Raw genomic sequence first — 57671 nt, forward strand, 5'->3', positions numbered from 1 at the left:
GGCCGCGGGGTTGTGGAAGAGCACCTTTCCCTCCCGGTCGACGAGGCTGACCAGCACCGACGAGTGGCGGACCGCCTCCACGCCGCGCACCATCGAGGCGCCGACGCTGGCGGCCTGGGGGAGCGCCTGGAACAGGATCGCGAGCCGCCCGTCATCGAGGTCGATCGGCTGCCCGTGGAGCGTCACGGTCGCGGGCGTCCCGCGCGGGTAGAGCGTCCAGTCCTCCAGCACCGTCTCCCCTTCCGCGAGGACGCGGAGGTAGCCGTCGAGCCGCGCGCGGACGGCCGGCGACAGGTCCGAGAGGTCGCGGGAGAGCAGCTCGGCGCGATCCGTCGCGTGCCAGAACTGGAGGGCCTTCGCGTTCACCCAGGGGAACCGGTGCCGGCCGTGATCGTAAACCCAGGTCGGCAGGACGGATAGGTCGAGCGCCGACAGGCGCTGGTCGAGGGACGTCATGTCGTGGCGGCACGTCATACGACGCCCCCGTCCGTCCTGCACGCCTCTTAACGTCTCTTCACCGGCGCGGCCGGCGCGCGCGGACGCTCAGCGGGTGATCTGCCATAAGAGATCGAGCAGCTCCTGCACGGCGGCCCGCCGGTTGTTCCAGCGGGATTCCCAGGACGAGGCCGCCACGACGGCGCTCGCCCGACGCGCCGCCTCCCTGGCGATCTCGGCCTCCCGGCGCGACCGCGCCTCTTCCTCGATCTGCTGCTGGCGCGCCCTCGCGGTGCCGCCCGACGCGGCGAAGGCGAGCAGCTGCGGGAGCTCGCCCCGGTCGAACCAGGTGCCATGTTCCCTGCAGATGTCGACGATGATGCCGCTCTTGCCGGCGAAGTTCTTGCGGTTCATCCGCTGGCCGCACGCCGGGCACCGGACGTAGCGCACGCGGACGTCGACGTGCTCCGGCCGCCGCGGCGGCCTCGGCGCGCTCGTCCCATAGCTCTCCCGGCGCTCCAGGAGGTCCAGCAAGAGCGCGTGGTCGACGAGCTGGCCGCCGCACCGGCCGCAGTCGCGCAGGAGGCCGGCCGCGGCGCGGAACGCCGAGAAGGGCACGCCGCACTCTGCGCAGAGGAGCGCGTCGGGCTCGGGGATGGGCTCCAGGCCGAGCTCGTGCCCGCACCCGTCGCAGCGCTCCGCGTCGGGGAGGTTCAGCTGGTAGCAGCCGCCGCAGCGCACGGTGGCGAGCGACCCCTGGCACCCGGGGTAACAGCGCCCCTCCGCGTTGGTCAGGAGGCCGCATCGCGGGCACGGGCTGCGATCGGCGCGCACCCTGGGAGTCTAGACGCCCAGCGCGCTCACGAGAAGCGCCGCGACAGCCGCCCTCGCTCCTGACGCCGGCGCCGCCTTCAAAGCGCCGGATCGATGATCGGGCTCAGCGCTGCCTGGCGGGGCGCATCCAGGGATGGGGATGGGAGCTCCGGGGGCGGCTGTGCGGCGGCGCGCTGGACCGGCGCACCTGCTTTCCGAGCTCCTCGAGGAGATATCCCACGGCGGTGTCATCGTCCTGAAGCACGACGACATGGTCGTTGTTCTCCTCACGCAGGAGCCGGTTCACCTGGAGGGCGCCGACCGCCGTCCGCACGACGATGGCGACGCACGCGAACTCGCTGACGAGCATGCTGCGCGTGCGCATCGTCGCGGCCTCGAACGACGGATCGTTGTTCATGGGCGCCCGGCGGAGGTCGAGCAGGTGGCCGAGGCACCAGCGATCCAGCGACTCGTAAACCTTGAGCGCCTCGGAGTGGACCCGGATGAAATCGTCGGGAGATGGATAGGGGAGCTCGGAGCGGGTGCTGCGGACGATCGACATCTCCTGATCGAGCATGACCGTCAGGTGGTCGTTCTGCAGCAGGACATCCATCCCACCACAGGATAGCGAGCCGGCGGCGCGCCGGCACTGAAAAGCAATGGCGAGCTCAACGCTGCGCCGGCAAATGCTGGGTGATCGGCCAGAACGGACCGCCGCGCAACGGCGTGGGTTCGGGTGTGCGTGGAGCGATGAGCGGCCCAGAACCAGCGGCGTCTGCATTCCCTCGCGATGGGCGCGGGCGGCGGGAACGAATCTCCTTCAGGCCAGCGAGTTCGGCTCTCGGGACGACGACCGGCGGTCATGTGTGCTGGTCAGTTTGGTTGTTCGTCCCGCACGCCCGAGACGCGCGCCTTCGACCCGTGCCGCCCCCATCGCCGCTCACTCGAACCGCAGCGCCTCCACCGGATCGAGCCTCGACGCGCGCCTCGCCGGGCCCACGCCGAACGTGATCCCGATGAGGATCGACACCCCGAGCGCGAGCCCGACCGCGTACGTCGGCACGATGGTGGCCCACTCCCCGAACCGCGACAGCAGCACCGCCGCCCCGTACCCGAGGCCCACCCCGGCCACGCCGCCCGCGAGCGACACGACGACCGCCTCGACAAGGAACTGCCTCAGGATGTCCCCGCGCCGCGCCCCCACCGCCATCCGCACGCCGATCTCGCGCGTCCGCTCCCGCACCGAGACCAGCATGATGTTCATGATCCCGATTCCACCCACGATCAGCGACACGGCCGCCACGCTGCCGAGCAGCATCGTGAAGGTGCCCGTGATCTGCCCCATCGTCGCCAGCATCTCGGCCTGCGACCGCACCTCGAAGTCGCTCGGCTGATCCGCGCGCAGCCGGTGGCGCAGGCGCAGCAGCTGCTCGAGCTGCGCGATCACCATGTCGGACCGATCCTCGCTCGCCAGCTGCAGCGAGATCGTCGACAGGTGATCCTGCCCGAACAGCACCGACCGGTGCGTCGACAGCGGCACGAACACCCCGTCGTCCGGCGAGCCCATGCCCGACCCCTTCTCCGCCAGCACCCCGACCACCCGGAACGCGTTCCCGTTGATCTGGAGCCGCGTCCCGAGCGGCGAGGCGCTCACGTTGGCCGCGTAGAGCTGCCGCGCGACGTTTGCCCCGAGCACGACCACGCGCGCCCGCTGCTGCTCGTCCAGGTCGGAGAACGAGACGCCGCTCGCCACCGAAAGAGAGCGGACCTCGAGGTACGCCGGCGTGATCCCCGTCACGGACGCGTTCAGGTTGCTCGCCATGTACCGCAGCTGCGCGCTGCCGCTCCGCTCCGGCGCGACCGCCGCCACGCCGTCGAGCCCCTTGAGCGCCTCGGCGTCGTCCTCGGTCAGCGTCTTCACCGTGCCCGACCGGACCCCGCTCGCCGACGCGGAACCCGGGCGCACCATCAGCAGGTTCGCGCCGAGCGACCGGATCCGCCCCTCGACGCTGCTGCGCGCGCCCTCCCCGATCCCGAGCACCGCCACGACGGCCGCGGTCCCGATGATCATGCCGAGCATCGTCAGCAGCGTCCGCAGGCGGTTCGAGGCGAGCGAGCGCCACGCGCTCTTCGCCGTCTCCTTGATCAGCATGCCGCCTCCATCTCGCCCGCGTGGAACGCCGACACCACGTCGGCCGAAGGCCCGTCGGCCACGATGTGCCCGTCCCTCATGTGGATGGCGCGCGAGAGCGACCGCGCCACGCCGAGGTCGTGGGTCACCATGATCAGCGTCGTCCCGTCCGCGTTCAGCGACAGGAGCAGCTCCAGCACGTCGCGCCCCGTCTTGCTGTCGAGCGCGCCCGTCGGCTCGTCGCACAGCAGGATCGACGGCCGCGTCACGATCGCCCGCGCGATCGCCACGCGCTGCCGCTGCCCGCCGGAGAGCTCCGACGGCAGGTGCCGCGCGCGCGCCGCGAGCCCCACGCGCTCGAGCGCGCCCTCCGCGAGCGCGCGGCTGTTCTTCACCGCCCCGTAGAGCAGCGGCAGCTCGACGTTCTCCGCCGCCGTCATCCGCGGCAGCAGGTTGAAGCTCTGGAACACGAACCCGATGTGGCGGTTCCTGAGCGCCGCGAGCTCGTCGTCGTCGAGCTCCGCCACGTTGCGCCCCCCGAGCCGGTACACGCCCTCCGTCGGCCGATCCAGGCACCCGAGGATGTTCAGCAGGCTCGACTTCCCGCAGCCGGAGGGCCCGATGATCGCGACCGACTCGCCCCGGCGCACCTCGAAGCCGATCCGGTCGACCGCCCGCACCGCGAGGTCCTCGCGATCGGCGTGGTACACCTTCGAGAGCCCGCTCACGAGGACCGGGACGTCCATCTCAGCGCCCTCCTCGGCCTGCGCCCATCCCCATGCCCATCCCCCGCATCGGGTTCTGGCCGCCGCCCTGCCGCTGCCCCTGCCCCTGCGGCCCCGCCGCGGTCGCGGCGGGCGCGCTCGCGAGCACGTCGTCGCCCTCGCTCAGGCCCTCGGTCACGACCATCCGCGAGCCGTCCGTCGCCCCGGTCTGGATCGGCCGCTCCTCGCCGTTCGCGAGCCGCACGAACCGCCGCTTGCCATGCGACTGCACGGCCAGGAGCGGCACGAGCAGCACGTCCTTCTGCTCCGCGGTCACGATCTCCACGTCCGCGCTCATCCCCGACCGGAGCAGCGACGCGTCCTTGTCGTTGACGACGATCTCGACGTCGAACGTCACGACGCTCGACACCTCCTTGCCGAGCGGGCTCACCCGGTCGACGACGCCCTGGAACACCCGGTCCCCGTAGGCGTCGACGCGGATGTCGACCCGCTGCCCCGGCGCGACGCGCCCGATCTGCGCCTCGTCGATCGCGCCGACGATGCGCAGGTTCGACAGATCGGCGAGCGTCATCACGGCGCTGCCGCCGCTCACGTTGGTGAGCGCCGACGAGACGAGCGTCCCCTTCTCCACGGCCACGTCGAGCACCGTCCCGGCGATCGGCGCGTAGATCTGCGTCTCCTTGAGCCGCAGCTCGGCGTCCTGCACCGCCAGCTCGGCCGTCTTGAGCTGCGCCTGCGTCGCGTTCAGCTGCGCCCGCCGCAGCGTGATGTTCGCGCCCGCGACCTTCGTCGAGTGCGCCGCCGTGCGGGCCGCGTCGGTTGACCCGAGGCCCATCTCCGCGCTCTTCTCGGCGACCTCCTGGCTCGCCTGGCTGTTCTTGCGCTCGAGCTCGGCGACCGCGACCGACGCGTTCGCCGCGGCGAGATCGGCCTTCACGCGGTCGCGCGCCACGCGCGCCGCGGCGAGGTCGCGCTCCGCGTCCGTCGGGTCCAGGCGCACGAGGAGCTGCCCTGCCTCGACCGTATCGCCCTCCTTCACGAGGACCTCGATGACCTGGCCCGGGGCGCGCGACTTCACCTCGACCTGCACGTCGGGCTCGATCTTCCCGGACGCGGCCGCGGTCTCGGTCAGGTTCCCGCGGCGGATCTCGACGGTCGGGCCGGCGGGGGTCTTCTCGGGCTGCTTGTACCAGGCGTACCCGCCGATCGCGAAGCTCGCCACGGCCAACGCGGCCACGCCGGACATCAGGTAGCGCTTCTTGTTCCTGTTCATGACGACCTCCTGGGGAGCACCGACGCGAAGCGGACGAGCAGCGCGCCCGTCTCGTGATCGAGCTGGAGGCGCGACGTCAGCTCCGTCACCGCCGCCCGCAGCCTGCGCAGCTCCGCCTCCCTCCGCGTCTGCTCCGCCTGCACCACGTCCGCCGACGTCGCGGTCCCGAGCGAGAGCCGCTGGCGCTCGGCCTCGGCCAGCTCGCCCGCCATGCGCGCCGTCTCGGTGGCCAGCGCGACCTGCTCGGCCGCGGCCTCGAGGCTCGCGCGCAGCGAGCTCACGTCGGCCGCGATCGCCTCGGCGCGCGCCTGGTACCGCGCCTCCGCGGCCGCGAGCTGCGTCCGCGCGCGGGCCGCGTCCGCGGACGCCCGCCCGCCGCCGAGCGGCAGCTCGATCTCGATCCCGCCCAGCACCCCGAACGCCGGCCGGCCGCCCGGCAGCGAGAGCCCCGGCAGGCCGTCGCGCACCCACTGCCCGTCCATCGAGGCCATCGCGAACAGGTCGAGGCGGATCTGGTCCGCGTCCTCCGCCGCGCTCACCCGCGCGCGCTGCGCGTCGAGGTCGGCGCGCAGGGCCGCGAGCTCCAGGGACCGCTCGCTCGCCGCGCGCACGAGCGCGTCGGCCGACGGCAGGGCCCCGAGCGACGGCGGCGCGCCGGTCGGGGCGAGCGACGCCGCGCTCGCCGGGGCCATGCCGAGCGCGCGCCCGAGCGCGATGGCCCGCGCCGCCCGCGTCGCCCGCGCCTGCGACAGCGAATCCGCGATCGACGCGGCCGAGGTCGAGAAGCGCAGGACGTCCACCTTCGTTCCGGTGCCGAGGGTCTCGGCGCGCGCCTTCGCGTCGGCGAGCAGCCGCTGTGCGGCCGCGAGCGCCTGCTCCTGCACGACGATCGCCTGCTCCGCGTACCAGAGCTCCCAGTACGCCCCGAGCACGTCGAGCGCTGTCTGGCTCGCGGCGAGCTCGCGCTCCTGCTCCGCGGCGACGGCCGACGCCTGCGCCTGCGCGTACGGCGCGAGGACCGCGTCGGTCCCGGCCCCCCGCAGGAGCGGCTGCCGCGCGGAGACGTAGGCCTGCGCGCCGTAGTTCGGGCCCGGGGTCCCCGAGCGCGCCGACGCGCCCACCTCGAGGCTCGTCCCGACGTCGGTCGTGTACCGGAGCGCCACGTCCGACGTGACGGACGTGGTGCTCGAGCGCTTGAGCATGGGAATGGTGAGTGGTTTGTCGTTTGCATCGGTGTCGGGAACTCCGTCGCCATCAGCGTCGACGGGGTCGGCTCCGTTGTGGAACGGCTCCTTGTAATCTCCGGTCACCGAGGCCGAGAGCGTGGGCTTGCGGGCGCCTTCCTCGGCGGCGACGGCCTGCCGCGCCGCGGTGGCCTCGAGCAGCGCCGCTCGGAGGGACGGGTTCTGGGAGGCGGCGCGGCGGACCGCCTCCTCGGCGGTGAGCGTCTCGGCGCGCGCCGCGACGCTCAGCGAGCACGTGGCGGCGAGGGCGAGAGACGCCAGCCACGGCAAGGGAACGGAGCGAGAGAACGTCATGCACCGCAAGCTAGAGGGCAGTGTCTCAAGAGGTGTCCTGGTCGTGTAAAGATTCGTCAAGACGCCTCTTGACCAGGCCTTACACGGCGGTGCGACAGCCGCGCTACAGTCGCGACATGGCGGATCCGCCCCAGATCCTGGTCATCGACGACGACGCCGAGCTCTGCGAGCTCCTGGCCGAGCTGCTCGGTCAGGAGGGTTACGCGGTGGAGAGCGCGCGCGACGCGATCTCCGGCCTCGCGCGCGCGCAGGAGGAGAGGGAGAGGCCCTTCACGCTCGTGGTGCTCGACGTGATGCTGCCTGGGCTCAACGGGTTCGAGGTCCTCACGCGGCTGCGGCAGAGCTCGCGCGTCCCCGTCCTGATGCTCACCGCGCGGGGCGAGGACGTCGACCGCATCGTCGGCCTCGAGATGGGCGCGGACGACTACCTGCCGAAGCCGTTCAACCCGCGCGAGCTGGTCGCCCGCGTGCGCGCGCTCCACCGGCGCGCCTCTCACGCCGGCGCGGCGGCTGGGCCGGGCGCGGCGGCCGGTCCTTCCGCCGCCGAGGCGCAGGGCGCGCTGACGGTCGACGATCTCGAGGTGCTCCCCGCCGCGCGGCGCGTCCGTGTCCGCGGCGAGGAGGTCCGGCTCACCACGGCCGAGTTCGACCTGCTCGAGGTCCTGGCGCGGCAGGCGGGGACGGTTGTCTCGCGCGAGGATCTCGCGCGGCGCGTCCTCGGACGCCGGCTCGCGGCGTACGACCGCGGCATCGACATGCACGTCTCGAACCTGCGCCGCAAGCTCGGGCCTGGGCCGGGCGGCGGCGAGCGCATCAAGACGGTCCGCAACGCGGGCTACATCCTCGCGCGGGAGCGCGCGTGAAGCGCTTCTTCCCCGGAGGGCGGCCGTGAAGAGCCTCTTTTTGCGCCTCCTCGTCTCGCTGTGGCTCGCCATGGCGCTGCTCGTCGGCCTGCTCGCGGTGATCCACGGCTGGGCGTTCTCCGCCGAGCCGAGCGGGCTGCGCCGCCGCCTGAACACGCGCAGCGTCGAGCTCCGGGCGGAGGGCGCGCTCGCGTGCGCGCGGGACGGGCTCCCCGGCTGCGAGCAGCGCCTCGCGCCGCTCGATCCGCGGGATCAGCGCGTCGCGGTCTACCGGGCCGGCGCGCTCGTGATGGGCGAGCCCATTGAGGGCGCGCCGCTCGTCGAGGACAGGGCGAGGCGCTCGGCCGACGGCATTTCCATCGAGGTCGGCCAGGAGCGGGAGCTCGTCGCGGTCGTCCTGCGCCGCGACCCTGCCCTCGCCGCGGTCGCGGCCGGTCCGGTCCGGTCGCCGTGGATGTTCTTCATCGTGCCGGAGACATTGCCCCAGCGGCTCCTCGCGATCGTCGCCGTCACCGGGCTCGTCGCGGTGCTCCTCGCGCGGTACCTGTCCCGTCCGATCCGCATCCTGCGCGGCGCCACGCAGCGGATGGCCGCGGGTGATCTCTCGGTGCGCGTCGCGCAGAAGCTCGCGGGCGCGGACGGCGAGACGCTGGCGCTCGGGCGCGACATGGACCGGATGGCCGAGCGCATCGACGAGCTCCTGGAGACGCAGCGCCGGCTCCTTCGCGACGTCTCGCACGAGCTCAGGTCGCCGCTCGCGCGGCTCAACATCGCGCTCGAGCTCGTCCGCCGGCGCTCGCCGCCGGACGTGGAGCCCGCGTTCGACCGGATCGAGCGGGAGACGGAGCGGCTCAACGGGATGATCGGCGAGCTGCTCACGCTGAGCCGGCTGGAGTCGGGCCGCGGCATGGAGCGCACCGAGCGGGTCGATCTCACGGCCCTCCTCGAGCAACTGGTCGACGACGCCGCGTTCGAGGCCGAGCAGCGGGGTTGCTCGGTCGAGCTCGGGGCGCGCGACGCGTGCTCGCTGGACGGGAACGAGGAGCTCCTCCGGCGCGCCATCGAGAACGTCGTGCGCAACGCGGTGCGCTTCACCGAGCCGGGCACCGCGGTCCGCGTCGATCTCGAGTGCTCCGGCGGGACGGCCGAGGTGCGCGTCCGCGATCGCGGCCCGGGCGTCCCGGAGGGCGCTCTCGGGGACCTCTGGAAGCCGTTCTACCGGGTCGACGACCACAGGGCCCGCGGCGCGGGCGGCACGGGGATCGGGCTGGCCATCACGCAGCGGGCGGTGCGGATCCACGGCGGCGAGGTCGAGGCGAGGAACGCGGACGGCGGCGGGCTCGAGGTCGCGCTGCGGCTGCCGATCGGCGCGGGGGGCTGAGCGGGGGCAGAAAGGGGCGGTGAACAGAGCCCGCTCGGTCGTCTCTTCTGCCGGCGTTTGGGTATATACCCAAGTCGGTGCCCAAAGAACCTCGGCGACGCGGCGCGGCACGTTGCAGGCGGCGACAACCATGATCCAGCAGGTCTCGTTCACCAACTTCAAATCCCTGCGCAGGGTTGATGCTCACCTCGGGCGCTTCATGGTCATCGTCGGGCCGAACGGTTCCGGCAAGACGAGTATCCTCGACGGGCTGCACTACCTGGCGCAGGCAACGCGAAGTCCGCTTGCGCGGATCATGCACGGGGCATTTGCCCCTCCGAACCTGAAGAGCCGCGGCAGTATCGGGCCCATGAGGCTCGCGGCTGCCGGTAGCTTCCATGATGTGAACGCGGCGGTTGGGATCGTCGTCGAGTCCGAGGACGACCTGAACGGCGACGCCAGCTGGCACGGGACCGTCGCTCGGCGCTGGGGTGATGCCGCCGAGGAGACATCCGAGACAAAAGAGGGAGCGCAACCCGCAAGGCCGACCGACCCGCAGCAGAAGCATCAACGATCCCTAGGCAGGAAAAACGTGCTGCGAGCACACGTTCTCCCCGAGATGGCGGAGCTTGCCAGCGAACTCGGCTCCGCGCGCAAGCTCCGGCTGGATGTCCGGGCGCTTGCCGCGCCGTCCTACAGCGAGGAAGAAACGCCTCGCCTCACGACGGATGGTAGCGACCTGGCTTCGGTGCTGGCGGACGCGGCAGCGCGCACCCCCGAGGCGTTCCAGTCGATCCAGGAGGCAGCGCGCCGTGTGATTCCGGCGCTCGAACGGATCCGCACGCGTCGCGCCAAGGTGCAGCGACAGGAGTACCAAAAAATCCGCATCGATCGTACCGAAGCGGTCGAGCGCTCCATCGATCGCTCCTACTGGGGCCAGCAGCTCGTGCTCGATTTCAAGGGTGCTCCGGACGTCCCGGCGCCGCTCGCGAGCGAGGGCACCCTGCTGGTGATCGGCCTGCTGACCGCGCTGTGGATGGATCCCAAACCCAGGCTGCTGCTCCTCGACGACATCGACAAGGCGCTCCATCCGCGCGCGCAAGAGGAGCTGGTCGCACAGATTCGAAGGATCCTGGAGCTCTCGCCTGAGCTTCAGGTCATCGCCACGAGCCACTCGCCGTACCTGCTGGATCACTTCGACGCGGAAGACGTGCTCCTCACGGCGCTCCTGCCCGATGGCTCCACCGCCTGCGCCCCGCTCGCCGATCACCCCGATTTCGACCGGTGGAAGAGCACGACGCGCTCCGGCGAGCTCTGGAGCTTCGTGGGCGAGGACTGGGTCGCGCAGCGGGCAAGCGCGGTTCGGGCAAACGAATGAGCGTGGCCGCTCGTCTCCTCGGGATGGTGGTCGAAGGGCCGGATGACGCGAGGACGGTGCCCGGCCTCGTCGATCGGGTCCTCGTGAACGAGGTCCCCGCCCTCGCAGGCAAGCTCGCGCGTGCTCGAACCTTCTGCGGGCTTGATGCCAGCGCGGCGTTCGTCACCTGGAGCACGGTGCACCAACAGCGGGTGCCGCGAAGGCACGGGCATTTCGGCGGAGAGCCGGCCCTCAAGGACGCTCGGACGGCCGTGCTCGCGCTTCGTTGTTTCGTTGCGTGTGATCCGCAGCCCCGGGCCGTCGTTCTGGTGCGTGACAGCGACGGCAAGGACGCCGAGCGCCGGCGAGGCCTGGAGCAGGCTCGAGATGACGCCGCCTGGCCCTTCGAGGTGCTCCTCGGCGTCGCCCATCCGATGCGGGAGTGCTGGGTGCTCGCCGGCTTCGTCCCGGAGGGCAAGCAAGAGGAGGCATCGCTCGCTGCCCTACGGAAGGAGCTCGGGTTCGACCCCGCCGCCAGATCGCACGAGCTCGACGCATCGAGCAAGACGGCGAAGAAGAGCCCAAAGCGCGTCCTCGATCGCCTCACCGGAGGCGAGCACGAGCGCGAGGCGCGGTGCTGGACCGAGCCGGACCTCGGCCACCTGCGCCAGCGAGGCAACGACAACGGCCTCGCCGCGTTCCTGCGCGAGGTCGAGGCTCGCCTCGTGCCTGTCTTCTCGGACGCTGCCTTCAAGGACGACAGCGGCGCCGAATAGGGTGCTCCGGGGCCGTCCGCGCAAGCGGGGGACGACACCAGCGCAAGGATCCGTGGCCGCCCCTGCTCCCGGTCCCTCACCCCATCCAAGGCGATCCCGGATCGACTCGGCCCCCCTCCCGAGGCCATCCGTTTCGATCCTGGATCGACCCGCCACCCCCCCGAGCCGGCTCCGCCACGTCGTGACCTCTCCGCGCCGCCTTCCGAGGCCACCCGCCTCGGTCCCACACCGACCCGCTCCCCTTTCCGAAGCGACGCCGGCACGTCGCGACCTCTCCGCGCTGCCGTCCGAGGCCGCCCCTCTCGGTCCCGCACCCGCCCGCCACGCTCCCGAAGCGACACCGCCACGTCGCGACCTCTGCGCGCCGCTTTCCGAGACCGTCTTTCTCGATCCCGCATCGACCCGCCCGCCTCCCAAGGCGATCTCCAGCCCGAGACACCCCCCTCGAGCCCCACCGCCCTTACCCTCCCCCCATTCCGGACGCTTCAAACCGCGTGCAAGAGCCCAGCTTCCGCACGAACACCGCACGAAACCGGCGCAGCGCCGCCCTTGACGGACGACACGACAGGACTTCCTTTGCCTGTTCCTCAGCAATGCGCCCTCAGGCATTGCCCTTCTCACCCCATCAGGAGGTGTCTCTCTCATGCTGAAGCATCTGAATATCGACGAGATGGTCGCGCTCCTCTCCCCGTGGGTCGAGGACCCGGAGCAGCGCCGGCTGTTCCTGGCGATCCCCGAGATCGCGGCGCTCTACCCGCGGGTCGTCGAGGCCCACGAGGCAGTGCTCGCGGTCCAGCCGAGCAGCCGCGGAGGCCGCATGTCGCCGAAGCTGCGCGCCATCTTCGACGAGACCAGCGAGGTCGACCGGCGCCACGACCACCTCGCGCGGGCCGTCTCCTACGGTATCGACGCGCACCGCGAGCTCTGCCTCGCCGAAGCGCCCTCGGACGCCGCCCGCGCCGCGCAGTGTGATGCCGTCCAGAAGCAGCTCTTCCCGGGCGGCCTGTCCATCGTCAACGCCTCGATGCTCGCCGAGGCGGGCAACACCACGCGCATCGCCCGCCTCCTCGAGGACGAGCCAGCCGTCGGCAACTTCCTCAGGTCGATCCCCGCCCACGGAAAAGCGTCGCAGCTCGATGTCGTGAAGCGCTGGCTCGCCAAGGGCCGGGAGCTGCAGACGCTCGAGCGCGCCCGCGCGGAGCTCGAGGCCGCCGAGACAACCGCCCCCGCCAGCAAGACCACGATCCAGGCCGCGCGCAGCCAGTGGTTCAAGATCGTGGCGCTCGTGCTCTCCAACCTCGAGCTCTCCCGCGCTCCGGCGCGCGATATCGAGATCATCCGCGGGCCCGTGCTCCGGGCCTCGAGCCGCGCCGGCAAGCGCTACGCGAACAGCAAGCCGCAGGCTCCGCAGGAGGACGACGCGGGCATCCCCGCCACCGAGCCGAGCGGAGCCCCGCAAGGGGAGCCTGGTGAAGGCGCGCACGGCGACGCGAGCGCGCTGGTCTCTCGCGGCGGGACGCGGTAGGAGGGCGCCATGCTCAAGCACAACAGCTACTTCAACGGCAACGTCCAGAGCGTCGGCTTCGAGCGCCACGGGCGCCGGCAGACGGTGGGTGTCATCGACACCGGCGAGTTCCACTTCTCGACCGACGCGCCGGAGCGGATGACGGTTGTCGCCGGCGAGCTCGCGATCCGCGTCGACGGCTCCACGGAGTGGCGCGCCTATCCGGCAGGGACGTCGTTCGAGGTGGCAGGCAAGAGCGGCTTCGACGTCAGGGCCACCCAGCCCGCCGGCTACCTCTGCGAGTTCCTCTGAGCGCGGCCTAGGCCCTAGGCCTCCAGCCACGTCCGCTCCAGCTCGAGCGTGGCCACGTTGTCCGGCACGTTGCCGAGGAACTTCCCGCGCCACACCGGATCGCCGATCTTCCGCGCCCGCTCGAGCAGGCGCTCCCGCGCCGAGGCGATCGCCATCATCGCCTCCCGCCGGTGGCCGCAGGCCGAGAGCGCCTCGGCGTGCGAGAGGCGCACAAGCGACTCGCCCACCTCGGCCCCCATCGACTCCAGCAGGCAGAGCGCCTCGGTCGTCGCCGCGAGCGCGTCCACCGCCTGCCCCGCGTCGAGCAGCGCCCGCCCGAGCACCGCGTACGCGAAGGCCCGCAGGGGCGGCGCGCCGTACAGGATCGCGACCGCGGCGCGCGCCTCGCGCTCGGCCCCCTCGAGATCGCCCGCCTGGAGCACGATCCTCGCGAGGCACGCCCGCCCGGCGCCCTCCCCGCGCGCGTCGCCGAGGCGCTGGGACGTCGCGATCGCCTCCTCCGCCGTCCGCTGCGCCTCCTCGACGAGGCCCCGCTGCGCGAGCACCGGACCGAGGTTGAGGAGCGCGCCGAGCCGGACGTCCGACAGGCCCATCCGCTCCGCGTCCGCGAGCGACGCGCGCAGCGCCGCGTCGGCGCCCTCGAAATCGCCGAGCTCCGCGTAGCAGGAGCCCAGGTTGTTCCTCGCCCAGCAGGCGTTGCGCCGATCCCCAGCGTGCTCGAACGCCGCGAGCGCCGCCTCGAAGCCCGCGAGGCACGCGCCGGGATCGCCGACCGCCATCGCCCGGTACGCGCGCGCCTCGTGGAGCCGCGCCAGCACCTCGACCTCCTGCTCGGTCTCCTCGGCGTCCTGCTCGATCCCGTCGAGCAGCTCGTCCGCGAGCTGGTACCGCCCTCCGAACACGAGCCGCCCGGCGCCCGCGCACAGGCACACGCTGCGCGCGGGGCGCGCCGACCGCCGCGCCTCGGTGCCCTGCGCCAGGCGCAGCAGGCCCTCGACCTGGTCGTGGTTGCCGCGCTTCGAGGCCGCGAGGATCACCTGCGTGAGCGCCGAGAACCACGGCGCCGAGCCGGGCGCGAGCCGCTCCAGGGCCTCGGTGCCCCGCCGCTCCGCCAGCGCGAACTCGCCGCGCCAGAGGTGCGCCTCCGCCTGGCAGAGCCGCAGCGCCCCGGCCGTCGCCTTCGAGGCGCCGCGCGCGATCCCGCGCTCGACGCGCTCGATCGCCGCGCCCAGGTCGCTCCCGAGCAGCGCCTGCTCGGCCGCGCGCAGGGTCGCCGCCGCGGCCCGCGCCGGCTCGCCGCCGCGCTCGAAATGCTCGGCCAGGGCCATCGGATCCGCCACGCCCGTCCGCTCGAGCCACTCGCCGGCGAGCCGGTGGCCGAGGCGGCGATCGTGATCGGTCAGCATCCCGTACGCCGCCTCGCGCACGAGCGCGTGCCTGAACCGGTACTCGGCCGCCTCCGGCGCGCCCTCCACGGAACGCCGGACGATGAGCTCCCGCACCTCGAGCTCGGCGAGCAGCGGCTCGACCTCCGCCCGGCCGACCAGCGCGGCGACCCCGCTCCGCGAGAAGGTCTCGCCGAAGATCGCCCCGGCCCGCAGCGCCCGCCGCGCGCCCACGTCGAGCGCGTCGAGCTCCGCCTGCACCATCGCCAGCACCGTCTCCGGCAGGTCAACGCCCTTGCCCGCCGCCGCCGCGCGGATCTGCTCCTCGAGGTAGAAGGCGTTGCCGTCCGCGCGCTCGACCAGCGTCGCCACGAGCGCCGGGCTCTCGCGCTCGCCGAGCACCTGGCGCACGAGCCGCTCGCTCGATCGGCGCGAGATCCCCGCGAGGCGGAGCTTGTGCCCGCGCCGCTCGTCCCACAGCTTCGGGAAGAGCTCGTGCACCTCGGGCCGGCCGAGCGCCATGACCATGAACGGCCGGTCCTTCAGGTTCCGGAGCGCGGCGTCGACCATCGTGACCGTGGGCAGGTCGCCCCAGTGCAGGTCCTCGAGCACGAGGAGGACCGGCTGCACCGCGCACTCGGCGCGCAGGAAGTCCTCCCAGGCGAGGCGCAGCTGATCGCCCATGAGCATCGGGTTGCGCCGCGCCGCCCGGAGCTGCACGTCGTCGTCCGGGAACGGCGCGCCGACGAGCTCGCCGAGGAACGGCGCGACCCGCGCGGCGTCGAGCGCCGCGTGCCGCTCGACGCGCGCCCGCACCTTGCGCCGCCGCTCCTCGACGGGCTCGGCGTCCGTGAGGCCGATCGCGCGGCGGAGCGCGTGCGCGAGCAGGCCGAAGGCCGACCCGGCGCTCATCGGATCCACCTGGCCGAGCCACACCTCGACCGGCTCGCCGTCCTCCCGGATCGCGCGGACGAGCTCGTGGCGGAGCCGCGACTTGCCGATGCCCGCCGGCCCCGTGACGAGCACGACGCTCGGGGTCGACTCCTCGATGCAGCGGGCGAGCTCATCCCGGATCAGCGCGAGCTCCCGCTCGCGCCCGACGCACGACGTCGCCTTGCCGAGCACGTGGGGCGGCGCCTCCGGCTCCTCGCGCGCGCCGTGGAGCCAGGGGCCGCCCCCGTCGGACGTGATCTCGAACCGCGCGCCGAGCAGGCCCGCCGTCACCTCGTCGATGCGGATCGCAGGCCCGCGGGACGTCGCGCGGCCCTCGGGGAGCAGCTGGACCACGCGATCGATGAGGTCGCCGATCGGCATGCGCGAGGCGATCTCCGCCCTGCCCGTGACGACCGCGACCGGCGCGCCGCCGAGGAGCGCCTGGACGGCGAGCGCGCAGCGGGCGGCCCGGGCCGCGAGGTCGGTCGTCGCGCCCGCGCCGGACAGCACGACGAGCGGCAGCCGCGCGTCGACGAGCTCGAGCTGGCCCTTGTAGCGCGCCGCCGTGGTCGAGAGCGCCTGCGCGCGCGCCTGCTCGTCGACCTCAGGGGGGGACGGATCGGCGGCGGAGAGGCCGTCGCGCGCGAGGACGAGGCACATCACCTTGCGCTCGCCGGTCGTGAGCTCCGGCGGGCGGACGGACATCGCGGGCGGGCGGACGGAGATCGCCGCGGGATCCATGAGCCCGGCGAGCTCGATCGCGACCGCGTTGCCGTCGCTCGGCCGCCCCTCGGGCGACTTCGACAGCATCCGCTGGACCAGCGCGTCGAGCGCCTCGGGCACGTCGTCGCGGAGCCACCGGAGCGACGGCGGCTCCTCGATCAGCACCTTGACGAGCACGGCGAGCCCGCGCGCGCCGCGGAACGGGGCGCGCCCCGAGATGCACTTGTAGAGCAGGCAGCCGAGCGCGAAGACGTCGGCGCGCGCGTCGACATGCGCCTCGCCGCGGGCCTGCTCCGGCGCCATGTAGCCGGGGGTGCCGAGGATGGCGCCGGGCATGGTGAGCTGCTGGTCGATGCCGGACAGCCGGACGACGCCGAAATCGATGAGCGTGATGCGGTCGATGGTGCCGCCGACGAGGAGCAGGTTGCTCGGCTTGAGATCGCGGTGGACGACGCCGAGCCGGTGCACGGAGCCGAGGGTGGTCGCGACGCGCCGGGCGAGCTTGAGGCTCTCCTCCAGGGTGAACGCCTGCCGGGCAAGGCGCTGGGAGAGGGTCTCGCCGGTGAGCCACTCCATGGCGAGGTAGGGGTGGCCGTGCTCCGTGCGGCCGTGCGAGATGTACCGCACCACCCCGGGCACCCGCAGCGTGGCGAGCGCCTGCGCCTCGCGCGCGAGGCGGTTCGAGTCCTGGGAGGCGGCGTTCTGGAGGACCTTGAGGGCGATGATCTCGCCGGTCTTGAGGTCGCGCGAGCGGAAGACGTGGCCCATGCCGCCGGCGCCCGCGAGCTCCATGATCTCGAACCGGCCGTCGATGACGTCTCCCGCTCGCATTGCCTGCCGTCGCTCCGGATCGTCCGCCCTGTGTGGGAGCTACGCGAAGTTCACCTGAATGGCCAGCGGTTCGGGGTTACGGGCGTGTCCCCGGAAGCGGGCGCCGCGAGGCGCCGCCGCCGTCATGCAATCACCACCGATTGCCGCGCTCCGGTGCGCATCGTCACCAGAGAGCGCGGCCAGGGGCAACTCTGCAGCGTCGAAGCGCCGGCGGCCCCCGGCCACGAGGGCAGTCCGGTGCTCCACCGCCGTCGACCGGAGCGCGCTCCGACGAGGCCCCCGCTCGGCGCTCCGGCGGCGCGCGACGAGGGCAATGCGGCACACCGGCGCGGCCCGGCCGCTGAGACCGGCGCGGCCGTGGTGGCCCAGGCGCTGGCCGCTCCCGCCGCCGCGACGCGCCTCGGCCGGCGGCCAGCGCCCCGGCTCCCCGGACCGCCTGCGCCCCGTTGTCCCGCGGGCGCGCCCCAGTTTTCCCCGTCCCGTGCCCCGCGGCTTTTTCGTCCAGGCGACCTCGGGTGCGACGGGCGACCGATGTGAAGCGGCGCGCCCCGAAAAACAAGGCGCGGGGGCCCTTCGTCGGGTGACGCTGCGCGCGGCGCTTCCTCTGTCGCGCCTGCGTGATAAATGAGCTTGTCTGGGGAGAGGGGGGAGGCGACCGGAACGCGCTGGACCCCCTTTGTCAAGCGAAGGAGGCCGCTCTTGTCAATCGTGCCCGGAACCGTTCTGCTCCAGCGCTACCGCGTGGTACGTCATCTCCGCCGCGAGGGCCTCGGTGAGGTGTTCAGCGCCGAGGACGCGAGCACCGGCCGGCGCGTCGCGGTCAAGGTGCTCGGGGAACCCCCGATGCGCCAGGAGCCGGGAGGCGTGCTCAACACGCCAGAGCGCATGCCCCAGCAGGAGGCCGAGGCGCGCTTCCGGCGAGAGGCGGTGGCGTGCGAGCGCCTGCGGGGCCCGCACACACTGCCCTCGCTCGACGGCGGCAAGGACCCGGCGCACGGTCCTCTCCTCGTGTTCGAGCTGCGCGAGGGGGAGCTGCTCAGCGAGCGCATCTCCCGGCAGGGGCCGCTCCCGTTCAGCGCCGTTCACCCGCTGGGCGAGCAGCTCTGGTCGGCGGTCGCCGAGCTGCACGAGATTGGCATCATCCACCGCGACATCAGCTCCGCGAACGTGCTCCTCGACCAGGGTCCTGACGGCGAGCGGCTGACGCTCCTGGATCTCGGCTCGTGCAAGCTCCCTCCCGGGCTCTCCGACGCGGCGCCGACGTTACCGAGCCGGTGTCTGGGCGATTTCAGGTTCGCGCCGCCCGAGCAGCTCACGAAGGGGAAGACGGTGGATCACCGGGCCGACCTCTATGCGGCCATGACGGTGATCTTTCACGCGCTCACCGGCGAGCTCCCCTACGCCGCGCGCAATCTGATGATGCTCGCCGATCTCAAGACGAGGACGCCGCCGCGCCGCCTGGGCAGCCTGATGCCTCCGCCGGTCGACCGGGAGATCGAGGTGTTCGTGAACAGGGGTCTGGCGCACAGCCCGGACCGCCGCTTCGCGAGCATCGCCGAGGTGATCCAGGGCTGGCAGGCGCTGAGCCCCGCCACCTGAACGTCTCGACGGCTCTCGCGCGGCCCCACCGCGGCTGAAGGCTGGACACCCGGCCTGCCGATTCCACCGCAGCGCATTCCCCCGCACCGACAGGAAGGCATCCAGACAGCGCCGCGCGCTTCTGCCTTCCTGCTCCCCCGCCCGATTTCTCCGCGAGGCCAGGCGCCCCTGCCCGGCCGAGGCCGCTGGCCCGCCGGCGAGCTCAGCTGGACGGCGGAATCCCCTGCCGCCGGCCGGCGCCCCCAGGCCCCATCGCTCCGCGGCGTACGCGTCCGACAGCGCGCGCCGGCCTGGGCGGCGCTTCGCCAGCGCTGCCCCGGCGTTCCGGAGCAGGCTCCCCCGTCGACGCTCCGTTCGACCAGCAGCCGTCACCGACCATTGCGACAACGTCCCTCTTTTTCTCACCATCATCGCATCTGAACAGCGTTTACCGCACAGGCCGGTTCCTCTGCGATGCGAGGACGGTTGCCGTCGGGTGCTTTACCCGAACGAGCCGCGTTATCCCCGAGCAAGAGGCGATTTCGCGCGCTTCGTCGTCACGGGAAAAGGACGGGCCTTACCGCCTGGCGTCTGATGAAGAATACGCACCTTCGATCAAGAAACTGCATCTCACAGCATTGCAGAGGGTGAGCACGCATGTTAATCCCGGGTGCGCTCGTCGCCGCGCCCTCTCGCGCGGCGCCAGGGCAACTGGATCGGCGTGCCGCTCGTTTTGCGCATGTTACGCACGTTGCGCACGTTGCGCAGGTGTCCGCGAGGCGTCTTTCGCCTCTCCGGGGCCGCCGCGGTGTACCTCGGGACCGGCGCATTGCGGGCCGGCACGCCGTCTGGGATCTCTCAACCCTTGCCGCCGCCACCACGCTATGACGACAACTACCTACCGCTATGTCTTCCTGGGGCTCTCCATCACGTCTTCGTGGGGCAACGGCCACGCCACGACGTACAGAGCGCTCCTCCGGGCGCTCGCGTCGCGCGGCCACCGGATGCTCTTTCTGGAGCGGAACCTCCCCATCTACGATCAGCACCGCGACCTGCCCAACCCGCCTTATGGCACGACCGAGCAGTACTCGAGCATTACCGAGCTCCGCGATAGATTCTCACGCGCCGTGCGCGAAGCCGATCTCGTGATCGTCGGCTCCTTCGTACCGGAAGGGGCGACGGTCGGGGCATGGATCACGGAAGAGGCCCGCGGAAAGGCCGCGTTCTACGATCTGGACACCCCCGTCACGCTGGGCCGGCTGGCGCACGGGGATCACGCGTACCTGACGCCGGCGCTGATCCCGCGGTATGATCTCTATCTGTCGGCGACGGGGGGCCCGACGCTGGAGCGGCTGGAGCGCAGCCACGGCGCGGTGCGCGCGCGGGCGCTCTACTGCTCGGCGGACACCGACGTGTACCACCCCCAGCCGGCGCCGATGCGCTGGGATCTCGGCTACCTCGGGACCTACAGCGACGACCGGCAGGCGGCCGTCGAGCGGCTCCTCCTCGAGCCGGCGCGGCGCATGCGCCGCGGGCGCTTCGCGGTGGCGGGCGCGCAGTACCCGGCGTCGCTCGCGTGGCCGGAGAACGTCTCCCGGACGGAGCACCTCCCGCCGGACGAGCACCGCATCTTCTACAACTCCCAGCGCTTCACGCTGAACCTGACCCGCCGTGCGATGGTGGAGTCCGGGTGGTCGCCGAGCGCGCGCCTGTTCGAGGCGGCCGCGTGCGGGACCCCTGTCCTGAGCGACACCTGGCCGGGTATCGAGACGTTCTTCCAGCCCGGCGAGGAGATCCTGCTCGTGCGCTCGCCGGAGGACGTGCTCCGGAAGCTCAGGGAGATGAAGGAGGACAAGCGCCTCACGGTGGGCCAGCGGGCGAGGCAGCGCGTCTTCGCCGAGCACACCGCGATGCACCGGGCCGAGGCGTTCGAGCGCTACACCCGCGAGGTGCTCGAGGCCGCCAGCCGGACGCGCGCGCGCCGCGAGCGCGACGGGCAGCTCACGGCGTCCCAGGTGGAGAGCCAGAGCGGCTGACGCTTTGGCGCCTGGCCTACTGCTCCCCTTGCCGCTGGGGGCGGCGCGCAGTAGGCCAGGCAGGTGCGCTCCACGCCGCTTCACCCCGTCGCCCGGCTGCCTGAAGAGTGGTCGGCCTCGCTGGCTGCCCGCGGAGAGCGGTCGTTCACGGCGAAGCAGGTATTCCAGTGGATCCATCGCCGCGGCGTCCTCGATCCGGCCGCGATGACGAACCTCCCGGCGCGGCTGCGCGAGCACCTCGCCGCGGAGGGGCTGGGCGAGGTGCTGACGCCCGAGCGGGTTCATCGCTCCGAGGACGGCACGCGCAAGCTGCTCCTGCGCCTCCGCGACGGCGCGACCATCGAGACGGTCCTGCTCCCGTCGGTGTCGGGCCCCGGCTCGCAGGCGCAGCTCGACGCCGACGCGGCGGCGGCGCTCGATGACGACGAGGACGACGATGCGGCCGCGGAGGCGGGCGCCGCGCCGCGCGTCCGCGTCACCCAGTGCATCTCGACGCAGGTCGGCTGCGCCATGGGGTGCGGCTTCTGCGCGAGCGGCGTGGCAGGGCTCAAGCGCCACCTCGGGGCCGAGGAGATCGCGGGCCAGGTGCTCCTCGGGCGGGCGATGCTCGAGGAGGGCGAGGAGCTCCGCAACGTCGTGTACATGGGCATGGGCGAGCCGCTCCACAACTACGAAGCGACCGCTCGCTCGTTGCGCCTGCTCACGCACCCGGAAGGGATCAACCTCTCGACGCGGCGGGTCACGGTGTCCACGTCGGGCCTCGTGCCCGAGATCGCGCGGCTCGGAGCGGATTTTGGCGGGCAGATCGCGCTGGCGATCTCGCTGCACGCCGCGGACGACGAGACGCGCTCGGCGCTGATGCCCATCAACCGCAAGCACCCGCTCGACGAGCTGCTCGCGGCGCTGCGCGCTTACCCGCTGCCGCGGCGCCGGCGCATCACCATCGAATACACGCTCGTCGCCGGGCAGAACGACGATCCCGCCGAGGCGCGGCGGCTGGCGAAGCTCCTGCGCGGGCTCCCGGTGAAGATCAACCTCATCCCGATGAACCCGATCGAGGCCTCCTCGCTGGGCCCGCCGGCCCAGGAGCGCGTTGCGGCGTTCCAGGAGGTGCTCACCCAGGCGGGATACTCCTGCTTCGTTCGCCGCCGGCGCGGCGATGACGTCTCGGCGGCCTGCGGGCAGCTCGTGCTGCTCGGGGCCAAGCCGAAGGTGCGGCGAGCGCTCGGCTGAGCGCGCGCGCCGGCCTGCCGGGAGCGCGCGAGCGAGCGCTGCCTGCAGCGGGCGTCTTGACGCGCCGCCTCGCGGGGGCGTAGCTGTCGGCCGTGTTGAAGAAGATCCTCGTCGCCAACCGTGGAGAGATCGCCTGCCGCGTCCTCCGGACCTGCAAACGGCTCGGGATCGCGACGGTCGCCGTGTACTCCGACGCGGACGCGAGCGCGCCGCACATCGCGATGGCCGACGAGGCGGTGCGCATCGGGCCGCCGCCGGTCCGGGACAGCTACCTGGTCATTCATGCGATCGTCGAGGCGGCCCGCGCGACGGGCGCCGACGGCATCCACCCCGGGTACGGGCTGCTCAGCGAGAACCAGGCCTTCGCCGAGGCCGTCGTCGCGGCCGGCGTCACGTTCATCGGCCCGCCGCCCGCGGTGCTCCACGCGTTCGGCGACAAGATCCTCGCGCGGGATCACGCGCGCGGGGCCGGCGTGTTCCCGCCGCCGGGCACGGGCGGTCCGGTCGACCCCGCCGACGTCGAGGCCGCCCAGCGCGCCGCCGAGAGCATCGGCTTCCCGCTGCTCGTCAAGGCCGCGGGCGGCGGCGGCGGCATCGGCATGCAGATCGTCACCGATCCAGGCAAGCTGTCGCGCGCCCTCACCGCGTGCTCCGACCGCGGCCGCGCGGCGTTCGGGGACCCGCGCGTGTACATGGAGCGGTACATCGAGCGCCCGCGCCACATCGAGGTGCAGGTGCTCTGCGACGGGCAGGGCGGCGCCGTCGCGCTCGGCGAGCGCGAGTGCAGCGCGCAGCGCCGGCACCAGAAGATCGTCGAGGAGACCCCGTCGCCGGCCGCGTTCTTCCAGGGAGCGGCGGGCGAGGTCCGCCGGAAGGAGCTCCACGACAGCGCCCTCCGGGTCGTGACGGCCGCCGGCTACGTCGGCGCGGGCACCGTCGAGTTCGTCGCTGCGGAGAGCGGCGAGCTCTTCTTCCTGGAGGTCAACGCGCGGCTCCAGGTCGAGCACTGCGTCACGGAGATGTGCACCGGGCTCGACCTGGTCGAGCACCAGATCCGCATCGCGTCGGGCGAGCCGCTCGCGCCGGAGGTCCGGGGCCACACCTACCGCGGCCACGCCGTCGAGGCGCGCCTCTACGCGGAGGATCCGGCGAAGAAGTTCGCCCCCCAGCCCGGCCGCATCACCGCGCTCCGCTGGCCGGCCGCCGGCGACGACCTGCGGATCGAGACCGGCGTCGCCGAGGGGCTCGAGGTGACGCCGTTCTACGACCCGCTGCTCGCCAAGATCGTCGCCCACGGCCCGACCCGCGATGAGGCGATCGCTCGCCTCGACCAGGCGCTCGCCGAAACGACGATCGAGCTCACCGGTCCGGCCGGGCCCGCCGCGACCAACCTCGCGTTCCTCCGCCAGATCCTGCAGGACGGTGATTTCCGCAGCGGACAGTACGACACGCGCTTCGCCGAGGCGCTCGCCGCCGGCAAGAAGGCCGGATGACGCCCGGCCGAGCGGGCTGAGCGCTACGAGCTGGCCGGGAGCCGCCGGCCACGTCGGCGGCGGACCGGCGGGCCGGCGCGCGGCGGTCGCCGCCCGCGCTGCCGCCGCGCCGAATCGCGCGCTCGTGGTGCAAACCACGGCCGGCATGAACTAAATACCAGGCGTGAGCCACGACTTCGTCCTCGAGCCCGCCGAACGCTGGCTTGCCCACGACCCCGATCCGGAGACCCAGAGCGAGCTGCGCCGGCTCATCGACGCGGCCAGGGCGGGCGAGGACGGCGTCCGCGCCGAGCTCGCCGAGCGCTTCGCCGGCCCGCTGGAGTTCGGCACCGCGGGCCTCCGCGGCGTCCTCGGGGCCGGCGAGAGCCGGATGAACCGCGCCGTCATCCTCCGCACGACCGCGGGGCTCGCCCGTCACCTCCTCGAAGCGATCGGCGACAAGGCGCGGAGCGCCGGCGTCGTGATCGGCTACGACGGCCGCCGGATGAGCCGAGAGTTCGCGGAGGACACCGCCTGCGCCCTCGCCGCCGCGGGCATCCCGAGCCACCTCTCGCCCGTCCCCTGCCCCACGCCGATCGTCGCGTTCGCGGTCGGCCACCTCGGCGCGGCCGCGGGCGTGATGGTGACGGCGAGCCACAACCCGCCCGAGTACAACGGCTTCAAGGTGTACTGGGACAACGCCGCGCAGATCATCCCACCCCACGACACCGGCATCGCGACGGCGATCGACGCCTCGCCGCCGGCGGATGAGGTCCCCCGCATGCCCCTCGACGAGGCGAGGAGGCTCGGGCTGGTGCGCGACTTCCCCGAGGAGCTGGAGCGGACCTACCTCGGCGCGATCCGCGGCCTCGCGGTGCGGAGCGACGGGGATCGCGACCTCTGCATCGTGTACACGCCGCTTCACGGCGTCGGCGATCGCCTGGTCCGCCACGCGCTCGGCGAGGCCGGCTTCACGCGCGTGGCGAGCGTGCCCGAGCAGGCCGAGCCGGACGGCGCGTTCCCCACGGTCGCGTTCCCGAACCCCGAGGAGAAGGGCGCCATGGACCTGGCGTTCGCCCTCGCGAAGCGGGAGGGCGCCGACCTCGTCCTCGCCAACGATCCCGACGTCGACCGGCTCGCCGTGGCGGTGAGGCGCCCTGACGGCGAGTACGTGCAGCTCACGGGCAACCAGGTCGGCGTGCTCCTCGGCCATTACCTGCTCACCGAGGGGCGCGCGCAGGGCGCGGACGAGCGCCGGCTCGTGCTGGCGTCGTGCGTCTCGACCCCGATGCTCGGCGTCATCGCCTCGGCGCTCGGGGTCCACTACGAGGAGACCCTGACCGGGTTCAAGTGGATCGCCAACCGGGCGATGGACATCGAGCGCTCGACCGGCGCCCGCTTCGTGTTCGGCTTCGAGGAGGCGCTCGGCTACACCGTCGGCCCGGTCGTGCGCGACAAGGACGGCATCAGCGCCGCGGCGCTGGTCGCCGAGCTCGCGGCGGTGCGCAAGGCCGAGGGCAGGACCCTGCTCGACGAGCTCCAGGCGATCGCCCGCAAGTACGGCCTCTACATGAGCGGGCAGCGCTCGTACACCCTGCGCGGCGTCGACGGCCTCGAGAAGATCGCGGCGATCATGGACGCGCTGAGGAAGAGGCCGCCGGCCGCGATCGGCGGCGTCCCCGTGGTGGCGTGGCGCGATTTCGAGGCGCGCACGCGCACCACGAGCGACGGCCTCGTCGAGCCGCTCGTGCTGCCTCCGAGCAACGTGCTCGTGTACGAGCTCGACGACGGGAGCCGGCTCATCGCCCGCCCGAGCGGGACGGAGCCGAAGATCAAGTTCTACTTCGACGTGCGCGAGGAGGTCGCCGCGGACGAGCCGCTGGGCGACGCAGAGGCCCGCGCGGCGGTGCGGCTCGACGCCCTGGCCCTGGCGTTCTCGAGCCTCGCCGGCATCGGCTGAGGGGAGCGGCCCCGTCAGCCGCCCGGGCTGCGGAAGGCGGCGCGGCCGACGAAGAACGGGCCCATCTGGCTGATGAACTCCGAGGTCTGGCGGGTCTTCCGCATCGTCTGCACGATGTGGGAGAGCGGGTGGAGCTCCTTGCCGACGAGCCCGATCACGAACTCGTTGTCGCGGGCGTCGAGGCCGTGGCACGCGAGGCGGATGTCGTGGGCGAGGTCCTGGGCGCCGTAGGCCCTGCCGATGGTGCCGTGCTCGCGCAGGATGCTCCCTTGCTCGCGCCCCTCGAGCTTGGAGAACGTGCCGCTGCGGCGGAGCGGATACCACACCGCCCACGGCCAGGCGGGGTTCAAGACGGTCTCCGCCGGGCGCCGGAGCAGCCAGAAGTCGAGATCCTGCTCGTAGCCGGTCGAGTACGTGCGCCCCAGCATGGTGAAATCGGGGCGAAGCGAAAGGGCCCGGAGCTCGCTGCGGTTGAGCGCCGGGCGGACGGTCTGGACGAAGACGGCGGGGTCCTCCGCCCACGTGAGCACGGCGATCCCGCGCGGATCGTTGATGTCCTCGTAGACGACGGCGCCGACGCGCTGCGACGCGAGCGCCTGGCCGGCTGCGCGGGTCAGCTCCGCCGGATCGGCGTCGCCGGGGCAATGGAACACGAGCAGCTGCATGAACAGCCGGCCGTCGATGACCTGCGGCCGGCCGTCGCGCGGCGCCCCCCGCTCGGCGACGTCGATGTGCGGCAGCTCGGGCTCCGCGTGGCCGGCGGCGGGCCGGCCCGTGGTGGGTTCGCTCATGGGCGTAGGGGTACCGAGGTTCGGGGAGGACGGCAACTGCCAGGCGCAGCCCCTCCGCAGGCGACGCGCAGCACCTCCGCAGGCGACGCGCAGCCCCCCCGCCGCGAGCGCCCGTCGCCGCGACGAGCCCCCGTCACCGCGACGAGCGCCCGCCGACGGCCACGACGACCGACGAGCGCGGCGCGAAATCACGTAATGCGCATCACACCATTGCGCGCGCTGACGTCTGCGGCGGTCGCGGGGGTCTGGCGTCTCGGGTCGCAAGGAGAGCTGGACAACCGGCGTGATCCTGCGCAGGGCCACGTCGGCTCGTGTCGCACGGCTGCTCCCACGTAATCATCTCTTGCCATCGAGCCCGACTCACGCTCCCCTGCAAGGTACAACCACGACTCCTGGAGTTACCCCGACGATGTGCTCCCGGGCAGGGTTTCCCGCCCGAGGGTACGTGCGCCGCGCCCCCGATCGGGCTCAGCTTCGCCGGGGCCTTCCCGCCGTAGGTTCGCCGCGATGAAGACGCACGAGACGAAGACCAAGACCTCGATCCCCGCCGGTAGATGCAAAGGAACGTTGCTGGTCAACCTCCGGTCGTTCGTCACGACGACCCGCGACGCCGGTGCATGGGAGCGCCTGGTGACGTCGCTGCCCAAGTCAGACCGGGACGTACTGTCTCAGCCGTTGCTCGCGAGCAGCTGGTATCCGATCGGCGTCTGGAACCGCGCCTTGCGGACGCACGCGCGGACTGCGAGCGACCAAACCGCTGAGCTCAAGCGGTTTGCCCGCTACGTCGCGGATCGCGACCTCAATACGGTGTTGAAGTTCGCGCTCTCGATCGCCATGCCCGACACGATCGTCGCCCGGACTGGAATGTTCTGGTCGCGCTACTTCGACTCCGGGAAGGTCTTCCCGCGCATGGTGAAGCCGCGGGAGTGGGTGCTGACCATCACAGGCCCGACCGGGGACGACGAGGGGCCCTCCGCGATGAACTGCGGAGAAGGCGTCTGCGGCTGGGTCGAGCAGGCGCTCCTCCTGTGCGGTGCATCCACCCCCAAGGTAACCCACCAGCGGTGCCGGTTTCGCGGCGCGACGGAGTGCCTCTCCGAGGTCGTATGGTGAGCGACCTGAGCGAGATCGACCCTCTTGTCGTTGCGGCGGCGCCATCGTTTGCCTATTGACTTGCTCCTTCACCTTGATCCAGACTGGATGCAGGCAGGACACATGTACACGAAGCCTCCCATGGTGAGGTCCTCGCGCTGCCCCTCTCGTCCTTCGCGCTCGGGGTCAGCATCGTGCCTGCTCTGCGGATTGTCTCCTGACGGCCGCTGACCGGTCAGCCTGCGGGGGTTCGGTGGGGTAGAGGCAGGCCGGCGGGCAGCCACGAGGCAGATTGACCCAGCAACCCTACAGGTAATTTCATGCTGTCACCTCGCTCGCAGCGGCATAAGGAAGTCAAGGACAGCCTTCAGGCGACGCCGCACCCGGTCTGGGTCGAGGACATGCTCGAATCTCTGGCCGACCAGTGGAAGGCCGCGGTCTACACGCCGCCGATCGCGCAGACGATGACGGAGCCGGTCGATCAGGAGATGTGGAAGGGGCTCCTCCGGGAGTTCTTCTGCGTGGTCGAGGCGTTCCCGAAGTACATGGGGCTCAGCCTCGCCAAGACGACCTATGGCCAGTCGCCGCGCGACTCCCTGGTGCGAGACTGGCTCATCGGCAACATCCGGGTCGAGGCGCTGCACGTGCGCTGGTACCTCGACTGGGCGGCGTGGCACGGGCACAGCACCTCCGACATCACGAGCCACCGCCCGAGCCCGGAGATCGCGTCGCTCTTCGAGTGGCTCTGGTCGGTGTCCTACCGCGGCTCGCTCGCGGAGGCGGTCGGCGCGGTGAACTATGCGATCGAGGGGGTCATCGGCGAGTGTTCTCGCGTGGTGCTGCCGAGCTTTACGAAGCTCTATGGCGAGGGGAGCAAGTCACTGACGTGGCTCGCCGCGCATGCGAACTACGATGACGCCCATCCGCGCGAGGCGCTCGAGATCGTGAAGCTCGCGACCACCTCCGCCGAGGAGATCCGCCGGGTGCATTCGAGCATCTCCCGCTCGCTCGAGCTGTTCGAGAAAGCGTTCAGGGCCTGCAGCGTCCCGCACCGCGGCAGCTGACGCGGGCACCTCCTGGCAGCGCCGCGCACGACCGGCGCCGAGCCCCAAAGGAGATACGAGATCTCCGAAGAACCTCATAGACCACACGGCGAGCGCCCGCGGTGCCGGCGCGCGACGGCGGTAGAAACCATCGGGATTCCTGCCCTGCGGCACCACGCAGCACGCGAGAAACGGACCGGCTCGAGGCGCGAGACCTCGGAGATGCCAAGATCGCCAGTCGGCCAACTCCCCTTCTCTTGGCCTCTTCGCCGTTCGCCCCATCGACCAGCGCGGCCCCCCTGCTGCGGTTCCCGCCCCGCCCCGCTGTCCGCCGGGGCAGAGCGGCGGTCTCTCGCACAGGAGACGGGCCCAGATCGACGTTTTCGGCGCGCAAGCGCACTCCTGTGCGCTGAGCACCGAAAACGTCGAGGTGGGCCCGTATCCGAAGCGAGTGACCGCCGCTCTAGCGGCCGTAGACGGCTTTGCGGACCTTTTTCTTGAGATCGTCGAGGACGAAGGGCTTCGTGATGTAATGGCGTGCGCCCGCCTGGATGCCGGCGATGACGTCCATCGGATCCGACTTGGCGGTCAGGAAGATGATCGGCACCCGGCGCGTCGGCTCGTGCTCGCGGAGCCGCTTCGTCATGCTCACCCCGTCGAGCTTCGGCATCATGATGTCCACGATCACCAGATCGGGCCGCGGCTCCTGCTGGGCCAGCGCGAGCCCATCGACCCCGTTCGTCGCGACCACGGTGTCGAACTCGTCGCCGAGGAACCGGGCGATCATCGCCGCCGTGTCCTGCTCGTCCTCCACCACCAGGATTCTCTTCTTCGTCGCGGTCACCATCGGCGCCGAGAAAGATAGCGCGGAGCGGACGATGCGGGCGGTGTGCCGGGATTTTTTTCCGAAGAACGTTGGAAACACATTGATTTTATTCACCGACAGCGCAAGCGCCGTCTGCGCCGGAGGCGCTCAGCGAGGAGGGCGTGCGGCGCCGACGCAGGGGTTTCGCCCGGAGCAGGGCTGTCTCAGGCACACCGCTCGGCGTCCGAGGGTCAGGTCGCGGGGGCGGCCGCGCGCTCGAGGAGCGAGGCGAGGCGATCGAGCGGCATCGGCTCCACGAACGTGCTGCCGATGTCCCGCATCAGCACCGTCCGGACCGACGAGCCCCGGCGCTTCTTGTCGAGCGACAGGAAGCGCAGCGCGGCGGAGACCGGCTCGTCCTCGATCCGGGTGGGCAGGCCGAGCCGCGCGAGCAAGCGGGTCGCCCGGTCGGCCGCCGCGCGATCGGTCACGCCCAGCGCGCAGCCGACGCGGAACATGGCGACCATGCCGAGCGCCACCGCCTCGCCGTGCGCCAGCCGGACGAACCCCCCCTCGGCCTCGAGGGCGTGCCCGAGCGTGTGGCCGAGGTTCAGGAGGGCGCGGTCGCCCGACTCGCGCTCGTCGCGGGCGACGATGGCCGCCTTCACGGCGATCGAGCGGCGGATGATCTCGGCGAGCAGGCCGGGGTCGCGCGCGAGGACGCGGTCGGCCTCGCGCTCGAGCAGCGTGAGCAGCTCCGGATCGCCGATGCAGGCCGACTTCACCACCTCCGCGAGCCCGCTCCGGTACGCGCGGTCGGTCTCGGTGGCGAGCGCCGCCGGGCTCGCGACGACCGCGGACGGCTGGTGGAACGTTCCGACGGCGTTCTTCGCGGGGCCGAGGTCGACCCCCGTCTTGCCGCCGACCGAGGCGTCGACCATCGCGAGGAGCGTGGTCGGCGCCGCGACCCAGCGGACGCCCCGCAGCAGCGTGGACGCAGCGAACCCGCCGATGTCGGTCACCACACCCCCGCCGTGCGCGAGCACCACCGCGCCGCGGTCGGCGCCCGCGTCGATCATCGCCGTCAGCGCCGCCTCGACGGCCGCGAGCCGCTTGTGCTCCTCGCCGGGCTTGAGCACCGTGACGGCCGCGGCCGGCGTCCCCTGCGCCGCGAGCGCGGCGAGCAGCGGCGCGCCCCAGAGGCGGCTCACGTTCTCGTCCGTGACGACGAAGACGGACGTCGGCGCCAGCGCGGCGATGGCGTCCGCCGTGGACGCCGCCCCGTCGGAGGCGATGCGCACCGCGTAGCTCTTGTCGCCGAGCGGCACGAAGAGCGGGCGATCCGCGTAGGCGCGGAGGACCCGCGCCGCGACGTCCGCGGGCGAGACGCCGTCGGTCACGACGCGCGCGTGGGCCTCGGCATAGACGGGGGCGCGCGCGGCCAGGAGCTCCCGGATGCGCGCCTCGCGATCCGGCGCGCCGTCGAGGAGCGGGCGGTTGCCGTTCGGCGTGCGCGCGGCGATCGTGCGCGGGGTGGCGGTGAGCGCGACGACGCAGCCGCGCTCGAGCGCCTCGGCGCGGAGCGCGGGATCGACGAGGGCGCCGCCGCCGAGGGCGATGATGCGCGGGCCGCGCGCCGCCAGGAGCCGGCGCAGGGTCGCCGCCTCCAGCGCGCGGAAGCCAGCCTCGCCGCGCGTGGCGAAGAGCGACGGGACGCTCTCGCCGGCCTCCTCGACGATGGCGTCGTCGAGATCGAGGAACGGGAGCCCCGTGCGCGCGGCGGCGATGCGGCCCACGGTGGACTTGCCTGCCCCCATGAAGCCGGTGAGCAGGAGCGGAGGTGCGTCGGAAGGGAGTTCCATGGCCTTCAGTAAGAGCGGACCTGCTGGAGGTAGCTGTCGACGTTGCGCGAGAGCTCCGTGAGGCTGTCGCCGCCGAATTTCTCGAGCAGGGCGGCGGCGAGCGTGATCGCCACCATCGCCTCGCCGACGACCGAGGCGGCCGCGACGGCGCAGACGTCGCTGCGCTCGAAGGCGGCGTCGAACTGCTCCTTGGTGCGCACGTCGACCGACGGGAGCGCGCGCTTGAGCGTCGCGATCGGCTTCATGGCGGCGCGGCAGATGAGCGGCATGCCGTTCGTGATGCCGCCCTCGAGGCCGCCGGCGCGGTTCGACGGGCGGGTGAACGCGTGCGCCCCCTGATCGTAGGCGATGGGGTCGTGCACCTCGGAGCCCGAGATGCGCGCGGCCTCGAAGCCGATGCCGATCTCGACGCCCTTGATCGCCTGGATGCTCATCAGCGCCTGCGCGAGCCGTCCGTCGAGCTTGCGGTCCCACTGCACGTGGCTCCCGAGCCCGGGCGGCAGGCCCGTGGCGATCACCTCGAAGACGCCGCCGAGCGTGTCGCCCCGGTGCGCGGCCTCGCGGATGGCGTCGCGCATCGCCTGCGCGGCAACGGCGTCGACGCACGCGAGATCCGAGGCACGGGCGCGCTCCCGGAGCTCGGCGAGCGGGAGCTCACCCCCGCCCGAGGCGGCGGAGGTCGGCGACGCCACCGGGCCGATCGACAGGACGTGGGCGAAGACCTCGACGCCGACGGACCGGAGGAGCTTGCGGCAAACGCCGCCCACCGCGACCCGCGCCGCGGTCTCGCGCGCGCTCGCCCGCTCGAGCACGTCGCGCAGGTCCCGCCTGGCGTACTTCAGGCCGCCGGCCAGATCCGCGTGGCCAGGGCGCGGGCGGGTCAGCGCCTCGGGCGGCTCGGGGAACGGCTCGGGGCCCATCCGCCCGGCCCAGCTCGCGTGATCGCGGTTCTCGATCACCATGGCGATGGGGCCGCCGAGCGTCTCGCCGCCGCGCACGCCGGCGACGAGGCGGACGCGATCGGTCTCGATCTTCATCCGCCCGCCGCGCCCGTAGCCGCGCTGGCGACGCGCCAGATCCTCGTCGATGTCCTCCGCGAGGAGCGGCATGCCCGCCGGAATACCCTCGACGGTCGCCACGAGCTCCGGCCCGTGCGACTCGCCGGCCGAAAGCCACCTGAGCTGCGTCATCGTGTGGAAAACCTCCTCCGCGCCCGGAGCCCCGGGCGAAGCTTGCTGCGTATTACAGGTCGATCTGCTCCACGTCGACGCCTTGGGCGGAAAAAGGGGAAGAACGGCCAGCGGCGTCTCCGCCAACCTGGGTCGGAGAGCGGACAGCGGCGCCAGCCTGGGTCGAGGAGCGGAAGGCGCCGTCCGCGACGACCGGCTCCCCGAGGAACCTGGCCGCCACGGTGGCGAAGCTCTTCGGTAGATCCGTGACGAGGAGCGAGAGGCCGCCCGGCGTGCTCCGGGAGGTCGCGAGCCCCCGCTCGGCGAGGAACGAGGCCACCTCCTCGGCGGTCGCCGAGGCGCTGTCCACGATCGGCAGGGGGCCGCCGGCGAGCGACGCCGTCTCGGCCTCGATCGCGGCGCGGAGGAGCGGGAAGTGCGTGCACCCGAGCACGATCGAGCGGGCGCCCGCGCCGATGAGCGGCTCCAGGTACCGCCGCGCGACGAGCCGCGGGACCTCGCCCTCGAGCCACCCTTCCTCCGCCAGCGAGACGAGCAGCGGGGCCGCCTGGCCGGCGACCTCGGTGCGGGTGCTGAGCGACGCCACGGCGCGGGGATAGGCGCCGGACGCGATGGTCCCGGCCGTCCCGAGCACGCCTATCGTCGCGCCGCGCGACGCGGCGACGGCGGCGCGGGCGCCGGGCAGGATGACCCCGAGGACGGGCAGATCCAGCTCGACCCGGAGCATGTCGATCGCGACGGCGCTCACCGTGTTGCACGCGACGACGATCGCCTTGACGCCGCGGCCGATGAGCACGCGCGCGCAGCCGAGCGCGTAGCGGACGACCGTCTCCGGCGACCGCGTGCCGTACGGGACCCGCGCCGTGTCGCCCAGGTAGACGATGTCCTCCGCCGGGCAGCGCCTGCGCAGCGCGCGCACGACCGTGAGGCCGCCGAGGCCCGAGTCGAACACGCCGAGCGGCGCGTCGCCGTGGGACGTCACGGCTCCTCGATGCGGAACAGGTGCACCGGCTCGCGGAGGAACTGCTCGCGCGCGATGGCGTCGAGCGCGTTCCGCACGAGCCCCTCCCGCGCGTCGTGCGTGATGAGCACGACGTCCACCGCGGGCTGGCGAGCGGCCGCCCCGCCCGCGGGCGCCGCGCCCGAGCTCGTCGGCCCCTGCTGCACGATCTGCTCGATGCTGACGCCCGCGTCGCCGAGCGTGCCGGCGAGGCGCCCCATGACGCCGGGCCGGTCCTCGACCGCGAAGCGCAGGTAGTACCGGGAGACGATCTCGCCGAGCGGGCGGACCGCGCGGGGCTTGATCGACATGCCGCGGCCCTGCATGCCCGCGACGCCCGACGCGATCGAGCGCGCGACGTCGAGGATGTCGGAGACGACGCTGACCGCGGTCGGCAGGTCGCCGGCGCCGCGGCCGTAGACGAGCGACGGGCCGACGGCGCGCCCCTCGAGCAGCACGGCGTTGAGCACGCCGGAGACGTTGGCGAGCACGCTCTGCTTCGGGATCAGCGTGGGGTGCACGCGCAGCTCGATGGAATCGCCGAGGTCGCGGCCGATCGCCAGGTGCTTGATGGTGTAGCCGAACCGATCGGCGTAGCGGTGATCGGCCTCCTCGATGCTCCGGATCCCGGAGGTGTGCACGTCGGCGCTGTCGACCTGCGCCCCGAAGGCGAGCATCGCCAGGACGATGAGCTTGTGCGCGGCGTCGTGGCCGTCGACGTCGAGCGACGGGTCGGCCTCGGCGTAGCCGAGCGCCTGCGCCTCGCGCAGCGCGGCGTCGAACGACGCGCCCGTGTCGCGCATGCGCGTGAGGATGTAGTTGCAGGTGCCGTTCAGGATCGCGGTGACGCGCTCGACCCAGTCGCTCGCGAACGCGTCCCGGAGCGTCCGGATGATCGGGATGCCGCCGCCGACCGCCCCCTCGAACGCGAGGTCGACCTGCCGCGCCGAGGCCCGCGCGAGGAGCGCGGGGCCGTGGGCGGCGAGCAGCAGCTTGTTCGCGGTGACCACGCCCTTGCCGCGGTCGATGGCGCGCTCGATCAACGCGCGCGCGGGCGTCTCGCCGCCCATCACCTCGACGACGACGTCGATCGCGGGGTCGTCGACGACCTCCTCGGGGTTCGTGGTGAGCACGCCGCGATCCAGGGCGGCAACGCGCTCCTTCTCGAGGTCGCGCACGACCACGCGCTTCACGACGAGGGGGACGCCCGCGCGCTCCGCCAGGTAGCCGGAGTTCTCGGCCAGGAGGCGCAGGACGCCGCCGCCGACCGTCCCGCAGCCCAGGAGCCCGATCTGGATCGGGGCGCCCCCGCGGAGGCGCCTGCGATCGCTGGCGGCGTGAGGTTCAGGGTTCAAGTTCAAGGGCGGACCGCCTTCCGTCTTCATGCGCGCGGAGCTTAGCGCTTCTCGCGCCGAGTGGTGACGCCTATGCTGCGCTGGCCATGACGGAAAAGGGCGTTCTGGGCGACGAGTTCAGGTTCCACGTGGGCGAGGACGGGGGCGCCGTGGAGCGGGGGCCGCTGCTCCCGCTGCGCGTGCTGGTCGTCGCCGATCTCACCCCGCGCGATCCGCACAACGCCGGCGCGAGCCCGCCCGCGGGCGCGATCCGCGTCGACGCGAGCCGCTTCGATAACCTCTTCACGATGCTCCGGCCACGGCTCGCGATCGAGGTGCCGAGCGTGCTCGCGGCGGGCCGGGCGGTGCGCGTCGACCTCGCGCCCGCCGGGCTGAAGAGCTTCCGGCCCGACGCGCTGTGCGCCGAGGTGCCGCTGCTGCGCTCGCTGCTCGACGGCCGCCGGGTCCTGGATCGGCTGCGCGACGGCTCGGCCACGCTCGACCAGGCGCGCGCCGAGCTCGATCGGCTCTGGGGCGGCTCCCCGCTGGTGCGCGACATCCTGGGCCTCGTCCCGGAGCGCCGGGACGCCTCGCCCGACCGCTCCGCGCCCGCCGCGGAGCGGCCCGCGGCGCCGGCGCCCGCGCCCGGCTCGGACGTGGACGCGCTGCTCTCGATGGTCGACCTCGGCGGGGGCGAGGGCGCCGAGCCGGCGCCCCCACCCGCGACGCCGGGCAGCCTCGATCAGAAGCCGGCGGAGGCAGGGCGGTTCTCGGAGCTCATCGCGACCGTGGCGGCGAGCGCCCGCCCGCGCGCGGGCCAGCCCGCTCGGCCAGCGGAGGCGATCGCGCAGATCGAGCGCGCGATCGGCGCGCAGCTCGGCGCGATCCTGCAGCACCCCGAGGTGCGGCGCCTCGAGGAGGCGTGGCGCGGGCTGAGCCTGCTCGTGGAGCGCGCGAAGGCGGCGGAGGGCGTCCGGTTCGACGTCGTCAGCGCGCGCCCGGACGAGGCGGCCGGCGCGCTCGCGCGGGTGCTCGCGCAGACGGCGAGCTCCGAGCCGCCGGCGTCGGTCGCCATCGTGGACGTCGCGATCGACGGCAGCGCCGCGTCGCTCGCGCGGCTCGAGGAGATCGCGCGCGTCGCCGAGGCGCACGCGCTCCCCGCCGTGGTGAACGGCGACGCGCGCCTGCTCGGGGTCGACGATCTCGGCGGCGTCGAGCGGCTCGACAACAAGGCCGCGCTGTTCCGGGCGCCGCACCGCGCGCCGTGGCGCTCGGCTGCAGCGCGGCACGGCGCGCGGTGGGTCGCGATCGCGATGAACCGCGTGCTCGGCCGGACGCCGTACGACCGGTCGACCTCCCGGATCCGGGAAGCGGCGATCGCCGAGCAGCCCGGCGATGAGGGCGGCCGCGTCTGGATCTCGCCGGCGTACGTCGTCGGCGCGCTGATCGCGGGGAGCTTCCGCGAGACGGCGTGGCCCTGCCGCATCGCGGGCGCGAAGGGCGGCGGCACGCTCGGGGACCTGCCGGTGCACGAGGTCAAGGGCGCGTACGAGGGCGACGAGGGCGTCGCGATCCCGACCGAGGCGTTCGTGTCCACGGACACCCAGCGCGAGCTCTCGAAGAGCGGCGTGCTCCTGCTCGCGTCGGCCCCGAACAGCGACGCGGTGTACGTCCTCGCCGCGCCGACGGCCTACGTCCCGCCCGAGAAGCTCACGTACGACAGCCCGACGGCCGAGCCGGACGAGCGCCTCGAGCGCGTCTCGCTCGTCGATCAGCTCTTCGTCGCGCGCGTCGTCCAGTTCCTGCGCGCGCTCTGCTCGAAGCTGCCCCCGGACAGCGACCCGGCGGAGGTCCAGCCGGTCGTCGAGGGCGCCCTCTGGGCGCTGTTCGAGGGCGCGCCGCCCGCCAGCGTCGAGCTCACCGTCAAGGCGGGCCGCGGCGAGGGCGGCGCGCAGATCGCGGTCACGGTGCGCCCGCGCCGCTTCCTCGGCGTGGGGCTCGACGAGGTGTCGCTGGAGATGCCGCTCGGCTGAGCCCACGCCCCGGATTGACGCCGCCCGGCGCGCGGGGGAGGATCGCCGGCATGCGGCTCCGCGTAGCGATCCTCCTCGCTGTCCTGAGCACCCTCGTGACCACGTGCCAGCGGCCTGTGGCGCCGCAAGCGCCGACGTCCGACTGCGGCTGCCGCAAGAAGTAGCCCGGCGCCCATCGCGGGACGACGGGTCACGTCGCGCGTTCCCGGGCGCGCGGCATTGCAACGCACGTCGAGCGTCTCTCACGAGACGCGAGGACCGGATCGTGCGCGGTGCTCTCTCTCACACCCACCGCGGAGCGGCCACCCGCCGGCGGGCGGCGGCGCCTCGATACGGCCTCTCCTGGCCTGTCGCGCCGGAGGTCCATCTTCGATGGCGACGAAGAGCGCAGGAGTGATCGCCGCTTTCATCTCGACGGAGCGCGTGGAGTTGCGTAGTTGCGCAGCTGCTCAGTCGGGCGCTGGCACGTTGCGCGGGTCGCGCGCGATGTGCGCAGCGCGCTCAACGCGGGTTGAGCGCCTCATCACGAAGCGAGCATTGCGCCGGCCTTGCGGTCCTCGGGGGCGGCCCGAGGATTGCAATCCTGGCGGCTTCATGAAGCCTTGCACCCAGGAGGACATCCGCTCCAATCGCCCGTTCGCCGGCCGCAGGGCGGTGGTGATCGGTGGGAGCATCGCGGGCCTGGTGGCAGCCCGCGTGCTCGCCGACCATTTCGGCGAGGTGGCCGTCGTCGAGCGCGACGCCATCCCGGATGACCTCCGCGAGGCCCGCAAGGGGGTGCCCCAGGCTCGCCAGCTCCACGGGCTGCTCGCCCAGGGAGAGCGGATCCTGAACGACCTGTTCCCCGGTTTCACCGGGGATTTGCTCCAGGACGGAGCCATCGCGTACGACTTCGGGCTCGGCCTGGCGTGGCACCACCACGGCGCCTGGAAGCCGCGCTTCGAGACGGGGGTGCGGACCGTGTGCATGACCCGTCCGCTGCTCGAGGCGCACGTGCGCCGCCGCGCGTTCGCGCTGCCGAGAGTGCGGCGCCTGGATCAGCGCGAGGTGGTGGAGCTCTCGGCGTCTCGCGATCGCTCCCGGATCACGGGCGTCGTGCTCCGGCAACGCGACGAGGGCGGCCAGATCGAGCGGCTGCCGGCGGAGCTCGTGGTGGACGCCAGCGGGCGCGGCTCGCGCGCGCCGGCGTGGCTCGAGGCGCTCGGCTACCGGCGGCCCGACGAGTCGACCATCCAGGTCCGGGTGGGGTACGCCAGCCGGCAGTACCGGCCGCGGGATCCGGCAGAGCTCCCGTGGAAGTCGCTGTACGTCCTCGGCTCGCCGTCCGACAGCCGGCGGTTCGGCTGCATCGCGCCGATCGAGGGCGGGCGCTGGATCGTGGTGCTGGCGGGCCTGTTCGGCGATCACCCGCCCGCCGATCCCGAGGGCTTCCTGGAGTTCGCCCGGGGCCTGCCCAACGACGCGCTCTACCGGGCGCTGCTCGGGGCCGAGCCGGTGACGGACGTCGCCGTCTCCAAGTTCCCGGCGCACCTCCGGCGGCACTACGAGCGGATGGCGCGGATGCCCGAGGGGCTCGCCGTGCTGGGCGACGCGCTCGCCAGCTTCAACCCCGTTTACGGCCAGGGGATGACGTCGGCCTGCCTCCAGGCGCTGGCGCTCGACGCCGCGCTCAAGGAGCACCGCCGCCGCGCGGGGCGCGGCGCGATCGCGGGCCTCACCCGCCGCTACCACGCGGCCGCGGCGAGGGCGGTCGACCTGCCGTGGCGGATGTCCACGGGGGAAGATCTCGCCTACCCCGAGACCCGGGGCCGGCGGCCGTTCCTCCAGCCGATCATGCGCTGGTACACCGCGATGCTGCACCGGGCCGCGCAGGTCGATCGCGAGGTCTATGTGCGCTTCGTGCGCGCGTTGCACATGCTCGACGGGCCGGAGGCGCTCCTGGATCCTCGCTTGATCCTGCGCGTGCTTCGCGCGGGGCGGTCAGGGTCGCTGCCCGAGGTGGCCGCGGCCGGCGGGGCCCACCGAGGGCAGCCCGAATGACGCCTGAACCGCTGAGCCCGCCGCTTCGCTCCGGCGCGTGACCACGGCGACGGCTCCGCGCCGGGCGAGGGCCGGTATCGGCGGGACGAACGCGCCGTGGTGCCGTGTCGACAGGCCTCCTCCGGCGGGGGGCCGCCCCGCGCGGCTGCAGAGCGTTGCCTGGCCGTCGTGTTCTGGTAAGACGTGCGCGCCTTTACCCACGACGGATCGGCTCGCGAGGCGGCTCCTCGCGGAGGCAGGACATGACCGACTCGATGAATGCGCTCCTGGGGCTCGTCGCCCGCGATCGAGAGCACGACTGCGATGGGGTTGGCCACGCGAACGTCTGCGTGCGGGTGGTCGGCGTCGCCGAGCTGCCGACGCGCGCCGGCCACTTCCGCGTCGTGGCGTTCTGGAACAACCGAGACGCCAAGGAGCACATCGCGATGGTGCACGGCGACGTCATCGGCGCCTCGAACGTACCGACGCGGCTGCACTCCGAGTGCGTGACAGGCGACGTCATGGGCTCGCTGCGCTGCGACTGCCGCGATCAGCTCCTCGAAGGGTTGAAGAAGATCCAGAGCATGGATCGGGGCATCCTGCTCTATCTGCGCCAGGAGGGCCGAGGGATCGGGCTCATCAACAAGATCCGGGCCTACGCGCTGCAGGACCAGGGGCTCGACACGGTCGAGGCCAACCTGGCGCTCGGCTTCAGGGACGATGAGCGCGACTACGCCGTCGCGGCGCACATGCTGCGCAGCCTGAACGTGAGATCGATCGAGCTCATCACGAACAACCCCAACAAGGTCCAGCAGCTGACGCAATACGGAGTCTCCGTGGCCGGGCGCATCCCGCACGTGATACCGCCGAACGATCACAACCGCTTCTACCTGGAGACCAAGGCGAAGCGGTCGGGGCATTTCATCGACACGTGGGGCAAGCCGCACCTGGTCGAGCAGAGCGATCCGGTCGTGGTCGACGGGATGGCGCCCCCGGAATCCGAGCCGGCCGAGCCGGCGCCCGCGGGCTGAGGCCCCCGCGGGCACGGGGCCCAGGCTCAACCGCCTTTGCGGCCGCGAGCCTCCATCGATGCCCGTCCGGCGCCACGGCGGCGCCGTGCGGCGGTGTCGAATCGTCTCATGGCGCGGCGCCGGTCAGGCGGCGAACCCGGTCCGCGTGGGGGCTCGCCGGGAAATGCGAGAGGAATTCCCCGGCGCGGGCGCGCGCCTGGCCAGCGCGCCCGCTGCGCAGCAGCGCGTCGATCGCGACGATCTCCCGGTCCGCCGCGAGGCGCCCCTCCGGGAACTCGGCCCGGTGCTCGTCGAGCAGGGCGAGCGGCGCCTCCGGCGATCGCGCGAGCACCGCCCTGATCTCCGCGAGCCGCCCGGCCTCCCGGAGCAGCTCGTCGCGCTCCAGCAGCGCGGCCGCCGTCGCGGCGGGCCGAAGCGTGGGCTCGCCCTGACCGGCGCTCCCCTGGGGCAGCTCCCGGCCCACGCCGGGCGCGGACCGAGGCTGCAGATCGGCGCCGGGCGCCGGCACGGGCGCCCCGAGCGCTTGATCGCTGCAACCTGCGAGGAGGGCGAGGAGCGGGGCGGCGAGGCCTCCCGCGATCCACCGGGTGTGTGACGAATGGTGAACGACATGCATGTCGTCGACTCCTTCATGGGGCCGAGCTGGCGGAACCCCGCCGAGACGCGCGCGCGAAAGCGCGCGTGCCCATCGCGGGACCGCAGCTCGCCGTCGCCATGGCCGCCTGAGCGGCACGGCGTATTCGACGTAATGAGCTAGCGCTCCAGCAACGACGGCCCGAGCACCAGCATTCCTAGCTGACAGGCGTATTGTAAAAATGAACTATCGGTTTGTCAACACTGCTTACTTAGGCCGTCCGAAAGCAGCGCTGCCGCTTGCCGACGGCCGAAATCGCGCTATCCGGCTCAGAAGGCGCCGGCGACGCCCACGCCCGCGCCGCCGCCCGCCGGCGCGAGGGAGAGGCGAAAACGCGGCGAACCAGGCCCGGCAACGCCCGCGCGCGGGGCATGAAACAGAGCCGGGATCAGCACGCCGGAGGCGGCGCCGAATACGGCGCCCGTGAGCACATCGGTGAAGTAATGGCGATCGCCGGCGATGCGCAGGTAGCCGGAGAGCGCGGCGATCGCCATTCCGTTCGCCCATACCCACGGCGCCGCGCGATAGCCGCGCATCGACGCCACGGTGCCGCTCGCGGCGGCGAGCGAGAAGACGGCCGTGGAGTGGCCTGAGAAGAACGAGAGATCGTCGTCGTGCGGGAGCGGACCCGAGGGGCCCTCGCCCGCGCGGAGCACATCCGGGTTGTCGTGATGGGCATAGGGCCGCTGGCGGCCGGCGATGTACTTGGTGATCTGGTTCATGTTCATCGCCACCACCATCGCTTCGGTGACGATCACGAGATCGGCGGCGATGTTGTCGGAGCGGCCGTCGTACCACGCGGCGAGCGCCGTGAGGCCCAGCGCTGCGGCGGGCGCGACGCCGAGGACCGTCACGTTGCTGAGATCATGAGCGGTGTTCGGGTTGCGTCTCCAGACCAGCGCGTCGCGGATCGACGTGTCGAGGGCGTTGGCCGTGCACCAGCGGCACGATTCGGGGGCGAGGCCCTTCTTCGCGAGCTCGGACGCGATCCATGCGGCGCCGCCGACGACGGTGATGGGCAGATCGATCTCGGGCCGGTACGCGAGCTCGGGGGACGGGTCGGCGGCAGCGGCCGGCGAGGACGAGACGGCGACGAGGAAGGCGGACAGCGCGAGCGCGGCGGTAGCACGCATGACGGGCGCGAGCGTAGCCGGGGCGGAGGCGCACGGAAATCCGTCGCGGGCGTCAGGCGCGCGACGGCCCCGGCGTGGCGAGGAGCAGCCCGTCGAGCAGGCGCGCGTGGGCGTCGTCGACCAGGTTCCGGAGCGCCGCCGGCCCGGCCTTGGAGAGGGCCCCCGACGCCGCGAGGGTGGCGAGGCCGTGGTGCATCGCCCAGATCGGGACCGCGAGCGCCCACGGATCGCCGGGCGGGAACGCGCCGGCGCGCTGCGCCTCCTCGATGAACCCGAGGAGCACCCCCAGGTTGTGCGAGGTGGCCGCCGCGACCCGCGGGTCGTCCACGTCCACCTCGCCGGAGTACATCACGTGGAAGGGCGCGGGGTGCTCCAGCGCGAAGGCGACGTAGGCGAAACCCGCGGCCAGGAACCGCGCCCGGAGGTCGCCCCCGGCGCCCTCGAGGGCGGCCGAGATCCGCGCGCCGAGCGCCGCGCTCGCCTGGACGGCGAGCTCGGTCATCAAGGCGCGCTTGTCCGAGAAGTGGCGGTAAGGCGCGGCGTGCGAGACGCCGATGCGCCGCGCGACCTCGCGCAGCGTGAAGCTCGCGTTCCCTTGCTCCTCGATCAGCGAGAGCGCCTCCTCCAGCACGGCGCGCCGGAGGTCGCCATGGTGGTAGGGCCGGTCGACGGGGCGCGGCGCGGGCGCGGGTGAAGGGCGCGGCGCGGTTGCGGGTGAGGTGCGCGCGCTCGGACGGCGGCGCCTTGCGGGGGAAGCCACAGCGCAGGCGCACGATACCACGAAGGCCGCGGTCCCACCGAGCCGCGTGGCCCGGGATCGCGGATGCAGGGCCGCGAGCTCGGGAGCTGCCTGTCGTCGCGAAGAAAATGTAGGCATCGGAAACTTTCCCCATGTTGTCAGTGTCATCATCGGGCGCGCGGGCGGCCGGTGGCCGGCGCGCTGCACCTGATCCAGGAAAGGAGCCCCGTATGTCCGAGCCCCGTCGATCCCCCGAGCGCGAACGCCTCCTTGCCGCCGTGGAGCGTGTCCGCGGCGTCGCCACCGCCCACGCCGAGGCGTCCGAGCGGCTGCGCACGCTCGCGCCCGCGGTCGTCGACGCCCTGCAATCGAGCGGCCTGCTCGCGATGGCCGCGCCGCGCGCGCTCGGCGGCGTCGAGAGCGACCCGCTGACGCAGGTCGAGGTCTTCGAGGCGATGGCGCGCGCGGACGCGTCGGCGGGGTGGTCGCTGATGATCAGCGCGCTGCTCGCCGCCCTCGCCGGGGGCACCCTGCCGGACGAGGGGGCCCGCCAGGTGTTCGCAGGGCCGTTCCCGACGTTCGCGGGGCTCCAGATTCCGACCGGCCTCGCGCGGCGCGTCTCCGGGGGGTACGTGCTCGAGGGCCGCTGGGCCTTCGGCAGCGGCGTGCGGCACGCGTCGTGGGTGTTCACCTGCGCCATCGTGGCCCCGGAGGGCGCGGCCCCTCCGGCGGGGCCGCCCGAGATGATCAGCCTCGCTGTCCCGCGCGAGCAGGTGGTGATCGAGGACACGTGGGACGTGGCCGGCCTGCGCGGCACGGGGAGCGACCACTACCGGATCGAGGGCGCGCTCGTGCCCGAGGCGCGGGCGTGCCCCTTCCCCGCGGCGCCTCAGCGGCGCGGCGGCGCGCTCTACTCGCTGCCGTTGCTTGCCCTGCTCGCGGCCGGTCACGTCGGCTTCGCGCTCGGCGTCGGGCGGCGCGCGCTCGACGAGATCGCCGCGGTCGCCCCGCGCCGCGTGAAGGCGTGGCCGCAGCTCGCGCTGGGCAGCCACGCGGCCTTCCACATGGACCTCGGGCGCGCGGAGGCGAAGCTCGCGGCGGCGCGGGCCTATGCGTTCGACGTGCTCGGGCGGATGTGGGACCAGGCGCGCGCTGGAGAGGCGCTCTCGATCGAGGACTGGGCGGCGATCCGGCTCGTCCAGACGGTTGTGACCGACGTCGCCGCGGAGGTCACGGGCTTCGCCTACCGGGCCGGCGGCGGGGGCGCGCTCTACGCGGCGAGCCCGCTGCAGCGGTGCTTCCGGGACATCCACGCGGCGACGCAGCACATCGCCGCGACCGACGACGCTTACGAGTTCGCGGGGCGCGCGCGGCTCGGGCTCGCCGATCTGCACCCGATGCTCGCGCCGCGGCCGCCTCGGGCGGTGGGTTAGCTCGACAGGGCGGCTGAGCGACCCGCTCTCAGTCGGGCTCCGGCCACGCCGGCTGATCGCCGAGGATGCGCGGCCTGTGGCGCTCCAGATAAGCGCGACACCAGGCGTCCGGCGCCTCGCGCCGGCTGACCCGGCGGATCGCCGTGTAGAGCACGAGCTCGCGCAGTTTCATGAACCGGTCCATCTCCGACAGCCACCGCGCGGAGAGCGCGTTCTCCCGGGCGTAGCCGTCCAGGAACCTGTCGCGGAACCTCCGGAGGAGCTCGGGCGGCCGCCCGGGGCCGAGCGGGTCGATCGCGACATAGAAGAGGACGATCCCGAGATCGCTCGCGAACCACTCGTAGGCGCAGTCGTCGAAATCGATCAACGTCAGCGCGCCGCCGTCCTTGAGCACGTTCCCGAAGTGGGCGTCGGTGTGCACCAGGCCGAAGGCGTCGCGGTCCGTCGGCAAGGCCCGGAGCTCCGCGATGAGCCGCTCCAGCCGACCGCCGATCGGGTCGCGCTCGTCCTCCGGCAAGAGCTCGCGCGCGCTGGTGAAGTCGCCGTCCTCATGCCACGCATGACGCCGCCTCGCCGACGGAGGAACATACACCTTGGTCGCGGCGTGCAGCCGCCCGAGGAGCCGCCCCCAGGCGGTCGCCACGTCCGGCGTCAGATCGCCGGCAGAGAGCGGAGCGCCTGGCGCCTTCGCGTACGCACGCACGCAGACGGCCTGGCCGGGCCCGCCGAGCAACGCCGCGTAGCGGCCGTCGGCGGCCCGGAGCGCCGGGGCGGCGCGGACGCCATTCGCTGTCAGGTACTCCAGCCATTCGCACTCCGCCTCGACCGCGTCCACGGACCTGCGCCCGGGATCCCCGAGCTTCAGGACGAAGGTACCGTCGCGCCGCCGCGCCTCGAACACCTGGCTCTCGAAGCCGCCGATGTGCCTGCAGGTCGCCGGATCGAAGCCGTAGAGCGCAAGAGCGCGATCGAGGACGGCGGGATCAGCGGGAGTCGTATCGTCCGCTCCGGAGGGCAGCCCCGCGGTCAGGGCGGGCTGCCTTCCGGCGGGCACGCGACCCGCTGGGGCGGCGGTGGGTTGCACATGACGACCACGGGAGGGCCTCCGTCGCGAGAGGGCTGAGGCGGCGGGCAGGTGTTCGGGAAAAACTGCCTGCACGTGCCGTCCGGGCCCCGGATCACCTTCCCTCCCTGCGCGGGCTGCGGAAGCGGCTCCTCCTCGCCCTGCGCCGCCGTCGCCCCGGCGTTCTGCGACGCCTCCGGTGCCGCCGCGTCCTGCGTCTCCGTCGTCCCGGCGCCGCTGGACGTGGCCGCATCCCCCACGCCAGACGAAGACGTCTGCATGAGCTCCAGGCGCGGCGGGTTGGCGATCAGGTCCGGCGGATCGGGCTGCGGCTGAGACGTGCCACAAGCCGCTGCGCCGCCGGCCACCGTGACGACGAATGAGGACGCGAGCACGCGGCGGCGCCGGCGTGACGAGAGCTTCATGGAGACCATCCTAGACCGATGGCCCGACCCACGTCACCCGAACGGCGAAGCGCCGCCGCGCGCGGCGAGGTCGGCAGGACGTTGCTCAAGCCCCAGGCGGAAGGCGCGCCGTGCGCCTGAGCTGCACGGACAGGAGCCGCGGCGGGTCGCTCCTGGCGGCCTCCGCGTCGCGCCACTCGCCCAGGTGAACGAGCTCGAACCCGGCCCCCAGGCCGCCGTTCACGTACTGTGACACGTCATGCAGGAACGCGGTCACGCGCTCGGGCTGGCCCGTCTCCGGGTTGACGAAATTGGCCTGGCCCCCGCGCATCTGTCGCACGGGGTGCAGCTCGCACAGGAAGAGCTCTCCTCCCGCGCGCAAGACGCGGGCAGCCTGGGCGAAGACCGCGTCGATGTCCTCGATGTGCTCCAGCACGAGCATGGCAATCACGACGTCCGACGAGCCCTCCGCGAGGGGCCAGGAATCGCGGATGTCGTGCTGCACGAACCGGACGCGAGGAGAAGACACGCGGTCCCTCGCGCGACGCAACATCCCCTCGGAGAAATCCAGCGCGAGGACGCTCCTCGCCTGCTCGTCGAGCCACTGCGTGTTCCGCCCGGTGCCGCAGCCGATCTCGAGCACGTCCCGGCCAGCCAGCGCCAGGCCGCGTTGCCGGAGGACCTCCGCCGCCAGCTCGCGGGTCCGGTTGAAATCGTCATCGTACGTCGCGGCCCAGCGATCGTAGGCCGTGGCGATCTCGGGTTTGTCTGGAGAGCTGGACATGAGCTCGCTCGGCATCCTGCGTCGTTCACCCACCCAAGGACACGCCGTCGACCAGGATCGCGAAGGCCTCCCGGTCTACCGAACGCCCTCGACGCCGGGGAATCTATCGGGGGCACGGCGACCGTGTCAACAGCCCATCACCGGAGCATTCAAGTGGCGAGACCCACCGCAGAAGCAGTCTCGGGCCGGCGCGGTGACAGCCGCCACAACTACAAGCTGAGCTCGCTCAGCCCCGGATGCTCGTCGGGTCGCCGCCCGAGCGGCCAGTGGAACTTCCGCTCCTCCGCCGCGATCCGCACGTCATTGATGCTCGCCTCGCGCCTCCGCATCAGCCCCTGCGCATCGAACTCCCACTGCTCGTTGCCATGGGACCGGTACCAGTTGCCGCTGTCGTCGTGCCATTCATAGGCGAAGCGCACCGCGATCCGGTCCCCGGTGAACGCCCAGACCTCCTTGATCAGGCGGTAGTCCAGCTCCCGCTGCCATTTGCGGTGCAGAAACGCCTCGATCGCCGCCCGCCCCTCGAAGAACTCGGCCCGGTTCCGCCAGCGGCTATCGACCGTGTAGGCCTGAGCCACGCGCGCGGGATCCCGACTGTTCCAGGCGTCCTCCGCCAGCCGCGCTTTCCGGGCGGCGGTCTCTGCGGTGAAGGGCGGCAGCGGCGGGCGCGACACGACAGGATCTTCGCTCAAGGTGCACCTGAACGAACCTTCCTCGAATCTCCCATCCCCGGCAACCCCTTTCACGCGAAGCTCCCCAGGGCCGTACCGCGGACCGGCCGCTCCCGGCCTGCCACCGGCGCGCGCCCGTCGCTCGAGCGCGCCGCCCCGCGGGACGGCCCTGCCCGCTCCGGCGCAGGCGCCGTGGGAGCGGCCACGGCGCTTGGCGCTCGCGCCGGCGGCGGGAGCTCGTTAGAGTCGCTCCGCGCTCCGAGGAGCCTGTGCGCTCGAGAGGGATCCGATGACCATTCCGTTGACGTGCGTCTTCATCTCATTTCTCTTGATCTACGTGGCCCGCCTGTTCGTCGCCAGGGCGCAGGCACAGCAGCCCGAGGGCCTGGACAACCGCAACCCGCGCGACCAGCAGGCCAAGCTCACCGGCATCGGGCGCCGCGCCCTCGCCGCCCACCAGAACGCCTTCGAGGGGTTTGCGCCCTTCGCCGCCGCCGTCTTCACGGCCCACCTCGCGGGCGCCGACGCTCGCTGGAGCGCCATCCTCGCCGTCACCCACGTCGCCGCGCGCGCTCTCTATCTGGTCATGTACATCGGCGACAAGGCCTCTGCCCGGACCGCTGTCTGGATCATCGGCTTCGCCGCCACCGTGGGCCTCTTCCTCCTGAAGTGGCTGGTCTGAACGCCGCGGCGGGGGCGCCGTGGCAGGCTCAGCGCGGCAGGGGCATCCACGCGCCGTCCATCGGGACGTGGACCTGCGCGGGCAGGTTCTTCGAGGCGGCGCGCTGGGTGAACGCCGTCACGGGCTCGCGGTAATGGGCGAACGTTGTGTGGTGGATGGGGATCACGTGGCGGGCGCGGAGCAGCGCGGCGGCGGCGACCGCCTCCTCCGCGTCCATCGTGCGGAGGCCGCGCGCGCCGTCGACGCCGACCGCGCCGAGGTGCGGGAGCCAGAGATCGATGGGCGCGAAGCGGGCCGCCACCGCGCGCATCGGCTCGGTGAAGACCGAATCACCGGTCCAGTAGACCGAATAGGGCGCCGCGCCCTCCCAGCGGAGCACATAGCCGTTGCCCTTGCCGAGCGTCGCGTCGAGCGCCGCATCGTGGGCGTGGTTCGCCGGGACGGCGAGGATCCTCAGGCGGCCGGCGCGGGTCGGGAGCACGGCCTCGTTGTCCCAATCGAGTGGCGTCAGCTTCGTGAATCCGGCGGCGCGCGCCGCGCCGACCGCGTCGGGAGGTAGGATGAAGGTGACGTCCTTCGGGAGCGTCTCCCTCGCGACGGCGTCGAAATGGTCAGCATGGTTGTGGCTGAGGAGGATGACGTCGAGGTGCCCGATCGGCTCCGCAGGAGGATCGGTATAACGGGCGACCGGCGCGTTCTCGACGCCTGTCGATGGGTGCTTGGGGAGCACGAACGCCGCTGGGCCGCGCGGGCCGAGGACGGGATCGGTGAGCAGCCGGAGGCCGTCGCGCTCGAGGATCGCCGTCGGGCCGCCGCGCCACTGGAGGCGCCCGCTCGAGGCCTCGGTCGCGGCGGCCTCGCCGGCCGGCGGCGCTGTCGCGGTGGCCGCGCCGGCCGGCGGCGCGCTGGCTCCGCCGCGGTCGGGCGAGGCACAGGCCGTCAGGGAGAGCGCGAGCAGCGCGGCGATCACCGAGCCCACGGGCGCCCGTGGCCTGCGCGGGCGACCCATCGAGGGCGCGCCTCTGCCGGGCTCGGCCCCGGCGGGCTGCGGGAGCTGCTCGGCACGTCCATTCCACCTGTCCGGGACACCCGTGATCCGGTTCATCGTCGTCGCCTTCCTGGCCGCGCTGTTGCGATGAGGTTCTCGGCGAGGGACCGCGCGCGCGCGGCGGCGCCCGGTCCCCCCTCGCGGACGGCGGTCACGATCGCGCCGTCGATCAGCAGCAGGATCTGCGGCGCCAGCGCGCTGGCCAAAGGCACGCCGGCTTCGCGCAAGAGCCGCTCGAAATAGTCGATGAGCCGCTGCTTGTGGCGCTGCGCGGCCTCGTGCGCCGGGTGGCTCCGGCTCGCGACCTCGACCATCGTGTTGAGGAACGCGCAGCCGCGAAAGTCGTCCGCGGCGAACAGCTCGGCGAGCGCGTCGAAGACCGCGAGCGGCCGGTCCCGCGGATCGCCCGCGAGCGCCTCGACTCGCACGGCAAGCCACTCGCGAAAGCGCGCGTCGCGCGCGTCCAGCACCGCCACGAGCAGGTCGTCCTTCGTCGGGAAGTGGCGGTAAAAGGTGGCCTTGGCGACGTCCGCCTCGGCGATCAAGCGATCGACGCCGACGGCACGATACCCCTCGGCATAGAAGAGGCGCTCCGCGACCTCGAGGATGTGGCGTCTGACGTCCCGCACAACGCTGTTCTAGACAGACAGGTCTGTCTTGTCAAGCGCGCGGAGATGCGCCTGGAGATGCGCCTGCGGACCGCCGCCCGCAGGCCCTCCGATCGGAACGCCGCGCTGGAGCCACCCGTCAGGGGACGTTCATCTCGAACGCCACGCTGTAGTTCGGCTGCGCCTTGCCCGTCGTCGAGCCGACGAACGGATCGGAGTCGCGCAGCTGACCCCAGCGGATCGTGCCGCCCGCCATCGACGTCCCGTCGGTCGTCATCGCATAGCCGACCATCACGCCGGACGCGGGGAGGTTCCGCGCGGTGATCTGCACCGAATCGCCGGAGATCTCCACGCCGCTGATCGGGATCCGGGTGTTGCCGCTCCAGAGCTCGAAGCCGCGGCCCTGCGCCCACTCCGTGAACGCGGTCTGGTGGGGAGACGGCAGCGCGCTGTCCCAGGCGAGCGGCGGCACCGGGACATGGAAGTGCACGGTGACGACGTTGCCGCTGCGCTCGACGCGCGTCGGCTGGAGCGGCTGCCAGTCCTTCCCGAGGACGACCTTCTCGAAGTAGATCTGGCCGAGTTTCTCGCCGAGCTGCTGGTAGCCGTTCGCGTTCAGGTGGATGTGATCGTCGGCATACGGATACTGGTACTTCGGACCCGAGCAGACGATATCGCCCGGGTGATCCACGCCCACGCGCCACTGCGCCTGCGTCGACGTCGACCGCGTGCCGGCGTCGGTGTGCACCGAGTTCTGCTGGGACACGAGCAGGGGGATGCTCCGCGACTGGCCGGTGATCCGGAGGAGATCCTGGTTGTAGTCGGACCACAGCTTTACCAGTTCATCCCCGTAGGTCGCGCTGCCGGCGTCGGACTCGCCGTGCGTGATCACGATGGCGCCGACGCCGTACGTCTTGCCGGCACCCCTGGCGAGGCGCGCGATGGCCTCCGCCTCGAACAGCGTCGCCGCGTAGGCGCGGCCCATCGACGTGTCGCCCGTGGCCGTCTGGGTGGCGCCCTTCCGGAGGACGCTCATGGGCTGCCCGCTCTCGCCGACGACGGTGTGCACCGTGACGTGGTCGCCGCCGGCGGATGCCTCCGCGAGGGACGAGATCTGGTCGGCCATGGCCGTGTGCGGCGTCTCGCCATAGATGTTCTTCGGGTAAGCGCTGGGGTAGGTCGTCGCGAACCCGCGGATCGGCTCGACGAGCGGCACCAGGGAGAGGGCCGTGCTGGCCGCATCGAAGGGGGGCACGCTCGCGTTCCCGAGGGACAGCTTGAGGTTGTGGAAGCGCTGCGTGGTGGTGCGGGGCGGCGTGCCCTCCGCGCCGACCGAGAGGCTCTGTCCCGTGCCGACGATGCCGCTCCAGTCCCAGAGCGGCGCCGGCGGCGCGCCGCCGCCCCCTTCGCCAGCGCCGCCAGCGCCGCCGGTGCCTGCCGCGCCGCCGCCCTCTTCGCCGGCGCCGCCGGTGCCCGCCGCGCCGCCGGAGCCGCTCGCGCTGCCCGCCGCGCCCTGACCGCCGGCGCCGCCGGAGCCGCTCGCGCTGCTCGTCGCGCCCTGACCGCCGGCGCCCTGACCGCCGGCGCCAGAGGACGTCCCGCCCGACGAGTCGCATCCGAACGCCGCGAGGAGGAGAGCGAGCGTGCCTGACGAACCGAGGCTCAAGAACGAAGATTGTCGCATGTTGGCTCCTTGCCGCTGCACGAGCGGGCCGGGTGATCGCGCGGCCCGGAGCGTCGATCGTCAGGCCGCGTGGTGAAACCACGACCGGCCATAGCACGGAGGCGCAGAAAAACTGAACCGATTCAGTCGTTGAGGATCTCTTGAGGACCTCAACCTCGGTCGGAGGCTCGGCCGGGGCGTCTACCTCGGTAGGGTCTCACGGGCCTCATCACGGGCGCCGCAAGGCTGCCGGACCGTGGCGCGGCGCTGCGGGGCGGCTTCGATGCGGGTGGGCACAGCCCTCCGTCAAAGGACCGGCAGGGGTCCGAGACGGCTCACGGATCGTCTCGGTTCATTCCTGTGAGCCGTCCGGGGGCGGAGGCGGTCCCTTGGGTCGACCGGGACGCGTCGCGATCCTGCGCGATCCTGTCCGCGCATGCGTTCGAAGGAGTGTATGAAATGAATCGATTGCTTGGCTTCATCATGATGGCGACGTCGAGCATCGCCATGGTCGGTTGCGGCAGCGACGGCAGCGATGCCGGCACCGGCAGCGGTGCCGGCACGGGCGTCGGTGGCGGCGGCGGCAGCGGTGCCGGCAGTGGCGGCACGGGCGTCGGTGGCGGCATCGGTGGCGGCACGGGCGTCGGTGGCGGCACGGGCGTCGGTGGCGGCGGCGGCACATTCTCGCTGGACACGGACACCGGCTGCTCCGGCGTGTTCAATCCCGATCAGATGCTGGAGTACGCCATCACGATGGCGCCCGACGATTACGCCGCCATCCTCGCCGACACCACGTTCTCGCTCTCCGTCCCCGGGGAATTCAGCTGCAACGGCGGTGCGCCCATGCAAGTCGCCATCGAGCGCAAGCGCTCGGGAGGCGCCACGAAGGTGGGCCTCAAGGTCGACCTGAATTCGACGGTCGCCGAGCAGACCTTCTACGGCTTGAAGAAGCTGGGGTTCGACAACGGCACGAGCTCCGGCTCCAATCAGGACGACGCCACGCCGCGCGACGTGATCGCGGAGTATCTCGGCTGGCGCTTGATGCGCGCGGCGGGCGTCATGGCCAGCCGCAGCGCGCTGGCCAAGATCAGCGTCAACGGCGGCCCGGCGATGGTGTACGTGCATGTCGAACAGATCGACAAACGTTTCCTTCAGGATCGGCTGGGCGAAGACGACGGGTGGCTCTACAAGAAGTCCGGCGGCGACGGCGACGGCTTGAAGACGCACGAGAGCGACGGCGTCGAGAACCCCCACGAGGCATGGTACTGTTTCCTGAAGAAGGGCGGCTGTGCCAGCCCTGACGACGCGACGCTGGCCGAACAACTGCCCACGCGCGCCGACATCCCGCAGATGCATCGCCTGGGCGCCGTCAACGCCATCATCGGCAACACCGACGGCCTGCTCTACAAGGACAACAACTACTACCATTACGACTCCGTCGGCGGGAAGCGCACCTACTTCCCCTGGGATCTCGACACCACCATGTCGGCCTCGGTGAACATCATCAACGGCAGCGTGCCCGGGGGCACCACCGCCTTCACCGACGCGTTCTTCAGCCGCTGGGAGGCCGACTACCTCGCCATCGTCCAGCAAATCCTCGACGAAGAGATCACCACGTCTTTCGTGGACGCCGAGCTCAACCGCGTCCTCAGCGTTGCCGCTGCGCCCATCGACGCCGACCCCGCCCTCGCCGGCGGCGCCGCCGACGCGGTCTCCACGCTGAGCGCCTGGTGGCAAGAGCGCCTCCCGGAACTGAGGCGACAACTCGAATGAGCGCGCGGCCAGGCTGATCCACCCCAACCCAACAGCACCTTTTAGCGCGCCCGCCGGCCTGGCAGGCCTCGCGAGCCGCCGGAGCCAGTGAACCGCGCGCGTGTTCACGAGCGTTCGACGATTGATATTCATCGGACCGCGCCATGAATGGGGTGTGCACCGGATTGTGATCGCCGCCCGTGGCGGCCTCCGCGAGGGACGAGATCGGGTCGCCAGCGCTCACCTCGATCCGTCAGAGGCGCGCCTCCAGGGAGAGCGAGACGGCGAGGAGCGGGCGGCCGTACCGGGTCGCGCCTGCGGCGGAGCCCGGGCTGCCGGCGCTGCGCTCGGGGTACGGGATATCGATGGCTGGAAGCGCGGCGCCGGCAAGGCCGCCGAGGCGAAAGCCCGCGTGATCGTGCACATACCAGCGCACGGCCGCCTCGACGTGCGGAACCGCCGCACACGCGGCGCCGGAGGCGCCGTCGAACACCGGCGACGCGAGGAGCGTCTGGTAATGGAGGCGCAGCACGGACGCGCCCGCCCCGAGCGTCGCGAGGCCGTGGCCGCTCGCGAAGGAACGCGCGCCGCCCGCCGCGGCGCCGACGAAGGAGACGCCGTGCTCGATCCGCCCGCCGGGGACGCTCCAGGACGTGCCGCCGAGCGTCGTGGTCCCGTCCACCGCGACGTACCAGCCGCGGAAGATCGCGGACGCGCCGATCGAGAGCGCCGGCGTCGCGGGGACGTCGCCGAAGGCGACGAGCAGCGTGGGGCCGACCGAGGCGGCGAGGCGCGTGCGTGGCCGCGCGCCGCCGCCGGCGCGCTGGGAGGAGGGTTGATCGGCGGGCGAGGTGGAGCTCGAAGCGGGCGCGCGGGTAGCGGGCGACGCCTGAGAGGTCGTCGCGGCAGAGGCCGCCGGGCGCGCGGCGGACCCGCCCTCGGGGCTGGACGCCGAGGGCGGGTGACCGTGGCCGCCGGCAGCGGCGACGCCGGTCGAGGGAGGGCGGGAGGCGTCGCGGTGCAGGAGGCGGGCGCGAAGGAGCTCGACGGCGGCCAGGGCGAGGACCTCGGGGCCCTCGCCGCGGCGCACCGCGACGTCGAGCTCGCCGCCCCCGTGCCGCGCGGCGAGGGTGATGGTCGCGCGCTTGCGGGCGACGACGACGCGCGCGTCGGCGTCCTCGGGGTCACCCGTGGTGATGTGCACATCGAGCGCGCGGAGCTCGTCGCGGATCCGCTGGAACGTCGCGTCCGCCGGGTCGCCGGAGAGGGACACCGTGGCCCGCGCGGGCGCGCTGGCGCTGGCCGGGGCTCCCGCCGCGTCCGGCGCCGCGCCGAGGAGGCCCGGCAGCGCCACGAGCGCCGCCGCGAGGCGGAGACCGGCGGCCGCGCCGCGCGCGGGGTAGCGCTCAGCGCGCATCCGCGAGCGAGCGCGCGAGGGGCGCGTAGGCGCCGTGGGGGTACTCGGCGAGGTACCGGAGCGCCGCGCGGCGCGCGACCTCCCGGTCCCGCCGTTGCTGGAGCTCCAGGCTCCGCCCGAGCGCCTGCTCGCGCAGCGCGCCCCCCGGCGCCTCGCGGAGGTACGTGTCGAACCAGGCGAGCGCGTCGGCGGAATCGCCGAGCTGATCCGCGGCGAGCTTGCCGAGGAGGAACGCCGAGTCACCGCGCGCGCCGTGCCGCGCGCGCAGGGCGAGCAGCGCGGCGCGCGCCGCGTGCGGGCGCCCCGCGTAGCGGGCGGCGTCGGCGAGCAGCCGGAGCTCGTCGGGCGCGGCCCGCGCGAGCACGGCGTCGATCCCCAGCCGCTCGACCGCCGCGAGCGCCTCCTCGTGGCGCCCCGCGCTCGCCAGGGACTGCCAGCGCGGCGCGGCGTCTGTCCCGCCGGCCGCCGGCGCGCGCGCGGAGCGATCTCCGTCCCTGGGCGGCGCCGCGGCCGCGGCGCTCGCGCCTGCCGGGGGGGCAGCGACCGCGTCGCTCGCCGCGGGCTCGTTCGGCGCGGTGAGGTCGAGCCGATCGCCCGCCGAGAGCCGCGCCGTCCCGAGCTCCGGGCCCGTCACCTCGACGCTCCCCTCGGCGAGCGCGAGCGTGAAGCGCCGCGCCTCGGGCGCCCAGCCCGCCTCGAAGCGCGTCCCGGTCACGCGCACCGCGTAGGGCCCGGCGTGGACGACCCAGCGCGCGTCGCTCCGGTGGACGACGCGGAAGTCCACGGCGCCCCGCTCCACGCGCAGCTCCGCGCCGCGCGCGTCGGTCGCGAGGACCTGGAGCGCGGACGCCGCGTCGAGCCGCACGGAGGTCCCCTCGGCGAAGGTGAAGGCGACGGGCGCGTCGCGCGCCTCGACCCGCGCGCCCGCGCCCGGCGCCGGCTCGCCCGCGGGGGCCGCGCTCGGCGCGGCGGCGAGCCCGGGCCCGCGCTCGGGCGCCCAGGCCGCGCGGAAGCTCGCGGCGCCCCCCGCCGCGAGCAGCAGCGCGGCGGCCGCGGCCCAGAGCGGGTAGCGCGCCCGGCGCGGCCGAGCCTCGACCTCGGCGGCGAAGAGCCGCGCGCGGGCCGCGGCCAGCGTCTCGGCCGGCCTGGCGCGCTCGTCGGATGTGCGGGCCACCTCGGCCCCGAGGGCCTCGATGCGTCGTGTCACGGGGTCCATCGCGCGCCCTCCTCGATCCAGGCTGCGAGCACGGGGTCTCGCCGGGCAGCGCTCACGAAGCGCGCCTCGGCCCGGGCGATCCGCCGCTTGATCGTCGCGAGCGACACGCCGCCGGCGGCCGCGGCCTCGGTGAGCTCCATCCCTTCGATGTAGCGCAGCGCGAAGGCCACGCGCTCGTCGAGCGGGAAGGACTCGAGCAGCCGGTAGGTCCGATCATGGGCCTCCCGGAGCTCCGCGTCGGCGCCGCGCGCCGGGAGCTCGGGGAGGTCCTCCGGTGAGAGGAAGCTCAGCCAGCTGCGGGCCTTGCGCTGGCGGATGCTCTTGCACGCCGTGTGGACGGCGACCGACCTCATCCACGACGTCAGCGCCGCCGCGTCGCTCACCTGGTGGACGCTCGAGTAGGCCGACACGAAGGCGTCGTGCACGACGTCCGCGAAGGTCGTGTGCCGCTCGGTCCCGAGGATGCGGCGCGCGATGCGCTCGACGAGGGCGCCGTAGCGCTCGAAGAGCATCGCCTTCGCCCAGGGGTCCCCGCGCTGGAGCCGCCGGAGGAGCTCGGCGTCGTCGCGCTCCACCGGCAGCGCGACGAGCTGCCCGCCGCTCGGCGCGGCGCCGGCGCGGCTCGCGGGGTGCGGCAGCGCCGAGCGAGATCCGCTAGGCACGGCGGCCTCCTCGACGGGACGCTGCGAGGTCGCCGGGCCGAGGCGCGGCGCTGCGGGGCGGGGCGGCTTCGATGCGGGTGGGCACGGCTCTCCGTCAAGGGACCGGCAGGGGTCCGAGACGGCTCACGGATCGTCTCGGTTCGCTCCTGTGAGCCGTCCCGGGGCGGAGGCGGTCCCTTGGGGTCGACCGGGACGCGCCGTCCCCTCCCCTGCCATGCACCTCGCCGCCTTCGCTTCTTGCTTCGTCGCCGCCGCCGCCCTCGCGGGCGCCGCAGGCGCCGCGCCGCCCCAGCTCCCCGGAGAGTGGCGCCACATCGCCGAAGCGCAGGAGCGGCTCGCGGTCGCCGATCACGCGGCGGTCGAGGACCTCCTCGCGCGGATCCCCCCGGGGAGCGAGGCGGCGCGCGACGCCGGCATCCTGCGCGGCCAGCTCGACGCGGCGCTGGCCCCGCGCCTCGAGCTCGAGACCCGCGCCCTCGCCGACACGCAGCCGCTCGACCGCTGGTCGCAGAGCGCCGGGCTGTCGTTCTGGCCGAACGCGAGCCTGCAGCTGCGGCTCCGCGCGCTCGGTCTGTGGTACCCGAGCGCCCCGGGCGCGACGGCGGAGACCCGCGGCCGCGCCACGCCGGCCCACGCTGTGGGCGGGCTCGTGGGGCTCCTGTTCCGCCCGGCCCGGGCCGACCTCGACGTCAGCGCGACGGGGCTCGGGCGGGTCTGGGCGGACGGCAGCGCGCAGGCGTCGGGGAGCGGCGAGATCGAGGGGCGGTGGCTCTCGCCGCTGCGGCTCCGCGCCTCGGCGCGCCGCGACGAGCTCCTCGACACCCACGCGGCGATCCGGGAGCACGCCTTCGTCGCCGCGGCGGGCGGCGCGCTCGCCGTCGCCGACTGGAGCGGCTGGAGCGGAGAGCTCCGCGGCGAGGGGCGCTGGTACTCCGACGGCAACGACGGCGTGCTCGCCTGCGGCTGGGCCGTGGCGCCGGTCCTGCGCGGCGCGCTCGGCCTCAAGGCCGGGTGGGGGGCGGCCTGGGCCGACACCTCGCGCTCGCGCTGGTCCCTCGCGACGCGGACCTACGCGCCGTACTTCACGCCCCTCGGCCTGCGCCGCCACGGACCCATCGTCGTCGCGGCGCTCTCGCTCGGCAAGCTCCGCTTCGACGCGAGCGGCGACGTCGCCGTGCAGGCGAGCGAGCTCGATCCGACCGCGCTCGCCTGGGGCGTCGCGTCGCGCGTCGACAGCGCTCACGTCGACCTCCGCGCGGGCGCCTCGCTCGACCTCGGCGGCGCCCGCGTGGGCGCCACCTACCACCACAACCAGAACCTCCACTACCACGTCCATGACGCGGCGATTCGTCTCGAGCTCCCTCTTTGAGCCGGAGCTCTTCCGGTGGTCGTCGGCCGCGCCCGTGCGGCTCGTCGATCGCGTCATCGTCTGGGCGCTCGTGGCCTTCGGGCTCGTCGGCGTCGCCGGCTTCGCGAGCTTCTGGTTCCAGGAGCGCCACGTCGCCCACCTCGCGGCCTTCGTCGCGCTGTCGATCGCGGTCTGGTACGGCATCAGCCGCATCGTCCTCGCCTGGATCGGGTACCTCGCGGTGGACCGCGTCGAGCACCGCCCGGCGCCCCCGGGGCTCTCGGTCGCGGTCTTCACGACGGCCGCGCCGGGCGAGCCGCTCGCGATGTTCGAGGCGACCCTCGCGGCGCTCGCCCGCGTCCGCTACCCGCACCGCACCTACCTCCTCGACGGCACGGCCGACCCGCGCTTCCGCGCCCTCGCCGAGCGGCACGGCGCGGTGTGGCTCGACTCGGACGGCGTCCCGGGCGCCAAGGCGGGCAAGATCAACGCGGCCCTCGCGCGGACCACGGAGGACTTCGTCCTGGTCCTCGACCCGGACCACCTGGCGTTCCCGGAGTTCCTCGACCGGGTCCTCGGGCACTTCGACGACCCGCGCGTGGGCTTCGTGCAGGTCTCGCAGGGCTACTACAACCAGGCCGACTCCCCGATCGCCCGCGGCGCGGCCGAGCAGACCTACGGGTTCTATGGGCCGATGCAGCTCGGGCTCCACGGGCTCGGCTGCGCGGTCGCCATCGGCGCCAACTGCACCTTTCGCCGCGCCGCGCTCGCGTCCGTCCGCGGGCACGCCGTGGGGCTCGCGGAGGACCTCATGACCTCCATCCGGCTGCACGCGGCCGGGTGGCGATCGGTCTACGTCCCGGAGATCGTGAGCCGCGGGCTCGTCCCCGACGACCTCGGCGGGTACTTCGCCCAGCAGCTCAAGTGGGCCACCGGCGCGGTCGACGCGCTCTTCTCCGAGGTCGTGCCGCGCTTC

General features: G+C 73.1%; 48 protein-coding genes (2 of these 48 cut by a window edge). 21 read left to right on the top strand and 27 right to left on the bottom strand.

Translation table 11 applies throughout. The features are described 5' to 3' along the window. From WMF34_RS24790 to WMF34_RS24820, 7 genes are all read right to left on the bottom strand, one after another. Positions 1-456 carry the beginning of a PAS domain-containing protein gene (locus WMF34_RS24790; RefSeq protein WP_231864232.1) on the bottom strand. It extends 699 nt beyond the left edge of the window, so 456 of the gene's 1155 nt are visible here — the first part of the coding sequence; the start codon lies at positions 454-456; its stop codon lies off the left edge, out of view. An 87-nt stretch (positions 457-543) separates the two neighbouring features. Continuing rightward, the gene (locus WMF34_RS24795) at positions 544-1269 is read right to left on the bottom strand and encodes a zf-TFIIB domain-containing protein (protein ID WP_012237452.1); all 726 of its coding nucleotides are present in this window, start codon (positions 1267-1269) and stop codon (positions 544-546) included. A gap of 103 nt (positions 1270-1372) precedes the next feature. Then, entirely contained in the window at positions 1373-1861 is a 489-nt protein-coding gene (locus WMF34_RS24800; RefSeq protein WP_012237453.1) for a hypothetical protein, read from the bottom strand. A 327-nt stretch (positions 1862-2188) separates the two neighbouring features. Further along, on the bottom strand, positions 2189-3400 hold the full coding sequence (locus WMF34_RS24805; protein ID WP_012237454.1) for an ABC transporter permease: 1212 nt from the start codon (positions 3398-3400) through the stop codon (positions 2189-2191). Beyond that, positions 3394-4125 (bottom strand): ABC transporter ATP-binding protein, encoded by a 732-nt coding sequence (locus tag WMF34_RS24810; RefSeq protein WP_437989318.1) that lies wholly within the window; start codon positions 4123-4125, stop codon positions 3394-3396. The genes WMF34_RS24805 and WMF34_RS24810 overlap by 7 nt, the downstream gene beginning before the upstream one ends. Before the next feature lies 1 nt (position 4126). Beyond that, positions 4127-5377: an efflux RND transporter periplasmic adaptor subunit gene (locus WMF34_RS24815; protein ID WP_012237456.1), complete on the bottom strand. Its 1251-nt coding sequence runs from the start codon at positions 5375-5377 to the stop codon at positions 4127-4129. After that, a complete protein-coding gene (locus WMF34_RS24820) occupies positions 5374-6915 on the bottom strand; it encodes a TolC family protein (protein WP_231864233.1) in 1542 nt (513 codons plus the stop codon). The genes WMF34_RS24815 and WMF34_RS24820 overlap by 4 nt, the downstream gene beginning before the upstream one ends. A 116-nt stretch (positions 6916-7031) precedes the next feature. Between WMF34_RS24820 and WMF34_RS24825 the strand changes: the two genes are divergently transcribed. The 6 genes from WMF34_RS24825 (at position 7032) to WMF34_RS24850 (ending at position 13087) form a co-directional block, all read left to right on the top strand. Further along, positions 7032-7778: a response regulator transcription factor gene (locus WMF34_RS24825; RefSeq protein WP_437989319.1), complete on the top strand. Its 747-nt coding sequence runs from the start codon at positions 7032-7034 to the stop codon at positions 7776-7778. Between the two features lie 25 nt (positions 7779-7803). Continuing rightward, on the top strand, positions 7804-9159 hold the full coding sequence (locus WMF34_RS24830) for an ATP-binding protein (RefSeq protein WP_437989320.1): 1356 nt from the start codon (positions 7804-7806) through the stop codon (positions 9157-9159). 130 nt (positions 9160-9289) lie between these two features. Next, positions 9290-10516, top strand: a complete 1227-nt coding sequence (locus WMF34_RS24835) for an AAA family ATPase (RefSeq protein WP_437989321.1) — start codon at positions 9290-9292, stop codon at positions 10514-10516. 2 nt (positions 10517-10518) lie between these two features. Continuing rightward, positions 10519-11271 carry a hypothetical protein gene (locus tag WMF34_RS24840; RefSeq protein WP_437989322.1) on the top strand — a complete coding sequence of 251 codons (753 nt, stop codon included), beginning with the start codon at positions 10519-10521 and terminating at the stop codon, positions 11269-11271. Positions 11272-11914: 643 nt separating this feature from the next. Continuing rightward, complete coding sequence (locus WMF34_RS24845) at positions 11915-12796, top strand: hypothetical protein (protein WP_437989323.1); 882 nt, start codon at positions 11915-11917, stop codon at positions 12794-12796. A gap of 9 nt (positions 12797-12805) precedes the next feature. Then, positions 12806-13087: a pyrimidine/purine nucleoside phosphorylase gene (locus tag WMF34_RS24850; RefSeq protein ID WP_012237462.1), complete on the top strand. Its 282-nt coding sequence runs from the start codon at positions 12806-12808 to the stop codon at positions 13085-13087. Positions 13088-13101: 14 nt separating this feature from the next. Here WMF34_RS24850 and WMF34_RS24855 read toward each other — a convergent pair whose 3' ends face one another. Continuing rightward, positions 13102-16959 (bottom strand): serine/threonine-protein kinase, encoded by a 3858-nt coding sequence (locus WMF34_RS24855; RefSeq protein WP_437989324.1) that lies wholly within the window; start codon positions 16957-16959, stop codon positions 13102-13104. 708 nt (positions 16960-17667) lie between these two features. On the opposite strand from WMF34_RS24855, the gene WMF34_RS24860 reads away from it, so the two are divergent. From WMF34_RS24860 to WMF34_RS24880, 5 genes are all read left to right on the top strand, one after another. Next, entirely contained in the window at positions 17668-18558 is an 891-nt protein-coding gene (locus WMF34_RS24860) for a serine/threonine-protein kinase (protein ID WP_231864235.1), read from the top strand. 863 nt (positions 18559-19421) lie between these two features. Continuing rightward, entirely contained in the window at positions 19422-20573 is a 1152-nt protein-coding gene (locus WMF34_RS24865; protein WP_012237466.1) for a CgeB family protein, read from the top strand. Positions 20574-20636: 63 nt separating this feature from the next. Beyond that, positions 20637-21806: a 23S rRNA (adenine(2503)-C(2))-methyltransferase RlmN gene (rlmN, locus tag WMF34_RS24870; protein WP_012237467.1), complete on the top strand. Its 1170-nt coding sequence runs from the start codon at positions 20637-20639 to the stop codon at positions 21804-21806. Between the two features lie 92 nt (positions 21807-21898). Further along, positions 21899-23299 carry an acetyl-CoA carboxylase biotin carboxylase subunit gene (locus WMF34_RS24875; protein WP_437989325.1) on the top strand — a complete coding sequence of 467 codons (1401 nt, stop codon included), beginning with the start codon at positions 21899-21901 and terminating at the stop codon, positions 23297-23299. Positions 23300-23462: 163 nt separating this feature from the next. Beyond that, positions 23463-25238 (top strand): phospho-sugar mutase, encoded by a 1776-nt coding sequence (locus WMF34_RS24880; RefSeq protein ID WP_437989326.1) that lies wholly within the window; start codon positions 23463-23465, stop codon positions 25236-25238. Positions 25239-25252: 14 nt separating this feature from the next. On the opposite strand, the gene WMF34_RS24885 is transcribed toward WMF34_RS24880, so the two are convergent. Continuing rightward, entirely contained in the window at positions 25253-26029 is a 777-nt protein-coding gene (locus WMF34_RS24885; RefSeq protein ID WP_437989327.1) for a chlorite dismutase family protein, read from the bottom strand. Between the two features lie 507 nt (positions 26030-26536). Between WMF34_RS24885 and WMF34_RS24890 the strand changes: the two genes are divergently transcribed. Together WMF34_RS24890 and WMF34_RS24895 are read left to right on the top strand one after the other, a co-directional pair. Beyond that, the gene (locus WMF34_RS24890) at positions 26537-27142 is read left to right on the top strand and encodes a hypothetical protein (protein WP_012237471.1); all 606 of its coding nucleotides are present in this window, start codon (positions 26537-26539) and stop codon (positions 27140-27142) included. A gap of 299 nt (positions 27143-27441) precedes the next feature. After that, the gene (locus WMF34_RS24895; protein ID WP_012237472.1) at positions 27442-28185 is read left to right on the top strand and encodes a TenA family transcriptional regulator; all 744 of its coding nucleotides are present in this window, start codon (positions 27442-27444) and stop codon (positions 28183-28185) included. Between the two features lie 442 nt (positions 28186-28627). Here WMF34_RS24895 and WMF34_RS24900 read toward each other — a convergent pair whose 3' ends face one another. The 5 genes from WMF34_RS24900 to WMF34_RS24920 form a co-directional block, all read right to left on the bottom strand. Further along, positions 28628-29011, bottom strand: coding sequence for a response regulator transcription factor (locus tag WMF34_RS24900; RefSeq protein WP_044965703.1), 384 nt, complete (start codon positions 29009-29011; stop codon positions 28628-28630). 209 nt (positions 29012-29220) lie between these two features. Then, positions 29221-30831, bottom strand: coding sequence for a 3-dehydroquinate synthase (gene aroB, locus WMF34_RS24905; RefSeq protein ID WP_437989328.1), 1611 nt, complete (start codon positions 30829-30831; stop codon positions 29221-29223). A gap of 5 nt (positions 30832-30836) precedes the next feature. Continuing rightward, positions 30837-32021, bottom strand: coding sequence for a chorismate synthase (gene aroC / locus WMF34_RS24910; protein WP_437989329.1), 1185 nt, complete (start codon positions 32019-32021; stop codon positions 30837-30839). Between the two features lie 52 nt (positions 32022-32073). Continuing rightward, the gene (murI, locus tag WMF34_RS24915) at positions 32074-33003 is read right to left on the bottom strand and encodes a glutamate racemase (RefSeq protein ID WP_437989330.1); all 930 of its coding nucleotides are present in this window, start codon (positions 33001-33003) and stop codon (positions 32074-32076) included. Continuing rightward, positions 33000-34382, bottom strand: coding sequence for a homoserine dehydrogenase (locus WMF34_RS24920; protein ID WP_231864236.1), 1383 nt, complete (start codon positions 34380-34382; stop codon positions 33000-33002). Before WMF34_RS24920 ends, murI begins: the two co-directional genes overlap by 4 nt. 80 nt (positions 34383-34462) lie before the next feature. Here WMF34_RS24920 and WMF34_RS24925 point away from each other — a divergent pair, with 80 nt between their 5' ends. The 3 genes from WMF34_RS24925 (at position 34463) to ribA (ending at position 39438) form a co-directional block, all read left to right on the top strand. After that, positions 34463-36388: a type VI secretion system contractile sheath domain-containing protein gene (locus WMF34_RS24925; RefSeq protein WP_437989331.1), complete on the top strand. Its 1926-nt coding sequence runs from the start codon at positions 34463-34465 to the stop codon at positions 36386-36388. A 594-nt stretch (positions 36389-36982) separates the two neighbouring features. Next, positions 36983-38428 (top strand): NAD(P)/FAD-dependent oxidoreductase, encoded by a 1446-nt coding sequence (locus tag WMF34_RS24930; RefSeq protein WP_437989332.1) that lies wholly within the window; start codon positions 36983-36985, stop codon positions 38426-38428. A 242-nt stretch (positions 38429-38670) separates the two neighbouring features. After that, a complete protein-coding gene (gene ribA, locus WMF34_RS24935) occupies positions 38671-39438 on the top strand; it encodes a GTP cyclohydrolase II (RefSeq protein WP_044965707.1) in 768 nt (255 codons plus the stop codon). Positions 39439-39544: 106 nt separating this feature from the next. Here the strand turns inward: ribA and WMF34_RS24940 are convergent, their stop codons facing one another. The 3 genes from WMF34_RS24940 to WMF34_RS24950 all read right to left on the bottom strand — a co-directional run bounded on the left by WMF34_RS24940 (position 39545) and on the right by WMF34_RS24950 (position 41836). Further along, positions 39545-40054, bottom strand: coding sequence for a hypothetical protein (locus tag WMF34_RS24940; RefSeq protein WP_437989333.1), 510 nt, complete (start codon positions 40052-40054; stop codon positions 39545-39547). A 287-nt stretch (positions 40055-40341) separates the two neighbouring features. Continuing rightward, positions 40342-41205: a phosphatase PAP2 family protein gene (locus WMF34_RS24945; RefSeq protein WP_437989334.1), complete on the bottom strand. Its 864-nt coding sequence runs from the start codon at positions 41203-41205 to the stop codon at positions 40342-40344. Between the two features lie 52 nt (positions 41206-41257). Beyond that, positions 41258-41836, bottom strand: a complete 579-nt coding sequence (locus WMF34_RS24950) for a TetR/AcrR family transcriptional regulator (protein ID WP_012237483.1) — start codon at positions 41834-41836, stop codon at positions 41258-41260. A 338-nt stretch (positions 41837-42174) separates the two neighbouring features. On the opposite strand from WMF34_RS24950, the gene WMF34_RS24955 reads away from it, so the two are divergent. Beyond that, on the top strand, positions 42175-43377 hold the full coding sequence (locus WMF34_RS24955) for an acyl-CoA dehydrogenase family protein (protein WP_437989335.1): 1203 nt from the start codon (positions 42175-42177) through the stop codon (positions 43375-43377). Between the two features lie 28 nt (positions 43378-43405). On the opposite strand, the gene WMF34_RS24960 is transcribed toward WMF34_RS24955, so the two are convergent. From WMF34_RS24960 to WMF34_RS24975, 4 genes are all read right to left on the bottom strand, one after another. Then, positions 43406-44431 carry a phosphotransferase enzyme family protein gene (locus WMF34_RS24960; RefSeq protein ID WP_437989336.1) on the bottom strand — a complete coding sequence of 342 codons (1026 nt, stop codon included), beginning with the start codon at positions 44429-44431 and terminating at the stop codon, positions 43406-43408. Continuing rightward, positions 44404-44865 carry a hypothetical protein gene (locus WMF34_RS24965; protein ID WP_044965710.1) on the bottom strand — a complete coding sequence of 154 codons (462 nt, stop codon included), beginning with the start codon at positions 44863-44865 and terminating at the stop codon, positions 44404-44406. Before WMF34_RS24965 ends, WMF34_RS24960 begins: the two co-directional genes overlap by 28 nt. A gap of 85 nt (positions 44866-44950) precedes the next feature. Then, positions 44951-45628 (bottom strand): class I SAM-dependent methyltransferase, encoded by a 678-nt coding sequence (locus WMF34_RS24970; RefSeq protein WP_437989337.1) that lies wholly within the window; start codon positions 45626-45628, stop codon positions 44951-44953. Positions 45629-45837: 209 nt separating this feature from the next. Beyond that, positions 45838-46302, bottom strand: coding sequence for a DUF1348 family protein (locus tag WMF34_RS24975; RefSeq protein WP_086018308.1), 465 nt, complete (start codon positions 46300-46302; stop codon positions 45838-45840). Between the two features lie 286 nt (positions 46303-46588). Here WMF34_RS24975 and WMF34_RS24980 point away from each other — a divergent pair, with 286 nt between their 5' ends. Then, positions 46589-46981 carry an MAPEG family protein gene (locus WMF34_RS24980; protein WP_437989338.1) on the top strand — a complete coding sequence of 131 codons (393 nt, stop codon included), beginning with the start codon at positions 46589-46591 and terminating at the stop codon, positions 46979-46981. A 28-nt stretch (positions 46982-47009) separates the two neighbouring features. Here WMF34_RS24980 and WMF34_RS24985 read toward each other — a convergent pair whose 3' ends face one another. From WMF34_RS24985 to WMF34_RS24995, 3 genes are all read right to left on the bottom strand, one after another. Then, a complete protein-coding gene (locus WMF34_RS24985) occupies positions 47010-48086 on the bottom strand; it encodes an MBL fold metallo-hydrolase (protein ID WP_437989339.1) in 1077 nt (358 codons plus the stop codon). Further along, a complete protein-coding gene (locus WMF34_RS24990) occupies positions 48083-48658 on the bottom strand; it encodes a TetR/AcrR family transcriptional regulator (protein WP_012237491.1) in 576 nt (191 codons plus the stop codon). Before WMF34_RS24990 ends, WMF34_RS24985 begins: the two co-directional genes overlap by 4 nt. Positions 48659-48776: 118 nt before the next feature. After that, entirely contained in the window at positions 48777-50321 is a 1545-nt protein-coding gene (locus tag WMF34_RS24995; protein WP_437989340.1) for a dockerin, read from the bottom strand. Positions 50322-50759: 438 nt separating this feature from the next. On the opposite strand from WMF34_RS24995, the gene WMF34_RS25000 reads away from it, so the two are divergent. Continuing rightward, positions 50760-52073 carry a CotH kinase family protein gene (locus WMF34_RS25000; protein WP_437989341.1) on the top strand — a complete coding sequence of 438 codons (1314 nt, stop codon included), beginning with the start codon at positions 50760-50762 and terminating at the stop codon, positions 52071-52073. A 232-nt stretch (positions 52074-52305) separates the two neighbouring features. On the opposite strand, the gene WMF34_RS25005 is transcribed toward WMF34_RS25000, so the two are convergent. Genes WMF34_RS25005 through WMF34_RS25015 form a run of 3 tightly spaced genes read right to left on the bottom strand, consistent with a single transcriptional unit; the run spans position 52306 to position 55347 of the window. Then, a complete protein-coding gene (locus tag WMF34_RS25005) occupies positions 52306-53469 on the bottom strand; it encodes a hypothetical protein (protein ID WP_437989342.1) in 1164 nt (387 codons plus the stop codon). Beyond that, a complete protein-coding gene (locus tag WMF34_RS25010; protein WP_437989343.1) occupies positions 53459-54685 on the bottom strand; it encodes a FecR domain-containing protein in 1227 nt (408 codons plus the stop codon). Before WMF34_RS25010 ends, WMF34_RS25005 begins: the two co-directional genes overlap by 11 nt. Then, a complete protein-coding gene (locus WMF34_RS25015) occupies positions 54673-55347 on the bottom strand; it encodes an RNA polymerase sigma factor (protein WP_012237496.1) in 675 nt (224 codons plus the stop codon). Before WMF34_RS25015 ends, WMF34_RS25010 begins: the two co-directional genes overlap by 13 nt. A gap of 214 nt (positions 55348-55561) precedes the next feature. On the opposite strand from WMF34_RS25015, the gene WMF34_RS25020 reads away from it, so the two are divergent. Then, positions 55562-56716: a hypothetical protein gene (locus tag WMF34_RS25020; RefSeq protein WP_437989344.1), complete on the top strand. Its 1155-nt coding sequence runs from the start codon at positions 55562-55564 to the stop codon at positions 56714-56716. Then, positions 56682-57671 carry the 5' portion of a glycosyltransferase family 2 protein gene (locus WMF34_RS25025; protein ID WP_437989345.1) on the top strand. 654 nt of this gene lie beyond the right edge of the window, so the window shows 990 of its 1644 coding nt (coding positions 1-990); its start codon is at positions 56682-56684; the stop codon falls past the right edge of the window. Before WMF34_RS25020 ends, WMF34_RS25025 begins: the two co-directional genes overlap by 35 nt.

The sequence above is a fragment of the Sorangium sp. So ce145 genome (assembly GCF_051525985.1).
GTDB classification, from domain to species: Bacteria; Myxococcota_A; Polyangia; order Polyangiales; family Polyangiaceae; genus Sorangium; species Sorangium cellulosum_B.

Coding starts and splice junctions, on each gene's coding strand:
- WMF34_RS25010 (WP_437989343.1), bottom strand. CDS start 54,685: ATGGACCCCGTGACACGACGCATCGAGGCCCTCGGGGCCGAGGTGGCC.
- WMF34_RS24925 (WP_437989331.1), top strand. CDS start 34,463: ATGACGGAAAAGGGCGTTCTGGGCGACGAGTTCAGGTTCCACGTGGGC.
- WMF34_RS24890 (WP_012237471.1), top strand. CDS start 26,537: ATGAAGACGCACGAGACGAAGACCAAGACCTCGATCCCCGCCGGTAGA.
- WMF34_RS24965 (WP_044965710.1), bottom strand. CDS start 44,865: ATGAAGCTCTCGTCACGCCGGCGCCGCCGCGTGCTCGCGTCCTCATTC.
- WMF34_RS24930 (WP_437989332.1), top strand. CDS start 36,983: ATGAAGCCTTGCACCCAGGAGGACATCCGCTCCAATCGCCCGTTCGCC.
- WMF34_RS25005 (WP_437989342.1), bottom strand. CDS start 53,469: ATGCGCGCTGAGCGCTACCCCGCGCGCGGCGCGGCCGCCGGTCTCCGC.
- WMF34_RS25000 (WP_437989341.1), top strand. CDS start 50,760: ATGAATCGATTGCTTGGCTTCATCATGATGGCGACGTCGAGCATCGCC.
- WMF34_RS24805 (WP_012237454.1), bottom strand. CDS start 3,400: ATGCTGATCAAGGAGACGGCGAAGAGCGCGTGGCGCTCGCTCGCCTCG.
- WMF34_RS24865 (WP_012237466.1), top strand. CDS start 19,422: ATGACGACAACTACCTACCGCTATGTCTTCCTGGGGCTCTCCATCACG.
- WMF34_RS24825 (WP_437989319.1), top strand. CDS start 7,032: ATGGCGGATCCGCCCCAGATCCTGGTCATCGACGACGACGCCGAGCTC.
- WMF34_RS24980 (WP_437989338.1), top strand. CDS start 46,589: ATGACCATTCCGTTGACGTGCGTCTTCATCTCATTTCTCTTGATCTAC.
- WMF34_RS24955 (WP_437989335.1), top strand. CDS start 42,175: ATGTCCGAGCCCCGTCGATCCCCCGAGCGCGAACGCCTCCTTGCCGCC.
- WMF34_RS24945 (WP_437989334.1), bottom strand. CDS start 41,205: ATGCGTGCTACCGCCGCGCTCGCGCTGTCCGCCTTCCTCGTCGCCGTC.
- WMF34_RS25020 (WP_437989344.1), top strand. CDS start 55,562: ATGCACCTCGCCGCCTTCGCTTCTTGCTTCGTCGCCGCCGCCGCCCTC.
- WMF34_RS24855 (WP_437989324.1), bottom strand. CDS start 16,959: ATGCGAGCGGGAGACGTCATCGACGGCCGGTTCGAGATCATGGAGCTC.
- WMF34_RS24940 (WP_437989333.1), bottom strand. CDS start 40,054: ATGCATGTCGTTCACCATTCGTCACACACCCGGTGGATCGCGGGAGGC.
- aroB (WP_437989328.1), bottom strand. CDS start 30,831: ATGGAACTCCCTTCCGACGCACCTCCGCTCCTGCTCACCGGCTTCATG.
- WMF34_RS24810 (WP_437989318.1), bottom strand. CDS start 4,125: ATGGACGTCCCGGTCCTCGTGAGCGGGCTCTCGAAGGTGTACCACGCC.
- WMF34_RS24815 (WP_012237456.1), bottom strand. CDS start 5,377: ATGAACAGGAACAAGAAGCGCTACCTGATGTCCGGCGTGGCCGCGTTG.
- WMF34_RS24985 (WP_437989339.1), bottom strand. CDS start 48,086: ATGAACCGGATCACGGGTGTCCCGGACAGGTGGAATGGACGTGCCGAG.
- WMF34_RS24970 (WP_437989337.1), bottom strand. CDS start 45,628: ATGTCCAGCTCTCCAGACAAACCCGAGATCGCCACGGCCTACGATCGC.
- aroC (WP_437989329.1), bottom strand. CDS start 32,021: ATGACGCAGCTCAGGTGGCTTTCGGCCGGCGAGTCGCACGGGCCGGAG.
- ribA (WP_044965707.1), top strand. CDS start 38,671: ATGACCGACTCGATGAATGCGCTCCTGGGGCTCGTCGCCCGCGATCGA.
- WMF34_RS24885 (WP_437989327.1), bottom strand. CDS start 26,029: ATGAGCGAACCCACCACGGGCCGGCCCGCCGCCGGCCACGCGGAGCCC.
- WMF34_RS24800 (WP_012237453.1), bottom strand. CDS start 1,861: ATGGATGTCCTGCTGCAGAACGACCACCTGACGGTCATGCTCGATCAG.
- WMF34_RS24845 (WP_437989323.1), top strand. CDS start 11,915: ATGCTGAAGCATCTGAATATCGACGAGATGGTCGCGCTCCTCTCCCCG.
- WMF34_RS24900 (WP_044965703.1), bottom strand. CDS start 29,011: ATGGTGACCGCGACGAAGAAGAGAATCCTGGTGGTGGAGGACGAGCAG.
- WMF34_RS24995 (WP_437989340.1), bottom strand. CDS start 50,321: ATGCGACAATCTTCGTTCTTGAGCCTCGGTTCGTCAGGCACGCTCGCT.
- WMF34_RS24850 (WP_012237462.1), top strand. CDS start 12,806: ATGCTCAAGCACAACAGCTACTTCAACGGCAACGTCCAGAGCGTCGGC.
- WMF34_RS24835 (WP_437989321.1), top strand. CDS start 9,290: ATGATCCAGCAGGTCTCGTTCACCAACTTCAAATCCCTGCGCAGGGTT.
- WMF34_RS24820 (WP_231864233.1), bottom strand. CDS start 6,915: ATGACGTTCTCTCGCTCCGTTCCCTTGCCGTGGCTGGCGTCTCTCGCC.
- WMF34_RS24895 (WP_012237472.1), top strand. CDS start 27,442: ATGCTGTCACCTCGCTCGCAGCGGCATAAGGAAGTCAAGGACAGCCTT.